The following is a 45,303-nucleotide window of genomic DNA, read 5'->3' as shown; positions in this document are numbered from 1 at the left end:
GTTCACCATAGCTCGCTATGCTTTCACAAATATTCCTTGAAACTAAACATTTATAAGCGATTTGAGCCAGTAATTTTATGTCGAACTCAGGTTATAAATAAGAATGGGAATAATTATCCTATTTAATGCGCACCATATCAAAGGTGCCTCTATCCCATCCTTGATCTGGAGAATCACCTGGGTAAACAAAATATTCAAGTCCTTCAATACTTCCCAGGCAAGCATTGTACTGCCCTTTACTCAGGCTGCGAATCCAAACGTTTTCATACCCAATTTGTGGTTCATCAAAGAAGAACTGAGAAGGTATTGAGCAGGTTGTTTCGGTGCGATCAAATGTTAGTTGAACTGCCGACCCTGACACTTCCCAGAAACCATCAACAATTACCGAATAAGGATCATCGCCTGCTGTAATCTCCACCTCATATTCAAATTCACCAAAAAATGAATGCTCATACACCTGGTAAGTTCCTATAAAAGCATCGCGGTGGAAATCACAAAATTTATATAGCAGAAGATCAAAGCTTGAGTAGAAACTTGCCACATCCGAAGCTGTATTGCCTTTGAGTTGTAATCTTAACAAATCACCTTCTGGTTGGGCTCCGTCAAAAAGGCCTTTAACCTCAATTTCGCCAAGTACCGAACCGGCAGGAATCGTTATGGATTTGGATAACAGTTCAAATCCTAAGCCCTCTTCGGCTGTTGAGATTTCAGCATCAATAATCACCTCAAAGGTGCGGTCGGTTTCAACAGACTTACTGACTCCAACCTGTATTGTATAAACCGGATCTGTGTCATTAATAATCATACTACCACCCTGCTCGATAAAGTGAATCTGAGAGGGTCCGTTGTACAGATCTATTTTATTATCATCGCATGACAGCCCAATAATGGCCATGGCTAAAGCGAATAATATATTTAACTTTTTCATTTATCTAATAGTTAAGGTTAGTATCCGTCATTTTGCTTAATAATGGTATTACCATTTATTTCAGATGTAGGTATTGGCCACTGCCAGCGGTAATCATCAGCACTAATCGATAAATCGTTAGCCGTTGATGTATTCTCTTGCGGCACACGTGTAAAACCTTTCCCCATGCGTTTCAGGTCGAACCAATAGAACCCTTCGAACATCAATTCACGCTTGCGCTCATCTGCAATTAAATCCTTCAACGCATCGCCACTAATATTAACTCCCTGATGATTTTCGATACGGTTTTCCAATAAGGCATCCAGGTCAGCAACCGCTTGCTCATCATTATTAGTGTAGGCATAAGCTTCGGCACGCATCAGGTACATTTCAGCCAGGCGCATAGGTTTAGGCATATTCATTCCTAATACCTGCGATGCAAAATCGGGGTTGGTTGGATATTTGATGACTAACTTACTGGTCCACCCGTAACCTGTTGCTGCTGTAGCCACATAGGTTGACAATCGGATATCAGACGAGTTAAACAGGTTGACCCAACTATCGGAAGGAATATAATCGGGAAGCAGTGGAGAGCTAACGTTATTCATATTAAAGAAATTATAACCTGGCGCTACCAAATTAGCATCCGTTATTCGATAACCCACGCGCCAGATAATCTCTAAGCCACTATCTTTTAACCACATATCGGTAAAGGCTTGTCCACTGCTCAGGCTAAAGGCCGGGTTATTAATGATGCGAGAGGTATGATCAATCACACCATCGTAATCTTTCATATCCAACAGAACACGCGCCATTAAACCATTGGCAAAATCAAGCGTAAACGTTTCCTCATCATAGCGCTCATTAACCGGTAACAATTGCAAGGCTTCTTCCAAATCATCAACGATATTACTATAAACTTCCTCTACAGAAGAACGGGAAGGAGTAACATCTTCATAGTCGAGACGATAAGGAATACCTAAATCGGTAGCAGCAGTGGCCTGATCATAGGCCTTAGCAAACAGACGTACCAGGTTATAGTGCAACAAAGCCCTCCCTACATAGGCTTCTCCTTTAATTCGGTTCAGATTATCCTGATCGCCTTCAATGGTATGCAGATTATTTATCAGGAATGTGGCATTATAAATAGCTCCATAGTGATTGCCCCATAAGGAACCAACCTCAGAGGTACCCGGATTTATCTTCCATGCATACATCTGCCCCAATTGGTTACTGAACCCGGTTGATGCCAGACTGGCATCGGTCATAATATCCAACATGGTACTAAGCGATCGACCATACGATGCCTCCGAACCAAAATAGGCATACATACCATACAGCAGTGCCTCAGCATCTTTTTCATTGGTTAAAATATCCTCAGCCGGTGTGCTGTCAAGAGGTTTTTGGTCGAACAAATCCTCGCACGACACCATCCCAAACATCAGCACAATTAACAGGCTATATATTGAAATATATCTTTTCATATCAGTCTTATTTTCCTTGTATTAAAATCCTAAATCAATACCAACAGTGATGGTTCTCACATGCGGATACATATTAGCCTCTGTTACCCCATAAAATTCAGGATCGATGCCTTTATAGCCTGTCCAGGTTAATAGGTTTTGGCCCTGTGCATACACCCGGCACGAATTGAAGAACATACTTTTCTTCACAAAATCCTTATTCAGGTTATAACTTATTGTGAGATTCTTCAAGCGCAAAAACGAGGCATTTTCAAGCAAGCGGGTATCAAATTCATTATCCTGGTAAGTGGGGTGTGGGTGAACGGCCTTATCGCCAGGTTGCTTCCAGTAATCCAGCATATCAACACTCTGATTGTACGAAGCAAACATACCATGGCTCTCGGTGAAGAAACGTGTATTATTAATCAGCCACTTATCTGCCATCCACGAGAAGAAAGCCGACAGCTGAAGGTTTTTGTAACTAAACGTTCCGGTAAAACCACCAGTCAACGGAGGCAAGTACGATTTTCCTTCGTGTAACACCCGATGTGCATCTGAGTAAGTATCGGTTACATCACCATCAGCGGTATACCATAATCCTTTACCGGTTGACTCGTCCACACCGGCCCAGCGAGCCATATAAAAGGTGCCTAACGGTTGATCCAGCGTAATCTTTGTATTCCCCTGATCTATTTCTTCCAGGTCGTTGTATAATTTAGTCACCCGGTTCAGGTTATACGACAGGTTGGCGTTTAAATGAAAGCCAAAATCGCCCCTTTGGATAATCTGGCCATCCAGCTCAACTTCAAAACCTTTGTTGTTCATCTCACCAATATTCTCCAGGCGCCCACCCAGACCTGTTGTTTGTGAACGTGGCACAAAAAACAGCATGTCCTTGGTCGTTTCACTATAGAAATCAACCTTCGCTCTGTATTTTCGCAGGAAAGCCATATCTAAAGCCACATTGGCTTTAAACTTGCGCTCCCAGGTTAAATCTTCATTAGCTGCCTGTGCATAGAAAGCCGCACTCTCGATAATATAACTTGTATAGCGAAATAGTGACTGGTGCTCATAGTTACCAATATTATAGTTACCTGTTTCACCAATACTGGCGCGTAGTTTTAACTGGTCAATCCAGCCCATATTTTTTACAAACTCCTCTTCCTGAATATTCCAGCCCAAACCAGCACTCCAGAAGGTTCCCCAGCGATTGTTAACACCAAAACGTGATGAACCATCGCGACGAATACTTAAGTCGGCCAGGTACTTATAGTTATAGCTGTAAGCCATATTGCCAAAAAATGAAGCCACTGTGTAGTCAGAGCCATCACCAGCCCAACTATCAATCTCTGATGCGACATTTAGTACACGAAGTTTATCGGTTGGAATATTGCGTGCTCCTACACTAAAGCCCCTATTGGTGTTAGAGATGATTTCCTGTCCAGCCAATACATTAAAATCATGCTTCTCGGCCAGGTTAAACTGATACCTCAATGTATTAGTGGGCGTCAGGCGGAAATTACGACGAAAACCCTCATTTATAAGACCATTGTAGCCACGTCCCCATTCCGAATCAGGATGCAGAAAACTGTATGAGTTATAATCGTAGAAGTCGACACCTAAGTTCGTTTTGAATGTCAGATTCTTTATCAATTCCACATCAAAGAAGACACCACCTACAATCTTAAGCGTGTTGTTCTTATTTTCATTCAGCATAATCTGCTCAATTGGGTTGGCAAACGGAAAGCCTTCATTATTGTAACTTCCATCGGGCTTTGTAGGTGCCAAATAGGGATTCAGCAAACGTGCTGCAAATATGGGGTTATATACGTTGGTAGAAGCCGCCCCACCACTTACAGTGTTGTTGTTTTTCTCATAACCAAATGAAAGGTTAACACCCAGGTTGGCTTTGTCCGAAATACTATTATCAAGGTTCAGGCGATAGGTGAAGCGTTCAAAATCAGAACGGTATTGAATGCCCTCCTGAAAGTAATACCCACCTGACATGTAAAAGCGCGTTTTTTCATTTCCACCCCTGGCTGACAGCTCGTGAGACTGCGTAAAGGCATCGCGCAATACTACATCGAACCAATTGGTATTAGTTTTTAATAATGCCAGTTTTTCTTCGGGGGTATAATTTTTTATGCCCAGCTCTTCTTCGTACTGAATTTTCTGAGCTGTATTCATCATATTAAAGTTATCGCGGGCAATTGTGTTTAAGCCATACTGACCACGATACTGTATAGTGGTGCGCCCTTCTGACTTACCGCGTTTAGTGGTAATCACGATTACACCGTTACTGGCCCGGCTACCATAGAGCGAGGTAGCTGTGGCATCCTTCAGTATGGATACATTCTCAATATCATTCTGGTTTAAAGCACTAAACTGTCCAGCTGTAATGGGTATTCCGTCCATTATGTATAAAGGATCGTTACCGGCATTGATGGAGCTGACACCCCTGATACGCACTGTAGCCGCGGCACCCGGTCGCCCCGATGAGCCTACAGAAACCACACCCGGCGCGCGTCCCTGCAGTGCCTGATCGAAACTGGCCACAGGTACCTGCTCAATTTTTTCGGCCGAAACCACTTCAACCGATCCGGTATAGGTCCCTTTTTTCTGTATACCATAGCCCGTTACTACAACCTCATCGATGTTTTCCGAATCGGACTCCATCATCACATTAATCGTCTTTTGTCCGCTAAGTGCTATTTCCTGTTGTTTAAAGCCAATAAAGGAGTATTGCAGTACCTGGGCATCCTGGGGCACCTGCAGATTATAATTACCCTCAAAATCGGTAACCGTACCAATTGTGGTCCCTTTCACAACAATGGTAACTCCAATCATTGGCTCACCATTACTCTTATCTTTTACCGAGCCGGAAATGACTGTTGATTGGGCAAGCAGTGTTCCGTTAAAGGCAATACAAAGCAAGAGCAGATAAGTTAATACATGCTTCATGTCGATTTTTTTATTTGATTTTGTTTAGTATTCTCTGATTACTATATGCTGATGGCTATTGCACCATTATTATTTTATTTGAATTGGAATTTCAGTAGTGCTATAGTTTAAAGCCTGGTCAATGGTGAGTATGGTTAATACATAATCGCCAGACATAATATCGGTTGGTATCATCAGCTCAAACAGATGCTGTTCAAGCAGTTTGTCTTCTTTTCCTGTTAACGGAAAGGTTTGGGCTTCCGGCTTCCATGGCTCATCCCATCCGCGAGTGGCTTTAAGGCCCTGACTTAAGTAAAAGGTACATTCTTTCAGCTCCACATCATCGCTAAAGTAGCCGGTAAACATCAAGGTATTGCCACGATAGTATAGGGTATCGTCGATAGGCAAAGTAATATCGGCTACCGGGGGCGTGGTATCCTCGTTTTTATCTTTCTCACATGCCAACATTAAAGGCAGAAGTAACATTAATACTATCAAATACTTATTTTTCATCTGTTTAATTTTTAGTTCAATTGCCATTACTTGTACCGCCAAACGGCATGGAGCTTAATCGATTTAATGCTTTTAAAAAGTAGTTCTTTGGTTTTGGCGATTCCCATTATTCATTTTTGTTGATGGCGTGTATGCCAGTGGCAATTATCAGCCATTAGCTGACCAATAACAGTAGCTCAGCATGAGTAAAAACAACTACCCTTTCCGTTGAAAGGGTAGTTGGGTCCGGCACAAATTAACGTTTATTGATTTTTGTAATTTGTCGTTGTCCGTTGCTATCTGTAGTAGCAACCAGGTATAAACCTTTAGGTAATTCAGATATATTTATTCGCGTAATTTTATCGTTATTCAGTGCTTTTACTTTAGCACCGTTTACTGAGTAGATTTCTACTGACTGAATAGCATTAGCCGATTCAAATACAATGAAATCAACTGCTGGATTAGGGTAAACCCGCACATTAGTTAACTCAGTATCTTCAATACCTGTTGGGATTGGATCCAAATAAATCTTATCATTTGGTGGGGTATTAGATTCTGCATCTACAACATAAGTTGTTGACTTATCCTGAAAACCAGGAGCTGTTGCAACTACATTGTATGTCCCATAAGGAACGTCACTGAATTGAGCAAGAATCATATCTGGGACCATTCCTCCACCAACATTTATTGTTGTCACTTCATATTTAATTGTTGGATACATACTATGAGTTAAGGTAACTGTACCGCTGGCTGCTACCGGTAATTCTGCCTGTTCAGGTAAACCTGAGGCATCACATAATTGCAAGTTAAATGAAATTGTAGGTAGTGTTATTACAAAATTAAGCGTGCTGGTTCCAGCCTCTACCATTACATCAGATTCAACGTAGGTAACATACCCATCGCGTTCTATAGTTACAGTGTAAGTATCTTGTGCAAGAGAAAAAATATTATTTGTAACCCCTCCCCACATTAAATCAGGTACAATTGTCTGACTCCATTTTACACCATCAGTTCCTTCGAAAGTAACTGTCACATCAGCTAATTGCTCATTGGTATGGAAATCACGTACCGATACCGTAACTTCTTGTCCAGCCTTTAATTCATAGGTTGCACTGGTATTAGATACATCCACTGTAATTTCATCTCCAAAACTTGCATAACCACTCGCCGTGATTTCTAACTGATGTATTCCATCTGGTACGTTTTCAAGCATTACTTCTCCATCGGCATTTGAACTCCAAGAAATTCTTTCTAATCCGGTTTCAATAGCTACGGAAGCATATTGGATAGGAGCTTTTGTAACAGCATCAATTACAGTTATTGTGACTGTTTGACTTGCAAAAGGCATTACAGAATATTCATAAATATCAGTATCAGCACCATTTTCGGCAAACATGTACAGTTTATCTCCTGTGCTATACATGTGATTAATGGCTAAAGTCGGATCATTTTCAACCGTTAACATTTTGGTTGTACCACTATGACCATCCGAAACATAAACCACATCGCTGGTACCATTATTACCAACAAACGCTACACCTCCATCAATAGCCGTTAGAGATGTATATGTATTACTTGCTGTAATAGCATCAGGCATAGAGTTAACATATGTACCGCTCGTCGGATTGATTGTAAATAATTCAGTTTCGTTACCTGTTGTAGCAGCCAACACATAAATATTACCACCAGACATTACCATATCGCTAATATTATCTGATTCGCCCTGAGCATTTAAATGAAAAGGTGTGTATGTCCAACCGCCTCCAGGGCCAAATTGAAACGCAATCTTGGTCAACTTTCCATTAACAATACCATATAAGTCCCAACCATTAGCAATCATAGGTAATTCATCATTAACCATGACATCCATTCCATTATCTGTCATTCGGGTAACATTTCCATCTGCATCCATGCTAAAAAGAACCGCATCAGAAAATTCACCAGGATTACCTTGCAGGAAGAATAAACTATTACCTACAGCTTTAAAATTATAAAATACCTGTTCAGTACCACTGTAAACCTCTTTAATAATACTGCCATCAAACTCATATATTATAGGTGTTGGGAAAAATCCTCCTGTGGCACCTGCTATATAAAGTTTATTATTATACATAGTGCCAATAGGCTTTGAGTTTGGCGTATACGGACTGTAGGAATTCGCTAGCGCTGTATTCAGGCTAGAACCATCTGTATAACTCGGCAAATAAGTAGTTCCGCTAATTGGATCAAAACCATCAGCATAATTATAAAAATATAATGGATTATCAGCTCCTGTATATCGAAGTACACCTGATGATGGTTTTTTTGTAGCGTCGACCGGATTTGGTCCATCAACTAGGGAAGCTGTTCCTCCATCCAGTTTTCTGAGTCCGGCACCAGAACCATCTGTATCGCCCAAGTAGAAAGCAATTGTTCCATCACTCCAGCTATTAAGGCCCGCTACAGATCCTGTCACCAAGGTTTCTGTGTCGTTGAAAGTAATCCCATCAGTTGTGTATGAAATCACATCATTTGAGCCATCATTTGAAATATAAACCATACCTGTACTGTAGGGCAATACCTCAGACACTGAACCTGTTTGCGTATGGCTTTTAATAAGGTCCTGAGCCATCATGCTTGTAATTAAAAGGCAAAAAACTGCCAATAACATAGTAAATCTTTTCATGATTTTCATTGATTAAATTGATTAATAATAGGTTGCCGTTGCAACCGGGTGATATTTTTAGAATATTCTCCATGCTCCATGGTTTTAATGAAGCATGGAGAATATTAGTTAACGCTTGATGAGTTTATGAACTATCACAGAAGTGTCGGTATACACCTTCAGCATGTACACACCTGGTTTAAGCTTACTTACATTGAGTGAGAAAGTTTTTTCACTACCAGTTAAACTGATGAGCTGCACCACTTCGCCCGATGTACTCACTATCTCACATTTGTGAGTAGCTTCCAACTGATCATTGAACTGCACATTTACAACATCATCAGCCGGATTAGGATATAGCTGTAATCCCTGGTAGTTGTCATCATCAATACCCGTGCGGTGCTCAATAAATACCGGAAAGCCGGTTTCCAGCACTGCACCCTGATTGTCTGTGGCTTTTACATTCATGTATACATAGCCTGGTGACACAGGCATAAAGGCCAGTGAAGCGTTTGTACTCATTATCTGCACGGCACTGGAAATCTCGTAGCTGGTTTCGAAAAACACTTCATCCCCATCTGGATCTTTTATGTAATCAGATAAGTTTAGTACATAAGCATCCTCTGTTTCAATGGCATAGGTTTGTTCACCAATCTCTATCACCTCCACCGGTGCACGGTTCACATTAGCCACACTCACTATCAGTGTAAACTGTGTGGCATTGCCATAGCTATCTTCAGCCTCTACCACAAATTCATGCAAGCCTTCACCATCATAATCAGGCGTAAATTCTATCTCTACTTCATTGCCAGATATGGTGTAGGCAAAGTATGTTTTGTCTTCAGGCACATTAATGGTAAAGCTGTCACCCTCCTCGTCATAAACTTTCAACACATAGTTCAAGGTATCGGCCTCATTAATGCTATAGCGTAACTCATTGCCGTCGGCATACTGAGGTCCCTTATTTCGGGTTATAGATACAGGCACCTCTACCTTCGGATTGTAAGGGTCGTTACTCTTAATTATAATATTAGCCAAGTTTATACCTTGTTCAGCATAGGTTGAATTAAAAGTCAGGTTGATACTGCCTTCCTCTCCCGGAGCCAGGGTTCCCAATTTATCCGATTCAATGGTACACCAGGTTAAACCTCCTGCTTCCATTTCGGCAGCACGCATGAGCCAACCCAAAGTTTTGTGACCCGCCTCCACGGTTTCAAACATGGTTTCACCATCACCAAAGTAATATCGGTTCGACACTTCTTCGGCGGCCGTAATGGTTCCCTGCGGATACTCTACTGTATTTTCATACATGAACATCACAAAGAATTTCTCATTGGGGAAGAAGAACACATGCTCTTCTAGTTCAAGTGTAATTAAAGTTCCTTCTGATGATGCTTCATCGGCACTATAATCAAACTTCTGCTCATATAATAACTGACATTCCGACAACCGCTCTGCTCCGCCATAAATAAAGACCTTTATCTGGCTTTCGAGTTGTTCACCCCAGGCATACCAGGTTTGCACATGCGACAGGTTAAAACCGTCCTCAGGCGCATAGAAGCCCGTAGCGCAAGTAAAATTCAGGGTGCTACTACCAAAGCCAACTTTACTCTCATTAGTAGTTGCTTGCTCATATTGCAGTACGCGGTTAAAGTCTTCCATTGTGCTCTTCAGCTGTGGAACAAATGCTTCTTTGCTGCGTTCTTCAACTTTCAGTCGGCTGATATTTTCCGACGGCATGGACATGGTAGACATTGAAACTCCTGCCGTTTGTGGAGTTGTACCGCGTTTAAAAGCAATACCAATCTCGTAATCCAGATTTGTAGAACCGGCTGCATTATCGAAAATAATGCTTCGATTAGCTACATAATTAATGGTATCGGTATACAGGTGAATGCCTTCTGTTTGAACATTAATCACCGGAGGCATTGTAAACACCCCTGACACCGGCACTTTAATGGCTTCCTCTTCAATATCGCAATACACCATTACGGTATCAATCACATTTGCTTCTGCCAATGGATATACACGTAGTCGGAAGGTTTCTTCCTCATTTGGTTTAAGCTTGTAGTTTATCAACTTACGTGAGATATCTACCCAACCATCGGCGGCGCTACCTGTTCCAAACTTATTGTCATCGCCCATGGTGATGGCGTAGTTAAAACCATCCTTAAGCTTCACATTACGTATCTGAACAGCACGTGTCCCTTCATTCTTTACTGTAAAATCAAAATCGTAACGCTTATATGGCGATGTATAATCAGTGTTATCGTGCTCTATCATCATTAGTTCACCCATATCGAGGGTATCGTTCACCAGCACATTATTCTCACCAATTACTTCCATTACAACGGGGATGCTGAATTCAGGATTATCAGGCGTATCGTTTGCAAACCTGAGGTTATCGGTATAAGTACCATCATACAGCGACTCAGCATTTAAGTAAACATTAAACGGTTGTGTACTGTTGGCTGGAACTGTGTATGATTTGGTTGGTAAGAAAGTAACTACGGTTCCATCCTTGATAATTCCCATTGTACGCGCCGACACCTGAATACCTTTGGTGCCATCCTGGTTTTCAATCCCAATTAACGATGCGAGTACTCTGGCTAACTCAGGCTCCATCACTTCGTACATATACTTGATTATACCGCTCTTATACAGCCATACTTCAACTGTAGCTGGTGCTCCTCCTCCGTTGGATCCCATATCCTGAAAACGGATAACGAACTTATCGTCATAGGTTTTTGTGTATATCCCTGTCTCAGGATATATTTCTGGATTAGATAAACCATTAAACCCGAATAGTGGTGCCAGATAACCATTAATTGGTGCCTCATTAGGAATAAAATGATCAGGTCCCCATTCCCGTGAAGGCTGATTAGGCAAGTAAGTTATCACCCCGGTATGTCCCACATAAATAGTATCATACTTTTCACCGTAATAAGCCACCTCAAAGGGTAATGGAATAGTCATCCAAAATTTATCAGGATTGAAGATTTCATTGGTTACATCCAGCTTAGTCCCATCCTTGATGGCAGTACTCCAATTCAGATATGGTGAATCAGCAATGTCTTCTATCGTATAGGTATAGTCAAAGCCCCTACTTACTTCAGAACCATCATCAGGCCATGCAAACAGCCACTCATTGGCGGATGGCATCACTTCCATCGGGTTGTTGCCTGAATTGATAATATCTACACTTACAACGGTTGATTCACCATGCTTAAGCGTTTGATTAATTTCACTCACTCCTGATGAAATAACAGGCGCATCAACCACATTACATGCTACCGGTATACGATAGGTTTGACCTTCATCATCTGTGATTACCAACACATCGTTAATAGCCCCCAGTTCGGCTGCGTTCACCGTAACTGTATAATCCGAAACCGTTTTTGGACGTAACATAGCTGGCAAATAGCCATCTACAGTAAACAACCCATTTCCGAGCACTACATCGGTAATGGTGCCAATGGCGCGTCCTTCATTGGTGATTCGCAGTTTAATATCCTGAATAGCCCCCTGGAAAACATCACCAAAATCCAATGTTTGCGGTTCAAAGACAAAGTCTACCACGCCACCACTTGTAATATTCAGTTTAATGGTATGGCTAACCGGGTTATTAACCGGGTCGGTGCTGACAATATTAATGCGCTCATTAAAATCGGCCTGATACAGTTTCTCTGTTGAACCTTTATAACGAATCTCTACTGATGAACCAACCGGAACCGTTCCATACGGATTACTAATTTCTTCAACCACACCAAATCCCGGATTCTTAAAATAAATCTGATGACCTGTAGTTGGGAAAGTGTTCAAAACAAATGGTTCAGAGGCCTTTGTGCCATAACCATTTAGTACAATTCTATCATCCAATGACTGGTCTTCAATCATAATTAGCGTTGAAGCTCTGTTAAACCCAAGATCTCTTGTCCCCAGCACCTCGCCCAGGTCTTTATAATTGAAATCAATATCTCCTGTCTGATGCAGTACAATCTGAAAAGTTACTGGCTCCTCCAACCAGCCAATACCATTACTTGTAGAGCTATCGTAATTATAACTCTCATGTACTACCCCTTGATACTGAATGATGAATTTGCCAGGAAGTGACTGGTAGTATATCTTACCACCTTTATCTAAACTAAATGGCATTCCCCAGGCAGATATCAGCTTAGTTGGCTGAGCAGGGTTCTTATAGCCTGCAGGCTTGGAATTGAACCAACCATTATTGACCATTGATACTGCTCCCCAATTAGAGATATAACAAGTGTCGTATTCATTACCAAAATAGGGGAAACGGAAACCCATCTCAGCCTCTGTTAACATAACAGAACCATCGAGACGGAAGAGATCCGTAACATCTGTGCCAGTAAACTGAATATCGTCCCACACGAAAGCTTCTTCTCCCGGAGTCGGTATATTCTCCCCTGCCACATAACCAAAGTTGTGGATGGAATTCTTATCAAAATCAGGCATATTGGAGCCATCGGCAAACTTAGGCACATAGTAGCGTAACGGGAAGTCACCCTCATTACGAAGGTGGAAACTACCTTCAAAAGCATCACCAAGTACCATGTTGGCAAATTCACTTACAGGCGGACTAACTACCGCTTTGGCAGGCCAGGTACCTGCTCCATATAAACTGAAGGTGTGTACTTTGCCGATTTTATCACTCACCTTCACCGTAGCATTGATAGCTCCTTCGGTTGTTGGAGTAAAATAGAACGTCAACTCTTCCGAGCGTTCTGCCGGAATAACCTTTGGAGCATTACCGATTAATTTAAAGTCAGGATGACTGATTTCCACATTCAACGAGTTGAATGCATTATCAAATGCAGCCAGTCCGGTATTATATATCGTAATACTCTGCTCTTTTCCTGTACCAATAAATACGTTGCCAAAATCAACTACATCATCACTTTGAATGCGACTGTCCTGACCATTAACCTCAAAGTTTAGCGTTAAATCTTCCCAATTATCAGGATAGCCCTGACCAAAAACCTGCAGATTGGTTTCGTAGTTACCATTGATCAGTTTGGCTGCATTTACAGTTAAATCAATGGTTTGTGATTCATTAGCATTGAGATAACCCGCTGTTTCAGAAATCTCCAGATAAGGTTCAAGTGCCTCCAGTTCATTTGTCGCAATAACCACCCAAACCTTGGTATAGTCGTAATAAACATCTTTTATTTTTTTCCAGGTTACTCCCTGATCGATGCTGTAATATGAATAATCGGTAACAGCCATGTTGTATGCCTGAGCTGCAAGGAATGGATATCGGTGCCCAGGTGGAATATGAAATACAATGTAAAATTCATCTCCCTCGTTAAAATACATTTGTTTATTAAAGACGATGTGATCGATGTAATAATTTACTTCCCCCACATCAAATGTCTGAGAGTGAATAAGCTTGGCAGTATTAATATCTCCCCCTTTGTACACCTCAACATAAAGTGGCTCTTCAGACATTTTTTCAAAGTTTAAACCCACCTGAACACTGGTTAGATTAAACCCATCCGGATTAATTACTTTGAAGTAAGTTGCCGAAGAATTGCTTAACTCTTCGTTGGATTCACCAAATGTAATAAGTGTTTCAAGCAGATAATTAGGATCATAGTAATACATATATCCCAGAGTAGGTTTCTGAGCATACGGCACAATGTCCTCTGAAGCTGACAAACTGTGTGCTTCAACACCCGTTTTACCTCCTGTATAATTAACTTTATATGGTATACGGTCGTTTATCTGGCTGTATATATCTATGTTTTCAACATGGTTTTGTCTGATATTCCAGTTAAGTAAGCCCTCTCCCGTGTTAGTGATTGTAAACTGCTGATGCGAAAGCGTATCTACATTCACATCAATGCTGAAGTCGATATTTTTCTTGTCCAGTGAAATAATTGGTCCACTGTTAGTGGTAATGGTAATCACATTTGACAACTCTGCTTCATTACCCCAACGGTCAACACCTGTTACTCCTATGTGGTAAGTGGTGTGCGCTTTAAGCTTATCCAACTGGTATGAATAGGCATCGCCAGCATCAGCCAAGGAATTGATGCGCACATAATCAACCGCATCCAGGTTGTTATTATCTAAAGGTGTTTCGGAATAATACACATGGAAGTAACGAGGTTGGTCATCATCTTCATCGGCAGGCACTGTCCATTCTAATAAAGTAAATGTGCCAGATACCCCGTTATGCTTCAAATCAGTAATGGCATCGGGTGCTATGCCATTGTCCTCAAGCAGCGCCAGGTAGGCATCAGCGGCACCAAGCCCAACCTTACCAGTCCAAGGCTTATTAATCTCCATGGTGTCAATTACATTCACTCCACCAAGTAATCTGGCAGTCAGTTGGCTGGCATCAAACTCAGGTCCTTTATATTCAGAGGCAATCAGCGCGGCAATACCCGACACGTGTGGGCAAGCCATTGATGTACCATCGTAGAAACCATAACTATTATCAGGCATAGTGCTTAATACACCATGATCCTGCCCATCAAGCACATCACCTCCAGGTGCCGAAATATCTAACCAGTCGCCATAGTTTGAATAACTTGTAATCCTATTGTTAGGTCCTGTGGCCGCTACAGCTATTACCGGCTCATAGCAGCCTGGCCAATATTCACCTTCGTCACCATTATTACCGGCAGCAAAAATGACCACACCACCCTTCATGGGGCTGTTTTCAAATTGCCCGGCTTCTTCCATAAAATAATCGATGGCATCCAATATAGATTGTTCCACAACTCCCGGCACGTTCCAGCCCCAGCTGTTTTGAGCAATCACAGCACCATTATCAGCAGCGTATACAAAGGCAGCTTCAGCGCTACCTGTCGAACTTTCCGACATAATCATGCATGACATGATGCGCACACCATCATTGTTACCTGATCCTCCGGCTACACCAGCAACTCCAATACCATTATTATTTACAGCTGCCACTGTACCGGCCACGTGTGTTCCGTGCGGCAATGGTTTTACATCGCCATCCATATTAACAAAGTCAAAGCCATAGATATCGTCCACATAGCCATTGCCGTCACTATCTTCACCGGGCGTACCATTTAACTCGGCTTCATTCACCCACATATTGGCAGCCAAATCTTCGTGTTTATAATCCACACCTTGATCAATAACTGCGACAACTATATCAGGATCTCCTGTTTGGCGATTCCACGCACGTAACAGGTTAATATCCGCTCCCGGTGTTCCAGGATTATCTGTTGTATTATGGTAGTGCCACTGCTCATTAAATTGCGGATCATCAAAAGGTGATTCGCTGGTTGTAGCCATCGTATTCAGCATTGCTTTAGGCGCCATCCGCAGATTATGTGGCACCAGGCTTTTTTCGTAAAATGGCTCAGCCCGTTCAATCTCAATTAAATTGCCATAGGCCTTAATAACGCTTTCGAGCTGCGCCTCTGTTTCAACCTCCACCTTATACCATAAATGTAAACCATGCTTTTGGTGCTTAATATCATGCTTGGCAGAATAAGGTATGAGTCGCTCTATTTTTACAGCCTCATACTGAATATTCAGCTGGTCAACAGCTTTAATACCGACTTCAGAATAGCCACTAACTGTTTTGGACTTAAGCCCGCTCGGCTCAACCACCAGGCTTGGCTTCAGCTTTATTTTAAAAGCCCCCTGGAGCTTTCCATTTTTGTAAGTCTGCAAATGCTGCGCATGAGCAAGTGAGAATATAAAGACACTCATCAGCAACAGCATGAACTTTCTAACATGGGTAGATGTATTCATTTTGTAGATTTTTGTTGATTTAATTATCGAAGTTTCTTCTTGTTTGCTTTTTTATTCGTCGACTCCAGTTGTTTAAGCAGTTTCTTGAAGACTTTATTCTCTTCTTCCCGCTTCTTAATAAGTCGGTTTATTTCTTTATCAGTTATCTCTCGGCACATCCTTGGATTTAATAATTTGTTAGACATTTTTTGGTTTTGATACAAAACAGGGAGTTTAGCCTTAAGACATCAAAAAAAGCTCCCTCTCAGAACTTCTCATTCACGTCACAAAACCTCAGCATAGGTTGGTCAAAGAGTATTAATTGGATAATTTCACCTCTCACCCAGAATCATACACATCTGTTTTATTGCTCTTTAACACCTCTCACACTTATTTTTTGACTATATTTCACATTATTGCGGCATTCTATTTGTTTGGGAATTATTAAGTACTTTAGTCGCCATCGGGAGGGATAAGAATGAAGAAACTATTACCATATTCAATAAATGTATGGCTGTATCTGTGTATCTATGCGCTTAGCCAGCATAATGTATTAGCTAATGATATTGTCAGGGAAGACAGCCTTACGTTTAAGCTTGAGCAGTCACAAAACACTAATGAAAGGTTAGCTATACTTTTGGAACTGGTTAAGCTCACCAGAAAATACGACTTGAAGAAGTCGCTGCTGTTTGGAACTCAAGGGGAACAAATAGCCCTAAGCAAGGAAAGAGAAGAGTGGCTGCCAGAGTTCCAGCTCGAAAACGGATCCAGCAACTATTTTCTTGGCAACTACGATGAAGCTCTTGAGAATTACCTGAATGCCATTGAGAATTATACAAAAATCGAAAACAATGTTGGATTAATCAGAAGTTTCAACAATACAGGGATGATTTATGATCGTATTGAAAACTATCCGAAGTCAATCAATTATTACCGACAGGCCCTGCATTACTTTGGCCTTTGCACCGAAAAAGAAAAAGAACAATACAAAAGGTATCAGTCGCAGATTTACAACAATATTGCCAGTGCTAACCTGAGTTTGGGCAATAGAAAGGAAGCCAAGGTATATTATGAAAAAGCACTTGACGTAGCCAAAGAAATAGGCTTCAGGCACATTATCGGTTCCATCTATAATAACCTGGGTAAGATTGAGATTATAGAACAGGATTATCCAACAGCCTATCGCTATCTTAATAAGGCCATTAAAATCAGACAAGAAGACAATGAACTGGAAGGTCTTGCCAAGTCCTATTATTTCCTGTCCAACTACTATTCAAACATTAACGAATTGGATAGTGCCGAATGGGCGGCCAGGAAAGCCTTAAACATTGCCAAAGAGATTAATGTCCTGGAACCTCAGAAAGTGGCTCATATGTTTTTGTATGAAATATATGAAAGCAAAGGACTACTTAAAGAGGCCCTTGAAGAGCATAAAAATTATAAACTGATTAGTGACAGCCTGATTAATGAACAAAAGGTTAATCAGCTTTCTCAGCTGCAAATATCATACGAGGTAGATAAAATAGAAGAAGCCAATAAACTGGAAAAGTCACGCATCAGATCATTCTACACCTTGTTAATAACGATTTTGTCGGCAACCCTATTGATTGCCATATTGCTGATGATAATTTTTAAAATGCAAAAGCGGAAGGTGGACCTGGAAAACACCAAATTGGAGATGGAGGTGGAAACCAAAAACAGAGAATTGACTACAAATGTAATGTACCTGGTTCAGAAAAATGAGCTGCTTAACAATGTGGCCAAAAAGCTAATTAACCTCAAGGATAATCTGAAAGACGCCAATAAAAAACCTTTGCAGCAGATTATTTATAATTTACAGTCACAATCCGACAATGAAGTGTGGCAGGAGTTCCAACTGCGATTCAACCAGGTGCACAATGACTTTTATGAGCGAATCAGAGCTAAGCATCCCGAAATAACCCCTTCAGAAGAGCGCCTATGTGCCTTACTCAGGCTGAATATGACATCAAAGGAAATTGCAGCTATAACGCATCAAACGCTGCGGGGTGTTGAAGTGGCCAGAGGCAGGTTACGTAAGCGGCTTGATTTAACCGGCACCGATATAAACCTGATAACATACCTGGAAGGATTTTAATATAAAAAAAGAGGGACTGCTGATACATTCCCTCTTTTTTACTATTGCTGCATACTTACTATCATTCTGCCATATAGGCTCCGGTAGAATCACGCCAGTACTTCAGCTTAAAGTATAGCTTTTGCTTAACACCCGGAAGTTCCGTCGACAGATCATTTTTCTCCTCCAAATCAGTTGATAAATCATATAATTCTACCCGTTTCTCATCATAAAAATCAATGAGCTTATAATTGCCTAGCCTGATGGCTGAGCAGTTAATATCACCTGTTGCATGGGGCCTGCTTACGGGTGAATGCCAGAAAATGGCTCTATCACTTCCTTCCTGCGCATCACCATATAACTGCTCATTAAAACTAGCTCCGTCACGGTGGGCTTGCGGCAATAGCTCCCGACCTGCAATATTCAGAATGGTTGGAAAGAAATCGGTTCCTGTGACAATATGATCAGACTGTGAACCTGCAAGTATTTTCCCTGGCCATTTCACTATCATTGCCTCACGAATACCACCCTCGTACAGGTGTCCTTTGCCGGCACGCAGTGGATGATTGGATGTGGCCACTCGTCGTGGATTAAAGCCACGGTTAGATAGGCCTCCGTTATCCGAAAAGAAGATGAGCACCGTATTTTCGGTTTCTCCCATTTCTTCAACTGTTTTAAGGATACGCCCCAGGCTCTCATCCATGCTGTATATCAGCGCTGCATACTCCGGATCATCCTGGTGCATTTTTGTGGTTCCGGTACCTTCGCCGATAAAAGCATCACCCTCGTAGGTCATCGTTGCTAACTTATTTCTGAATTTTTCAACATGTTCTGGTTTGCCATGTAACGGCTCGTGCACGGCATAGTGCGACACAAACGCAAAGAATGGCTGCTCAGGTTGTTCATCATTATGCTGCTTGAGCCATCCGATGGTTTTATCAGTTAAATGATCTGTGAGATACTGCCCTTCTGCGCCGTCCTCTAAACCTTCAATAGGTGCCTTTTTACCTTTCTGCGGGCCTTCATTGTAGGGATAGAAATAGGATATTGGTGAGCCGGCATGGCCACCTGCAATGTTCACGTCAAAACCAACATCCTGTGGTAATGTGCCAGAAGTGGCTAAATGCCATTTACCGGCAAAGAACGTTGCGTAACCAGCCTCTTTTAAAGCCGATGCAATGGTTTGCTCATCGGCTTTTAATTTGCCTTCATCACCGGGGCGAACATTCAGTTTACCTTCACCTGGACCAGGCATCTGCGCCCTGGCAGGATACTTACCGGTGATGATGGAGTATCGCGACGGGACGCAACGCGGATGAGTGGCATAAGCATTGGTAAATACCATCCCTTCTTTGGCCAATTGATCGATATTAGGTGTTTCATAGAACTGTGAGCCATTATACCCCACATCGGCCCAACCTAAATCATCGGCCAGAAAAAAGATGATATTGGGAGGCTTATTTTGTTGTGATTTCTGACAAGCACAAAATAGTCCGCCTATTAAAAGTCCTGCAATTAATATTTTTAGTTTCATAGCTGAATAAAAAAAAAGCGAACCTCTGGAGGCTCGCTTATCAATTAATACTGATTTGGATGACGATAATCTCCATAAGGATGTTTAACCGTGCGCTTCAGCGGAATATTCATTCCGTGCGTTTGCTCCAGCCAGTCGTATAGGTCGGAAGCCAGCTGCTTTGCCACATCGCCATAGGCGGGGTCACCCATCAGGTTGTACTGTTCATCCGGATCGTTGATGATGTCATACAGTTCATTCTGGTCCCAGATACCTTGATAACGCATGTATTTGTACTGGTCGGTGCGCACACCAAACACTGTTGGCGTCATCGGAAAGTCGTACTCCCAGAAGTATTCGTAATACACACGTGTACGCCAGCCTTCCTCGTTGCCTTGTAACAACTGAACCATTGAATGACCTGGCATATATTCAGGCTTTTTAACGCCTGCACACTCCAATATGGTAGGCGCCACATCAACATTTTGTACCATGCGTTCAATGTTCTTACCACCTTCAAATATTTCAGGACAACGGATGAGCATTGGCACCTTCACCGACTCTTCGTAGAAATGGCGTTTATCAATCAAGCCGTGTTCGCCCCAGCTAAAACCATTGTCGCCCATGTAAATCACCATGGTAGACTCATCCAGACCGTTTTTGCGTAACCATTCCATAACGGTACCGATGCTCTCATCTACACCTAAAAGGGTTTCGCAATACTTCTGCAAGTTCTCATCAAATGTACCATTCTTACCATGATACATGTAATCAACACCGTGCCAGCTGTGACGTTGTTGCTTCACCCACTCAGGCCATTTCAGCTCCTGGTAGTCATCTCCAATTGTTTGTGTAAAGGTGGCCGGTTTTTCAATGGTTTTGCCATCGTAAACACCATCATGACGCCTGGCCGGCTTAAACAAGGCATGCACGGCTTTGTGTGACAAGTACATGAAGAATGGTTTTTCAGTATCTCGTTTATCCAGCCATTCAATAGCATGCTCGGTTAATAAATCGGTGATGTAGGTGTCCTCATCGTACTGCATACGCTGCCCATTGATGTTTAAGTTTGGTGCATAATAATCCCCTTGCCCTTTAAAACTTTCCCAATGGTCGAATCCTGGTCGCGGATCATCATGTTCATCGCCCATATGCCACTTACCAAAGAAACTGGTTTGATACCCGGCTTTTTGCAGGTACTGTGGAAAATACACCAGGTTCCCAGGATCTGGCGCCACATTATCAACAATGGTGTGAACGTGCGAATATTGGCCCGTTAAAATACTCGCACGGCTTGGCGAGCACAATGAGGTGGTGACGAAGGCGTTTTTCATGTAGGCGCCTTCGCCGGCCAGCTTATCCATCTCAGGTGTTTCGAGCCAGGGCACCTTGCCTGTAAAACCCATGTAATCATAACGGTGATCATCGGTCAGAATGAATATAACATTACGTTGTTTGGCTCCTTCTACCCTTTCTACCTTAATTTCGTCTGTATCTTCTGTTGGAGCAGTTGAACAAGCGCTCAATACCCCAAGTAATAATAAACTATAGAATAAAAAATACTTCATTTGTCTGTGTTTATTGAATGCTACATGTAATCTCCCCTAATTCATAGCGACCAGTACCCATTAACTGCATCTTCAAGGGCCACGCACCACTGGCTGTTGCCTCCAGTTCAATGGTTTGCACCTTTATTTTTTGCGATGGTTTAACCACTTTAGTCACTCGTTTGTTGTTCACAGGCCCCATACCAATCTTCATTTCAGGCCCTTGGTATTTAAAGGTTAAAACGATACGCTGTCCTTCCTTCAACTCAATAGTTGAGTTGTAAATCAAAGCCAAATCCCAAGGCTTCTCACCCAACTTTTTCACATCAACCACTAACTTATCTCCATTTAAGTGAAAATGGGCATCAGCCCCTTTGCGCGCCACTGTTTTCCAGTTATTGGTTAGCTCCGCTCCGAATGACAAATCATTGGCTTCGGCATCTGGTTTACTCTCTGACCTCAGGCTGTTAATCTCTTTGTTTTGCTTGCTTACAAATGCTTCAAACTGCTGCATCAGATCGGCTCTGATTTTCTTATAATCGGAATGCTTATAATAATTCTCGGTCTCCAGGGGATCTTTTTCGTAGTCATACAGCTCTCCTGCTTCAATCAACTTCTTATTAAAAGGCTGGTCGGTGTGCCAGTTGTTTTTCATCCACAAGGTTAAACGATAACGCTCTGTGCGTATCGAGTAACCCTGCGTTTGTCCGCGCCCAAACTGCGAAATAGCATAGTCATTCACCTGTTTATCTGCTTTTGTAAAAACCGGTAGCAGACTATTACCCTGCAATTGAGACGGCACATTCAACCCTGTGGCCTCGCAAAGCGTTGGAAACACGTCCAAAGACTCTACCGGATAATGATTTGCTCCGGAAGCACCCCTTGGCTTTTTAATGATTAATGGTACACGTGTAGCCTGTTCAAAATTGGTATGCTTGCACCACAACGAATGGTCTCCCAAATGCCAGCCATGATCGCCCCACAATACAATGATCGTATTCTTATCCAAGCCTTTGGACTTTAGGTTGGCCATTAATTTACCTACTTGTGCATCAATAAAAGACACACTGGCATAGTAGGCATGTATCAACTCCTTTTGTTTCTCATCTGGCAGATTATCCGTAAAAATATCTGAGAAAGAGGTCAATGGCGGTATATCTGTGTATGAATACAACTCACCTGATTTATGATAGGCTATATCCACACCATTCTTCACCGCATAGCGATAGGCAGCTACCTTGATATCTTCTCGTTTATACAAATCCCAGTATTTTTTAGGCGCGGCAAATGGCAAGTGAGGGCGCTTAAAACCAACCGCCAAAAAAAATGGCTCACCTTCATTAGCCAGTTGATTCATGTATCTGATGGCATTGTTGGCAATCTGCCCATCCATGTAGGCTTCATCAGGCACATCGGCACATTCAGTTGATGGTTTAAAGCGTTCAGATACATATTTATGAACATTCTTAATGCCTTTCTCGGCTGCTTCCTTCTGGAATTCCTCTACTTTGGCCTGGTTTTCTTTCAGGGCATAATATGACAGGCCCGGCTCGCCATAAGCCTCAGGATAAGTATATTTTGAGCTTTCGCGGTAAGGTATGCTCCACGATGGTCCGTCATACTCCTTATCAACGCAACGCGGATCATAAATCTTACCCACTGCCACTGTGGCATAGCCATTCTCTTTGAAATACTGAGGCATAGCCAGTATATCGGGATTCACATCACGCATGCGTGTTTTTAGATCTCTTACACCGGTATAATCGGGGCGCATACCTGTAAAAATACTGGCTCGTGAAGGTCCGCAAACGGCCTGCTGGCAATGGGCATTGGTAAACACTACTCCTTCTTTGGCCAATGCATCGATATTAGGCGTTTGAACCTCATCATGTCCGTAAGTACCTATTAGTGGTTTCAAATCATCCACTGCAATAAACAACACATTGGTTTTCTTTTGTGCATTAAGCGTGCCAAAAGCTATCAAAGCCAGCGCAATCACTGCATATCTTAATCGAGTTCTCATCATTTCTTGCTTTTAAATTCACCAAAACTTCCCGGGATTGATTCGATGTGCTTCTTCAATTCCTTTCTCATCGTTTTTACGACCTCCTGATAATCGGGATGGTTGTATAGATTCACCTGTTCATTAGGATCATTCTTCAGGTCATATAACTGATCTGCATCAGCATAGTGCGGATAACGTTGCGTTGCCGGAAACTCAGCATCGCCGCCTCCCGGCACAATCTGTACATGACCGAATGGTTTGGCAGGATCAGTATTATTCGGTCCCTTGCCCCTGACTTTAAGCTTCCGATTGTATTCGTTCAGGATAGTTTCCCTTTCTTCAGCAGTCAGTTGATTCACCCATGCAGGATAGCGCAGTGCCAGATATTTGAAGTTGCCTTTACGAACACCTCTTGAATAGCCAATTTCGAAATACATGGATCCTCTGTCCTCCAATTCTTCGCCGTTAAGCACCGGCGCAAAACTACGACCATCAAAATCTGCTTGGTTGTAATCTATTCCCGCCAGTTCTAATATCGTGGGCGTAAAATCCACATTTGATACCAGCGAGTTGTTAACGGCACCGGCTTTGAAACCTTTACTGCACCATATAATACTTGGATCGGCCGTGGCACCCTGGTAAACAGTTCCTTTAGCATACTGTCCGTGATCATTAAAGAAAAAGATGATGGTATTGTCATACACGCCCTTCTCTTTCAGACTCTGAATCAAAGCACCCAAAGCATCATCCATCCACAGTAGGTTGGCTTTACGATCATTCACCGGCTTACCGGCTTGTTGCAAACGCTCAGGTATGGTTGACTGATGTGGCATTACCTGAGGCGCCTTATCCAACTTACCAATTGGCGTAATCGTCCGGTCGGCGTTCCATGCACGTTCTGCTTCCAGAGGACCATGTGGCAGAGTAGTTGCAAAATACAGGAAGAAAGGCTTCTCGCTGGCCTGATCAATAAATCTTAATGCCGCTTCGGTGGACCAATCCAGGTTATGTACAGCCAGTGCGCGTGGTCCGTTAAAATCAGGGTTCTCGTAGAACAAACCATCGGCAAAATCATACCCGCAGGCATAATAAGCCTTCTGCGTAGCTTTGTAGTTAGCCAATTGCTGCTTCATCACTTTGGCATCACTTGCATCAGCGGTTAGTGGCACATCTTTCCAGTCGTGCACTTCATACACATGGTTCTTACCAACGGCTCCGGTGGTGTACCCACCCAACTGTAATAAGCTGGCCAGATTGGCTTCACCCGGCATGATGTGCGTATTCCACTCCACCACACGCTGACCGCCATTTTTCTTAACCTGATTCAGTACCTTGGGGTTATTGGCACGGCTGGCATACTTGCCACTTAACACATTGAAGCGGCTGGGTGTACACACTGTTGCACTTACATGCTGTCCCATCATTAGAGTTCCTTCACTGGCCAGTTTATCCAGATTAGGTGTCAGATTCTTTCCCCTGCCCTCGGGAAAACAGTTAAACATATCACGTGTCATATCATCGGCAATAAAGAAGATGATATTGGGCTGTTGCTGCTGAGCTTTAACACCTTTCAAACATCCACCCAACAGGATGATAGAGAGTAGTATAATATATGTGAATTGTCGCATCATATTAGTCTTCTGATTGATAAATAGCATCGAGCCCCAACACTAAGAAGCTGGCTGCTGCATTCCAGTTAATCGCCACCTCATTGGTTGAAAAACTGCATTCCTCGTCCAGGTAGCTCAAAGCTGGCAAAGCAGAAGGATAAGCGTCCTTACCACAATCGTGCTGTGCTTGTTTAGACGGTCCGCCTGCCAATAAACCCGGAATGGGTGCATCGATGCCATCAGCTGAACAGCGTCGGTCATGCACTCTCATAGGCGATTGCTTGCCATAACCTGTTATAAAAGAACGGTTCAGCGGGTTGGCTCCCAAAAGATAGCCAACAGCAGCATCTGCTACCTGACGGTATTCTGTTTTATTGCTTATCAAATAAGCATGCATCAGTAACATCCCTTCATTGGCCAGCTCACTGTTACTCCCCCAGGGAAATTTAACAATGGATACACGATAAGCCGAAGCTTTGTAGTTTGCTAAATACTTATTTGCCAGCTTAACTATGGCTTTACCTCCTTCTTTAGCTAATTCTTTACCTTCACTACAGCTAAGTAAGCTATACAAACCTAAAGTATTAACACGTCCCCATTGAGGCACGGTAAATTTCTGTTGCCCGATATCAATGTGCTTCTTATAGGTAGTCATACCTGTTGTTAGATACAATTCTGTTGCCGCCCAAAACCACTCATCATCAATGGATTTATCCCTATACTCACCTGTTGAAATATCTTTTGGCTGCACATAGTATACTTGCGGATTCGTCCGGCACCATTCCCAGGCCTTCTGTGCCGCATGGCGACAGGTTTCGGCTAATCCGGGATACGATTGCTCATTGTTCATAAGCACACGACTGGCTTTGGCCATGGTGGCAGCAAAGTCCAGTGTGGCCGCTGTGGTTTTCATCACTACGTAGCGTTGCAACGGATCTTTATGCGGCATCACCATCCCGCAAAAGCGTTTGGTGGTTAGCTTGTGATAAACACCTCCGTCATGCGGATCCTGCATGGTCAACATCCACTTAAGGTTAATAACAGCTTCGTTCAGTACATCAGATGCGCCATTACCACTCTCAGGAATATTCAGTTGGATGGTTTGCGTGTATTCAGGAAATAATTCACATAAATGCAACAGCGAGAAAGTACTGATACCCGAATTCACAATGTATTTACCGTAGTCACCGGCATCGTACCAGCCACCCGGCGATACAATCGTACTTCCCTCGGGGCGATGCGCATCTGCAGCCGACTTGTGAATAATCACTTTATCATCGGGGTGCCCGGCAGGACGCGCGTAAACTCCGGCATACTGTTCTTCTATTGCAACTGAAGCACGCGCCATGTAAAAGGACTTAACCAGGGCACTACCCAGTTTGGTATACTTGTCGTTCTGAATCAGTATAGGTGTAGATTGCTTCAGCCCATCTACCAACAACTCGTAGTGTCCTTCCTCAGTCCATTCTGACAGATCGGCGCAACAAACGCTGGTTCCGGAGTAGGGCCATACCCTGGTTGTAGTTAACCTACCGCTAATAACTTCCTGGCCATCTTCATCTTGCAGCACAAATGACTTGCCAGCATAATCTTTCCCCAAAAAGACATACTTTTCTGAGGATGGCACAAATCCATATTGATTATAGTTTTGCCCTGTCATGAAGTGGACACCAACTATTAAAAGAAGCCCTGTTATAATATTTCGAAAGCTCTTCATACTCATCTATTTTACGAAAAAGGGTATTGTTAGCAAGTTATTATCAGCGGATGAACCACCAACCATTACTGTAAACTCACCCTTATCGATGACGGGTTTAAAATCTTTGTCCAGATACTGTAACATATCCGGTGTAATTGTAAATGTTACCTGTGCTGTTTCTCCAGCTTCCAGGCGGATTCGGCGAAATGCCTTTAATTCTTTTACTGGTCGTGTAACCGGACAATATTTATCATTAAGGTACACCTGCACCACTTCTTCACCAGCCACATCAGAGGTGTTAGTCACTTCCACCTTCAGCATTAATGATTCACCGGCTGAGATCGTCTCCTTAGATAATCGCAGGTTTTGATACACAAAGTCGGAATAGCTTAAACCATGGCCAAAGGGAAATAAAGGACCTGATTGAGCATCCACATATTTGTGAAAATAATGGGAAGGTTTATGATTGTAGATGGCCAGCTGATGCCCAACACTACGCGGAATACTAATGGGCAGCTTGGCCGATGGATTCACTTCGCCATACAGTATCTGAGCCAGTGCTTCCCCCCCGAAACTACCGGGCTCCCATGCTTCAACCAATGCGGGCACATGTTCAGCGATCCATTCGGTAGCGAGTGGACGCCCATTTACCAAAACAACAATTGTAGGTGTGCCTGATGCATATACTGCTTCGACCAGCTGCTGCTGCAGTCCACCCAATTGAATATCTGAACGGGCTGAATTCTCCCCACAGGTTTTATTGTTCCAATCCCAGCGGAATGAGTTTTCACCAACCACCACAATGGCTAAATCAGCTTTCTGCGCTCTCAATCGGGCTTCCTTCACGTGCTTTTCAGTCACGTCATTGGGGTTATTTCCCACGATTAGATAATCAAAGCTGGCGCTTTCATCAGTTTGTTGCAGGCCTTCCAGGATGGTTGTCGTATTTTCTTCAGGCTGTTGATAAGCCCAGTCGCCCAAAACGGTTTCGTTATGTGCATTAGGCCCTGTAACAAATACCTTCTTATATTGTCCTTTCTGCAGTGGTAATAAATGGCCTTCATTTTTCAGGAGAACGATTGATTTTTGCGCGGCTTCCAGGGCTGTTTGCTGATGTGCTTCGTTAAATAAAACTGCATCAGTTTGTGTTTCACTGGCATATGGGTTTTCAAATAAACCTAAACGGAATTTTGCTTCCAGCAGTCGTCGAAGGCTTTCATTGATACGCTCTTCTGTCAGGCGATTTTGCTGTACTAACTCCACGATAGGTTCCAGAAAATCGGGGCCATGCATGTGCATATCCATACCGGCTTTCACCGTTTGATAGCAAGCCTCTGTTTGGTTCTCAGCAACGAAATGTCGGGTTGCCAGACGCTCAATATCCATCCAGTCACTCACAATAAAACCTTCAAAGCCCAACTCATTGCGCAATACATCGGTCATCATCCACTCATCGGCGTGGCAGGCAATACCGTTTAACTCGTTATGCGCCGTCATGACTGAAAAAACGCCGACATCAACCGCTGCTTTATAAGGCGGTAAAAACACCTCTCGGATAGTTCGTTCTGATAAATCGGTAGGTGCACCATTAAGGCCATTCACCGATTCGCTTCCGGCAATCAGGTGTTTGGCACAGGCTATCACATTGAAGCTATCCGGATGTGTTGTATTTTGCAAACCTTCAATCATGGCAACACCCATTTCGGCTACCAGGAAAGGATCTTCCCCAAATGTTTCGCCAACGCGTCCCCAGCGGGCTTCACGCGCCACATCCACATTGGGTGTAAATGTCCAGGTGGCACCTGTGGCACGCATCTCTTTTGCTGTTTCAACCGACATTTTCTTAACCAATGCCTTGTCCCAGGTACTGGCCAGTCCAATAGGTGTTGGGTATACAGTTGCACCATTTACCAAAGCTGTTCCGTGGATGGCATCAATCCCAATCAACAAAGGAATTTTTAGCCTACTCTTTTGAGCCAGCGATTGTAGATAATTGGCCTCTTTAACATCAACCACATGTAAAAATGAACCTATCATGCCTTGCTCCACCAAACGCTCCACATCACTTGAATGTAAATTTGGATAAAAGCCCTGTGCGTCGCTTTTCTCCATATCTTCCTTGCTCAGGTCTTTTTCGGCCTGTCGCATATGATCCAGACCAACATACTGGCACATTTGCGCTACCTTTTCTTCCAGCGTCATGCGCTTAAGCAAATCTTCAACACGCTCAGGTACGGGTGCGGTAGCATCTAAATAAAGTGGCTCCGTTTTCGTTTGGTTGTGACACCCCGCTATGGATATCATTAATATTAAGACTAATATATGGTACGATTTAAACATGATCTTTCCTTTTGACAGTTGTGACTGGGCCAGGTTGTGAGATCTCAACCGAAGTGACTAGTTAAGAAACAGTCACTTCGATTCATCTCGATATTTTTAATTATAAGGCTTTAACGCTTATGTTAGTAGCCCTGATTTTGGTCTGCCGCACTGATATTTGGGTTGGCAGTGATTTCCGATTGTGGTATAGGCATCAGCATATTCCGTGCATCATCTGGCAGTTCAACATCACGTTGCTTCGTAAAATCGTAGCCCGGATGATTATTGTGAACATCAATCACATTGGTTTTGAAATACTCGTAACCACGACGACGATCATTGAACCACTCATGTCCTTCACCCAGCAACTCATAACGGTACTCCATCATGATAGCTGCCCTGAATTCCTCCTGTGTCATACCAGTCCAGTCTGCAGGCTCCACTGCAGCTACATCAGCCGAGGCACGGGCTCGTGCCAATACCTCATTAACATATGCGTACGCATTATCCGGACCATTCAATTCGTTTTCAATCTCTGCCAACATTAACAATAAATCGGCATACCTGAACGGTACAAAGTTCATGTTAGTGTTGTAATTCATCTTAGTATGATCATTGATGAAGTACTTATTCAACCATGGGTAGCTCTTATCCTTATTATTACGCTTGGTAAAAAACGGATATGATTTAATGTTTTGTGTATTACCGTTGGCCAAATACTTTACCCATTCAGATTTAAACGTAGCTGCAATGCGAGGATCATCAGCGTACTTATCTGCATGCAAATCGTAACATTCAATATTTGGTTTGATACGTCCCCAAACTGAGCGACCGGCATTACCATTTGATGCTGTAAATAACTGGTGCAAGCGTAAGGTATTTTCTTCATTACCCATAATCTCAAATACTGACTCCGAGGTAATATTGCTGGTGGTTTCATTCCAAAGCGTGCGATAATCTGCCACTAATGAATACTTACCATATACCTTAATGGCCTCATCATAGGCTTTTTGCCAGTAATCCGTTTCGCCAGCTGTTTTATTGCCAGCCAAAGTCATGTACACTTTTGCCAACAGCATATTGGCAGCAGGAGCCGCAGGACGCCCATCGTATTGAGAATCTGTATCCTTAAGCAGAGAAGCTGCCATTCCAAAGTCTGTGATCACCTGCCCATAAACAGCATCACTACTGGCCCTTGGCTGGTTTATGGTTTCAAAAGTTACCGTCTTCGTAATCAATGGCACACCACCATAAATACGCACCAGGTTAAAGTATGTCAAACCTCTCAGGAAATAAGCCTGACCTAAAATATTATTCTGCTCATCCACATCGGCCAGCTCAACAAGCGACAGATTATCAATGATGTCGTTGGCTCGGGCAATTACTCTATAGGATGACTTCCAAACATTCTCAACAAAATTGAGTGATGGTGTCTGTTGAAAAATCAGAATATCATTTAAGCTGGCATCACGGTTGGATGTAAATAAGCCCGATGAAAAATAAGTCAGATGCATAAAATCAGCACCGTAGTAATTGAAGTCTGCAATTGCAGAGTAGCAACCATTAAGCACGGTATTAGCTCCTTCCACACTACTAAACAGATTGTCAGCCGCTGGAAATTTAGGTTCTTCTTCCATGGTGCAGGCGCTCCATGTCATTAAGAAGGATAATAGTGTATATATGATATAATTACGTTTCATTTTTCTAAGTTTTCCTGGTTAGAAAGTAATGTTCATTCCAATTAGATATGTCTGTACATCAGGTGTTCCAATCCAGTCAACACCCATGATACTTCCATCGTTCAGGAAGCTGGTAATTTGTGGATTATATCCACTGTAATTGGTAATAGTAAACAGGTTACGGCAAGAGCCATAAATATGCAGATTGCTTACAACGCTTGTCCAATCAACCGGAATATCGTACCCCAAAGTCAGGTTATTCAGACGGAAGTAACTGCCATCCTCCACAATTCTGTCTGACAAGTACTCATTGTAGGCATACCCCAGTCGTGGATAAGTATTGGATGGCGCATCAACACGCCAAGCCTGTTCATAGGTTTCCTTAAGTACATTCTTGCTATTCCCTTCGGCATAAGCCAATTCCATATTATAACCGTTAATAATGTCATTGCCATACACGCCATCAAATAAGGCACTCAATGTTAATCGCTTATACCTCACATTCAAGCTAAAGCCATATGTAAAATCTGGATTTGGATTACCAATCAGTGTCTTATCCATATCATCGATGTTACCATCTCCGTTCTGGTCTACAAAAATCACGTCACCAGCCTGATTAGGATTACCGTTAAAGGTTGCGCCCTCAGCTGCAGCTGTCTCATCCTGGTAGATACCATTGGTTTGCCATCCCCAGAACATACCGATAGGCTGCCCTTCCATAAAAATGTTGGCTGGCTGTTTAAAGTAAGTACCTGTTGACACACTGCTGCCAAAGTAAAATACCTCTGATGATTCCTGACCGTTGATCCAAACATTGGTTGGTGCCAATCCCAGATTCTTTACCTTATTGCGGTTCAATGAAAAGTTGGCTCCCAAATCAATGCTCAGGTCTTTCTTATTCAATACTAATCCATCAACGGTGAATTCAATACCCTTATTTTCAATCTCTCCTCGGTTGATAAACATATTTGCAAAACCATTGGATGGACCCAATTCTATTTCCTGCAATAAATCTTCAGTGTTTTTATAGTACACATCAACAGTTGCATTTAAGCGTCCTTTAAAAAAGCCTAAATCAATACCGGCATTGTACTGCTCCGTTGTTTCCCAAGTCAGATTTGGATTTGGAATACGCGCCGGCACATTACCCACAACAGTTGAGTTCGTCGCATTCACATAATAGGCCGTATTGTAAGTACCAAGCGTTTGGTATGGTGAGATAGCCTGATTACCTGTTAATCCCCATCCCACTCTAAGTTTCAGGTTGTGAAAAATGTCCAAATCTTTGATAAATGGTTCTTCCATCACGCGCCATGCAAAAGCAGCTGCAGGATAGTAACCCCACTGGTTACCCGGACGGAATTTTGAAGATTGGTCAGCTCTGAAACTGGCTGTTAACACATAACGGTCTTTGTAAGAATAGTTCACACGACCAAGAGCTGAGAAGATAGCTTCTTCAGCCATAAGAATACTAAATGGACGATAAATTGTTTGTCCGGCTTGTGGATAATCAGCTCTCAGGCTCTTATCCGGGAAGTTGGCCACTTCATAAACTTTATTTTGAGTATCTACACCATCGTAGGTTACACCAGCAACCGCATTAATATTATGCACTTTGTTAAAACGGCGGTTATACATCAGCAGGTTATCAATAACATAGGCGTAACGATCCAGATATGAGTAGTTGGCCAAACCATTCTCTTTCTGCCCAACAAAAACGCCTGTATCATAAAACTTACTACGATCTTTCTTACGGTAATCCAGACCTGTATTGATCTTATACTTCAAGCCCTTCATAATTTCGTAGGTGAATGCTACCGTAGAGTTGATACGCAATTCTTTTGTTTTATCATCAAAATCGGTCAGCCATGAGTATGGATTAGAAATATCTAAATCCAAATCATCTTCATTAACTTCACCAATTAGTGGACGATAACCCAAAACCTGCTTTGTAAAGCTTCGGTTACCTCCCGATTTACTACCTGCCTGCGCGAATGTACCATCCTGATACATCATACTCACACGGGTATCCATCTTTAAACGATCGCTAATGTCGCGCGTGAGGTTTAAACGCAAATCACTGCGTTTGATGCGAGTTGTTTCAACAATACCTTTCTGATCAGAAAAGCCTGCCGAGAAATAGTAGTTACCTTTCTCTGAGCCACCCCTGATAGCCATGCCTTCGTTGTGGCTTAAACTCATCTCATACACTTCATCCTGCCAGTTAACCTGGTCATACATACCTCCTATTACAGGCTGTTCATTTTCATCGTATGTGAGTGCATATACCTGATTGCCTTCAACATGGTAGCGAGGCTTATTACCTGATAGTTCTTCAAATTCATTCTGATAGTTGGCAAAACCAACGCCGTCCAATACATCAATGTCCTTATAGATAACATTCCATTCTGCCGTTCCGTAGGCCGATACTGTTGCTTTACCTTTCTTACCAGCTCCACTTTTGGTCGTAATCATTACCACACCATTGGCACCACGCGAACCATAAATAGCCGTTGCAGAAGCATCTTTAAGCACCTCTACTTTCTCAATATCACGCGGATTAAGCCCTGTTAAACCATTTTGCTGCGCCTGTATCTCGTTGGCATCAGTTGATGGATCGCTTACCTCTGTTCCGGCAGTACTAATAATAACACCATCCACTACATACAGAGGTTCATTATTTCCTCTTAAACTGTTTGTTCCCCTGATGCGTACACTTACAGCTCCACCTGGACTTCCGGCGTTACCTACGACCTGAAGACCCGAGGCACGTCCCTGTAACAACATGTCTACTGAAGGATACTGCCTTGCCACTTCATCACGCGCCTGAACTGATGCTATTGAACCAGTTACATCACTCTTTCGCATCTCACCATAACCAACCACTACAACTTCATCCAGGTCAGTTACGTCTTCCTGCATCACTACATTAATAATAGTCTTACCGCTTGCTTCAATTTCTTGCGTTTTAAACCCGATAAAGGAATAAACAAGAATACTTCCATCATTTTGAATAGCTAACGAATAATTACCGTTGATATCGGTAATTGAACCGGTGGTTGTCCCCTTAATAGAGATAGAAACACCGGGTAAAGCTTCACCATTGGTATCGGTGACTTTACCTGTTATCTGTTGCCCATTTTGACCAAAACTGATAACAGATATGAATAAGACCATTAAGCCTAACATCAATTTTTTCATCTGCTTAGATTTTTTTCAAAGGTCAGCTGAAACCATCCGATAATCAACAATAGGTAATAATGGCTATGCACTATTAAAGATTACCGGCTTGTTTCAAAACCTGGATTTTTGATACAATAATTACTTTACAATATTACTGACCGATGATGCGATACAAGATATAGAAATCGTTCCCAAAGGGTAGGAATATGGTTCGGTTTTTTTCACCCTTGCAACTCCCCCTGAAAATAAGTCGTTCGTATTCAGCAGATATCAGCATCCTTTATCAACTCTACGTACCTATTGAAGTATCTAAAGCAATCATCATCTTCATCGTCTCAGGCCTCTAAGCGCATACACCTGGCAGTTAATACAGCCCCTTACGAACGATTCTCACTACCTATATGAATCATTTGTACTCCCTGCTAGTTCTTTCTTTATTCGCAACAGTTTTCAAAGTATATTGGCAACTTTTATTGCTTATATTTGGTATATAAATAAGGAAAACAAGCTTGTCAACATATATATCTATGCTATTATCAAAGCGCATATTACTCATCAGCACACTTCTGCTTTATGCTTTAACGGTTCAGGTATGGGCACAATTTAATTACAGTTTTCAGCAGTTATCCGTTGATGAGGGACTGAAGAACAGCCGGGTTGTTTCGGTGGTTCAGGATAAAGAAGGTTTTATGTGGCTGGCTACTCATAACGGCCTTGATAAATTTAATGGTGCCGATATCAAACATTACTCGCTTTCCTCGCCGGATGGACTATTCACCAACGATGACATCATCAACTGCCTGGTGCTATCAGACAAGTATGATATTTTGTGCGGCACCAAAAACGGCAACCTGTATGCCTACGATCGTAAAAAAGACAGCTATTATAAAGTATTGCCATTTGAGCATAGCGATGCCTTATTCAATATTTATGCTATCCTATCGGAGGATGAGGAAAGTATATGGATTGGCACCACTGGTGGTTTGTATCACTTTAACACCAGCACCACAAAAATATCGGCCGTCGAACAAATTACACAAGGCGTAAACGAAATAACCCCTTGCAATAAGGAACATTTATGGATTGCCACAACCAAGGGTTTATACCTGCTGGATAAGACATCCAAAACGGTTGTGGATATTAAAACGGATTCTGCGTTGGCAGATAAACTCAGTGACATTGATATTATGTCCCTGCACCAAGAAAAGGATACGCTATTAATTGGTACACGGAACTCGCAGATATTTAAATGTCAGGTGAAAGGTCATGAACTAAGTTTAATGGCCAGTCAGGCATTTGGCAACACTGAAAAAAATTACCCGGTAACAGACATTATTCCTACTCCCGATCAACAACACTATGCTGTAGCACTGGATGGAGTTGGTCTGTATATTATGAATAAGTCATTAGCCATTGAAGAAACATACATATCTGACGACAATAACCTCAACTCCCTTTCATCCAACGGGGTTTATGAGCTCTATTACAGTCACGATAATATTCTTTGGGTAGCTACCTACGGTGGCGGTATTAATATTGCCGATCCCAATAAAAAACAGTTTCATGTAGCTCAACATATCCCCCACATCTACAGCAGCTTACGCAACAATGTAGTTAATGCTATTGTAGAACACCAGGACCAGCTATGGTTTGGCACCAAGACAGGCATTAGTATCTATCGCCCACAGCAATCGAAATGGAAACACATACCTGCACTAAAAAAGACGGTTGAAAAACCTTTTCATGTGATGTCGATGTGTAAAGGTATGGACGAGTCCATCTGGGTGGCATCCTATGGGCGCGGACTCATAAAGATTAATCCGGAAACAGGTAAGAAACAGACCATCCATAAAACATCGCCCGGCTCCTATCAAACGCAAACGAACCACCTGTACCAGGTGATGTGCGATAGCGAGGGGCGTATATGGACAGGCGGTATCTGGGGTGGAGTTAGCATCATTGATGAGCAACAACAGAGCTCTTACATGGTTAACATCAGTAATGTGCGATCCTTGTGCGAATACAACAATAAAGTACTAATAGGCACCCTGTTTGGCTTGTTCATTGTCGATAAGGAAACGCTGGAAGTAAGCCGGCCTACCAACAGCCTGCTGCTCAAAAGCCGTATTATTTGCATGAATGTACACCCGACCACCGGTAACCTGTTTTTAGGCACCGATGTATATGGCTTGCTGGAATGGGATATGGCTGCCAACACCCTAGAACAGTATGAAAACACGAACTTGCCATCAAGCTACATACGCAGTGTGTTGTGGGATAAGCAAGCGCGCATGTGGGTCAGTTCAACAGGTGGACTCTCTGTTTTCAATGATTCAACGCGGGTATTTGACAATTATAACATCAGTGATGGGCTTGCCAATACTGAGTTCTCGGAGAATGCGGCCTGCCTCCACTCATCAGGTCAAATGATATTTGGTGGCCCTAAAGGCATATCGTGGTTTTACCCGGAACAGATTACCAAATCGGCACAGGTAACCACACCCCTCATTACTAATGTCAGCCTGTTTGGCCGACAGCTGCAAATACAAGCTGATGGTCCGTTAACCCAGAATATAAATTCTCAAAAGACATTGGAATTAGAACACGACCAAAACTCATTGAGCTTTGAATTTGGTGCCATCTGCTACACCAACCCGCAGAAGGTTAGCTATAAATGGACGCTTGAAGGCTTTGAAGAGCAATGGAACGGTCCAACATCCGTTCGGGAGGCCATCTACTCGAAGCTGCCACATGGCAATTACACACTTAAATTGATGGTCACCAACGACGATGGAGTTTGGCAACCAGAGGTGAAGACCATGCAGATTAGTATAGCACCTCCCTTCTGGAAAACACCTCTGGCCTATGTGCTTTATGGGCTGATACTGATTGGGCTGATACTGCTAAATATGCACTATTACCACATCATTATACAGGAGCGCCATGCTTCTGAGAAACAGCAGTTTTTTATTTCCATTGCCCACGACTTGCGCACCCCACTTTCGCTTATAAAGCTGCCGGTAGAAAAGATGGTGGACGAAGGTGGCAAAAGCGAATCAGAGCAGCGCAACCTCAACCTGGTGAAGCGTAACGTAGATCGACTGACCAACCTGGTTAACCAGCTGCTGGACTTTCAGAAAGCGGACCTGCAGAAGATGCAGCTACAGGTGGAGGAAACAGACCTCAATGAGTTTATTACAGAACGCCTGGAATCCTTTGCTCCCCTGGCCACTGAGAAACAGATTGAAGTAAGTGCCTCACTGGATGAACCTACTACTTCGCTATGGCTCGACCGCAGTAAGATGGAGAAAGTGATGTTCAACCTCCTGTCGAATGCCTTCAAGTATACCCCAGCAGGTGGTCGTATTGAGGTCGTCACCGAATTGAGTGGCAAATACGCCATTATCCATGTAAAAGACACGGGTGAAGGTATCCCCTCTAATCAGCAAAAGAATATCTTCCAGCGCTACTATCGCGCTACCAATGCCATCAACTCCAAAGAGGTGGGCAGTGGTGTGGGATTAATGCTTACCAAGCAACTGGTTGAACTGCATAAAGGGAAAATCGGCTTTAAGAGTGAATTTGGTAAAGGTTCCACTTTTACGGTGAAACTGCCGCTGGGTGACAAACATTATAACCCTGAAGAGATACGCCATTTTGAAAGCGAAGAGAGCACATTAACCCCTATCTATACTGACGCGCTTGAAGTGACAGAAAGCAATAGCACGGGGCCCAAACTGCTGTTGGTAGAAGACAATCCTGAGTTGCTCGACAACCTGGCCATTGAACTAAGCAGTCATTACCAGGTGCTGAAAGCGGCCGATGGTGAAGAAGGCTATACGCTGGCAACGGAAGAAATGCCGGACATCATTGTATCGGATGTGATGATGCCTAAAATGAATGGCCACCAGCTTTGCGTGAAACTCAAAGGAGAGCTGTCCACCTGCCATATACCTATTGTGCTGCTGACTGCCCTTGACTCGCCTGATTATAAGCGCGAAGGACTGGAACATGGCGCCGATGCTTACCTGGAGAAACCCTTTGACATTAAGCTGCTGAAAGTACAGATAGCTAACCTGCTTAAGAACCGTCAGCTATTAAAACAAAAGTTCCTGGAGCCTTCCACAAAAGTTGAGGAAGTATCCACCAATAGCACCGACCAGGTGTTCCTGGAGCAGATTAAAACCTTTGTGATTAATAACATCGACAGCGAAAAGCTGACGGTGGAGAATACGGCGCGAGAACTGGGCATGAGCCGCCCTGTGCTCTATCGCAAAATAAAGTCGATGACCGACGTGTCGCCACAGCAGTTTTTGATGACCATTAAGCTGCAGGAAGCGGCCCGCATCATGAAGGATGAAGGGAAAAACATCAGTGAAACGGCTTATATGATTGGCTTTACCGACCCTAAGTATTTTAGCCAGACCTTTAAAAAGTACTTTGGTGTAACGCCCAGCCAGTATTTGAAAGGGTAGTACAAGGGTTTAGGGTTTAGGGTTTTTGGGTTAAAGACAATAGTTAGCTGCAGTGGTTAAACGAAGTTTTTTTTGACGTCGGTACGAAAGCTGCTTAACTTTACAGCCGATATCTGCAACAATGATATCCTTCTTGAATATATGGCGGACATTGCAACAGGAGAATAGTGAGTATAAGCAATAAGTTGCACAATAATTATTCATTAAACCTGTGAAATGATGAAAACAATGACCGCTAAGAACAAGCTGCAGCTGCTCAGTACTGAAGAGCAGGAAGCCATTACCGCTGAAATTAAGACCTTAATACAGGACATGCGCCAAGGCATGGAACAGCTGGATGCAGAAGCTTCATTTAAGAACTTCATTACCTCCCCTGAGTTTAACTATATCAGCATCCATGGTAAGGTATTGGACCATGCAGGCCTTTTAAAAGAAGCCAACGAAGTATTTGTACCAGCGCAAAAAGCACAATACAATTTCAGGATTGAGCATATTAAAGTACTCTCACGAGAAGCCGTATTAGCGACCTACATTTCCAGTGGTACCTTCTTCTTTCCTGATTCAAGCCTGCATTTCCCCGATTGTGCTACCTCACTGGTTTGGGTGAAAAGAGAGGACGCCTGGAAAGTGTTGCAGATGCAGGAATCCGTTCAGGAATCGGAATTTGTACAGACGATGCTGGAGAGTTAGAAATAAACAAGGAGGATGTCCGGAAATCAAAAAATCATAATAATAAACTTATAATTCATAAGAAAACACCTCTCCTCAATCCTCTCCTTCAAGGAGAGGAAGCCACTACTAAATAAAGATATCTTCATACATTAGAGATAGTTGCCTTTTTTAATAATGTCACCTTCTCCTTGAGGAGAAGGCTGGGATGAGGTGATGAAGTTATAGATTATTAGTATAAAAAATGTCTCTCTTCATTTTCGGACACCCCCTTCCTCAAAACAGCTTCCACCTCCGCTTGCGGTCTTGTTTCAGGTTACCATCAAAGTCTATTACATACTCATTTGAATCAAAATCTATTAACTTTATCTGGTTGTTTTCAATTGTTACTTCAGTTTGTACTCCGGGATTTAACCAACTCTCTCTTCCTCCAAACCGCCATTTAAGCCTACCTTCTGTATCAATCCTGATTATATCAAGCTCACCATGAATTAATAAATCTTTTTCAAGATTATATATTGCCAAACAACAAACCGTATCATATTCATAAACCCATTTGATTGAAAGCTCCGGAATCTTTAATGCATAAACCATAGTACCGGCAATAATATACAGTACCGAATCTTTAATTACATATGAAGAATACGATTCGATTGTTGCTCCTCGCTCACAAATTATTGCACTTCTAATCTGGCATGAGTCGTCAAATACTCTGACTGCAGTTCTTGTATAACTCATGTTTCCATGCAACCATCCTCCTCCATATGAATACTGTAAGTCGTATGAATTGATATTATCAGTAGAGTTTGGTGTATAAGTAGAATCATCGCTTATTTCGATACTATAGATGCCAGATACCGTTTTCATATTCTGCTATTTATAACGACAAGAATCCTCATTAATCATTTGTAATGGCCAACACTGCAAGCAACAAACACCATCAAAGCCAAGGCTACAGATATTCATATTTACCCCTCACCCATTACCAGCTTACAAATCTTTATAGGAACACATCTTATCGTGCCCTGATTCGCCTGAGAATAGTTCAATTTTATTATCGGCGGGCATAAATACCACATCAGGAAGGTTGACTGTTCCAAAGTCTAAATATTTTAGTGTTTCACTATCGGATGTATTCTTCAATTGATGCACCCCTTTTTCACCAGCCGGAAACCTGAGCACATCGCCCGGCTTCACTTGTAACACCTCGCTGCCTGTCAGCACCGCTCCTTGCCCCGCAATAATATAAAAGACCTCCTCGTTGCAGGTATGGTAATGAAGTGGCCAATTGGCTTTACCCGGCGGAATCTCATAAATATCGCAATACAGTTTATTAAGGTGTTTATCATCAATCAGTCTTTTCCTATTATGCGCTATCTCATCCCCTTTCGACCAGGTATTCGCTTCTGCCTCCTGCTCGTTGCTTTTTACTATGTCATATTTCATTGATGTCTGGTTTTTAAGTTGTCAATTCGGCTATTGTGGGCTGTTACTTTGCATTATAAGAAGGGCTATACTATAAAGCAATTATTGCAGCACCTGTTTTATTCAATTTTTCTTTCTATTTGAGCTTTATGCAGCTTCCTCAATCTTACTCCCAATTCCCTATTGTCCGCATATGCCGATATTGTGGTCCTCAAATCAATTTCATCTTTAGATTTCGTTTCAGCATCGAATGCAAGAATAAGGTTTGCTTCATTTAGTCCGCTAATTGAAATTCTTGAAAATTTGGACTCAAATTCTTGCACCGTTCTCAAATTACTCGCTTTATATGCTGGCCAATCTTTCTTTTTTCTTTTAGTTAACTCTGCATTTTTTTCTTGAAACTTGTTTAGGTTACGTTTTATAGATTCTCCAAGCACTTCATCATTGGTGTCAAACCTTAATACTTCAATGTCTTCTTGCTCATAGTGCACCCATGATTCATCTACAAAGAAAGGCGCGATAAGTATCTTTTCATATTCACTACTCAAGTAAACAGTTATCATTTGTGGAAACTGCTTCGTTTCTTTTGTTGACGTAAACCATTTCATTCTTTAATAATTAGAGTCTGACTACTTGGTCCTTTAGCAAAATAATCTGTTGAAATTGTCTCCTGTGTGGACGCGACAATGATATGTTAGCTTGTGTTATGTCTGTGGCAAACTAAGCATTATGAGCCATTAGAGGACATTTTCTTCCATTCCTTATCACATTCAAAGCAATAATAGTTTTTTCTAAAAATGGGCAAAGGGATAAAAAATAAAAGCATGGATATTAGCATTATATATCCTCCTTTTCTCTTAATCACAACATTGTCAGATTGACAATATGGACAAGTTAGTTCTATGTTATCTTTCAAAACAGTCTAATTGTATTACTATGACCATTAATTTCAGTTGATTCTGATTTCAATAAAATTGAGTTTGAATTGACAGTTATTTCATAATTGCCATCGTATATGTAATTTAATGTGTCAGAATCAAAGATTATTACTTTTCCATTTTCAAGCTTCCACTTTCCATTGACCCAATTGGTATTAAAACCAGGCATCCTAACGGTCCCGTTTGTTTCAAAATCAATGTATTCTGAATATCCATTGTTCAATACCAATTTAAAAGCCATCGTATTTGGCTGATAATACTTACCATTATATTTCACCATATTTAAATACCATGTTTCTCCTGTAAGCAACTCATATTTGGATGGCATCTGGCTAATAACTATAGAAATAGCTCCTATCGTTATTACAATACCAATAAGAATCAAGATTCTTAATTCAAATGCCAGCTTACCAATGATTGGGATTTTGGATGTTATTGAGAACCAAAATGAATTTTTAAAATTTTGTTGTTTACTCTTAGTTTTTATGTAGCCTAATTCCTTAAGAATGCTTTTTGCGGTAATAATATCTCTTTCTAATACTTGAAGCTTAATTCCTCCAATTGCATTTGAAATATAGTTGTCAACTTGAACCGTTAGTTCATCATTAAGAGTAACTTGTATTCCCTCTGACTCCAATTTTGTTTTAACCAGGTGTGCATCATGAGGAAGTTCAAAAGTTATTATTGTTCTAAGGTCATTCATATTATGTAATTTAATGGCCAGCTATACGAAGTCCTCAACTTCGTTTAATTTAACTGGTAGTTTAAAACTACCTTTTTGCTTCGACGTAATTACAAATTACGCCGAGCGAGGGCATTCTGAAAACCTAATTCTGTTAATTCACTTTCTTTTTAAGATTAAAAAATAGAATAATCGTAGCCCACGTTAAAAGCAATAGTTGAGAAACAGAAGCAATCTTTGTTGTTAAATCTGTTATGTGTCCAGTCAATATTGCTGTAACTTCAATTAGGTATAGAACAAGTAGCAACAAAGTAAAATACTTAGTCCATTGATAACCTTGTCTTACAAGAAACCCAACACCTCCAACTAGTAAAATATTAATAACAACTAAATAAATTGGATTTACTTCATTTTTAGAAATTAAGGGTACAACTAACTGTAAAAAAAAGATGAGTCCTGCTGAAATGAAAATTAGATTTGAGGATTTTCTAAAGTTTAAACTAACGGTATTGCTCATGATATAATATTTAGGTTATTATTGTTTGTATTTATTTTTTCTTTGTCAAATCAAAATTAACGGGAATCATCCATCCCCGATTTACCTTCTCGCCATGTCTATAAATTACTTCCCATTCAGGAATAGACTTAATTACTCGAACAGCTTCTTTGTCATATATTTCATTCACTCCTCTTAAGATATTCACACTGTCAATTTTCCCATTATCGTCTGACGAAACTATTTTAATAATGACGCGTCTTTTAATAGTGTCGGATTCAGGAAGATTTTCACTTCTAATATTATTATATATGTACTCTTTCAAAAGTTTTGGTTCTTCAGTGTATTTTGACTTTTTGGTTTTTGAATTATCCAATATCCGACTTCCAATTATAGCTCCTTCAACAATGGTTACTTCTAATTCCGATTCGTAAATACTTTGGAATCCGTCGTGTACATAATACAGTAAATTACCATGTGGTGCATACAACTTTCCATTTACCCAATCGGCTTTAACTTTTCCATTTTTAAATCTCTGAGGAAAAAGCTTTTTTAAATCTGCATATTTGCTACCAATACTATCTTTTTCAATTTTTCCTTTATATGATGCTGATACATCTCGCAGATTTGTTGGATAACATGCATTTTTTATTTCAGTCAGATATAATTCGTTATTTATTATTTCCCAAGTTGCGACATAATTCCTCCAGCAAGCAGTATAAAAACAACCTTTACTTCCAAATAAACCTTGGGGATTTATTAAGTCTTGATTTGGGAATGAATCCAATGGACAACTATACAAAGACAAAGTATCACCATTATAAATTATCAAATCAGGTATCTGAGCAGTACCAAATGAATTCGCTGAAATTAGCACAAATATTAATAGTTTAATGAGTCTCTTCATATGATATGTTTTGGCATGCGTTCTATAGAATCGATATACATCTCACAGTATCCAACACCGTATATCAAAAGCACCTATTTGTTTTTTATAAAACTAGTAAAAAAGCATAATAGCACTACATAATTGTGGTATTTAATAATTAAAAATCATTTTAATTAACAGTACATATTGTTTATTGTAAATTTTATTTTATCTTCATCGTCAGTTTTGGTGCTCCTACAACATCAGTAACTGCCATCGGACTTTAACTAATCGGTATTTTAAAGAATTAAATAGCTAAGCCACTAGCCGGCTTTGCGCCGTTCTTTGACATACTGACCCCTTCCACATTACACATCAAGGCAATACACCCTAATCAAGTGTATATATCCATTAATTTTGAGGGCTATTTTTGCTCCATGTATTATTACCAGCCAACTCAAGCTTATTGACCATCGTTCCAGGTTCGATAACACCAATCAACAGATTGCTGCCTCTGCACCAGCTTACGTTAAAGACCAACACCACCTAATTGACACTCAAGCAACTCTGATTAACATTCAACCAGTAGTGATTAAGGCTCCACCAGGTCATTTTAACACTCCACCATCCATTGTTGGCATTCAACCAATCATTGTTAAGGCTCCACCACTTTAAGTTAGCATTCAACCAACACTGAATAACATTCAGGCAGTTCTTGTTAGCTATCCACCATATTGCGGAACGTTAACTAAGGCTTGTTGAGACTTAACAATCACCGTTGAGTTATTAACTAAATGGCGTGGAAAACCAACTTAGCATAAACAGATGTATTATTTGACTATAACTACCAATTTAATCATTTAACTAAATTTAAAACTATGACGAAACTTATTAGAGTATTCAATTTACAGGATGCGGTGCTGCAGCAGCATGGCAAAAATGTTTCGGAAGTCATAACCGAAGACATTGAGCAATTCAAAGCATTTGACTCCACCTTCAGCGAGAGTTATCCCGAACTGCTTCAGACAGCGCTGGATTCGGTACTGGGCTCAAGCAGCGATATGGTGGTGATTGATGAGATGGCTGAAAAAACACAGGCCGTACACGACGCCATGGCTGCTTGTAACACGGCCTTCCGCACCATCCGATTCTTTGTTAAAAAGGCTTTCCCCGGTAATAAGGCTGTGCACAACCAGTTTGGTTTTAATGATATTAGTAAAGCACGTCAAAGCCAGGGTGCCATGCTCAGACTGATGAATGACTTTACCAGGGTGACGGCCAGCTATAAAACAGAGCTGATAACAGCCGGCTGCAGCGAGCCACTGATTGACAGCCTGCCGCAGTTATATGCCAACCTGCAAGAGGCTGAAACAGCCCAGGAACTGTTTAAAAAGGAACGCGGCCTGCTAACACAAGATCGTGTTGAAAAGCTGAACGAGCTTTACCGCTTGCTGACGCCTGTAAGCCAAATGGCACAAATTATTTTTGCCGATGACGAGGCCCGCCGTGCCCGTTATTCCCTGCCTAGCCCCAAGTCGTCGACCAACAGTGCCGATGACCTGATAGTATCGTAGCTTCATACGTTGTTTTGCTAATTATGAACCCGTCAGGTACCTTTAGCCTGGCGGGTTTTTTAGTGTTTACATACTGACTGAATGTGCTTCCCCTCTCCCTGCGGGTGTCTCCCCAAGGGGAGAATGTGTACCAGACTAATCCTTTCTTTCACTCAATGAGTGGGGCCCATGCAACGTTGCTGAGGTCGGGTGTCAGCAATCACCTCTTTCAATAAGGTTTTGGCATTCTTTTTCGAAAAAGTATGTGCCAGCCCGGCATTAGGGCCATTAAGTTAAGGGTTTTTCGTGCAGCTATACAACCTACAGATACTACCCCAAACCTCCCGAAAGGTCGGGA

General features: G+C 41.9%; 24 protein-coding genes. 4 read left to right on the top strand and 20 right to left on the bottom strand.

Annotated elements, in window-relative coordinates; translation table 11 throughout:
• Positions 1-118 precede the first annotated feature (118 nt).
• The 6 genes from KEM09_RS20850 to KEM09_RS20825 all read right to left on the bottom strand — a co-directional run bounded on the left by KEM09_RS20850 (position 119) and on the right by KEM09_RS20825 (position 16,210).
• Complete coding sequence (locus KEM09_RS20850; RefSeq protein WP_212231640.1) at positions 119-928, bottom strand: DUF4843 domain-containing protein; 810 nt, start codon at positions 926-928, stop codon at positions 119-121.
• Positions 929-945: 17 nt separating this feature from the next.
• Positions 946-2,391: a RagB/SusD family nutrient uptake outer membrane protein gene (locus KEM09_RS20845; RefSeq protein ID WP_212231638.1), complete on the bottom strand. Its 1,446-nt coding sequence runs from the start codon at positions 2,389-2,391 to the stop codon at positions 946-948.
• 21 nt (positions 2,392-2,412) lie between these two features.
• On the bottom strand, positions 2,413-5,331 hold the full coding sequence (locus KEM09_RS20840; protein WP_212231636.1) for a SusC/RagA family TonB-linked outer membrane protein: 2,919 nt from the start codon (positions 5,329-5,331) through the stop codon (positions 2,413-2,415).
• Between the two features lie 69 nt (positions 5,332-5,400).
• The gene (locus tag KEM09_RS20835) at positions 5,401-5,823 is read right to left on the bottom strand and encodes a DUF4625 domain-containing protein (protein ID WP_212231634.1); all 423 of its coding nucleotides are present in this window, start codon (positions 5,821-5,823) and stop codon (positions 5,401-5,403) included.
• Positions 5,824-6,058: 235 nt separating this feature from the next.
• Positions 6,059-8,467 (bottom strand): carboxypeptidase regulatory-like domain-containing protein, encoded by a 2,409-nt coding sequence (locus KEM09_RS20830; protein WP_212231632.1) that lies wholly within the window; start codon positions 8,465-8,467, stop codon positions 6,059-6,061.
• A 108-nt stretch (positions 8,468-8,575) separates the two neighbouring features.
• Positions 8,576-16,210 (bottom strand): S8 family serine peptidase, encoded by a 7,635-nt coding sequence (locus KEM09_RS20825; RefSeq protein ID WP_212231630.1) that lies wholly within the window; start codon positions 16,208-16,210, stop codon positions 8,576-8,578.
• A gap of 457 nt (positions 16,211-16,667) precedes the next feature.
• Here KEM09_RS20825 and KEM09_RS20820 point away from each other — a divergent pair, with 457 nt between their 5' ends.
• Positions 16,668-18,305 (top strand): tetratricopeptide repeat protein, encoded by a 1,638-nt coding sequence (locus KEM09_RS20820; RefSeq protein ID WP_212231628.1) that lies wholly within the window; start codon positions 16,668-16,670, stop codon positions 18,303-18,305.
• A gap of 61 nt (positions 18,306-18,366) precedes the next feature.
• On the opposite strand, the gene KEM09_RS20815 is transcribed toward KEM09_RS20820, so the two are convergent.
• From KEM09_RS20815 to KEM09_RS20780, 8 genes are all read right to left on the bottom strand, one after another.
• Positions 18,367-19,818 (bottom strand): sulfatase, encoded by a 1,452-nt coding sequence (locus KEM09_RS20815; RefSeq protein WP_212231626.1) that lies wholly within the window; start codon positions 19,816-19,818, stop codon positions 18,367-18,369.
• A gap of 44 nt (positions 19,819-19,862) precedes the next feature.
• Positions 19,863-21,365, bottom strand: coding sequence for a sulfatase family protein (locus tag KEM09_RS20810; protein ID WP_212231624.1), 1,503 nt, complete (start codon positions 21,363-21,365; stop codon positions 19,863-19,865).
• A gap of 10 nt (positions 21,366-21,375) precedes the next feature.
• Entirely contained in the window at positions 21,376-23,370 is a 1,995-nt protein-coding gene (locus KEM09_RS20805) for a sulfatase (RefSeq protein ID WP_212231622.1), read from the bottom strand.
• Positions 23,367-24,980: a sulfatase family protein gene (locus tag KEM09_RS20800; protein ID WP_212231620.1), complete on the bottom strand. Its 1,614-nt coding sequence runs from the start codon at positions 24,978-24,980 to the stop codon at positions 23,367-23,369. The genes KEM09_RS20805 and KEM09_RS20800 overlap by 4 nt, the downstream gene beginning before the upstream one ends.
• Position 24,981: 1 nt before the next feature.
• A complete protein-coding gene (locus KEM09_RS20795; RefSeq protein ID WP_212231618.1) occupies positions 24,982-26,676 on the bottom strand; it encodes a glycoside hydrolase family 9 protein in 1,695 nt (564 codons plus the stop codon).
• Between the two features lie 6 nt (positions 26,677-26,682).
• A complete protein-coding gene (locus KEM09_RS20790) occupies positions 26,683-28,998 on the bottom strand; it encodes a glycoside hydrolase family 3 N-terminal domain-containing protein (protein ID WP_212231616.1) in 2,316 nt (771 codons plus the stop codon).
• 122 nt (positions 28,999-29,120) lie between these two features.
• Positions 29,121-30,677 (bottom strand): RagB/SusD family nutrient uptake outer membrane protein, encoded by a 1,557-nt coding sequence (locus KEM09_RS20785; protein ID WP_212231614.1) that lies wholly within the window; start codon positions 30,675-30,677, stop codon positions 29,121-29,123.
• Between the two features lie 18 nt (positions 30,678-30,695).
• Positions 30,696-33,857 carry a SusC/RagA family TonB-linked outer membrane protein gene (locus tag KEM09_RS20780; RefSeq protein WP_212231612.1) on the bottom strand — a complete coding sequence of 1,054 codons (3,162 nt, stop codon included), beginning with the start codon at positions 33,855-33,857 and terminating at the stop codon, positions 30,696-30,698.
• 509 nt (positions 33,858-34,366) lie between these two features.
• Between KEM09_RS20780 and KEM09_RS20775 the strand changes: the two genes are divergently transcribed.
• A complete protein-coding gene (locus KEM09_RS20775) occupies positions 34,367-38,314 on the top strand; it encodes an ATP-binding protein (RefSeq protein ID WP_212231610.1) in 3,948 nt (1,315 codons plus the stop codon).
• 216 nt (positions 38,315-38,530) lie between these two features.
• Positions 38,531-39,004: a nuclear transport factor 2 family protein gene (locus KEM09_RS20770; protein WP_212231603.1), complete on the top strand. Its 474-nt coding sequence runs from the start codon at positions 38,531-38,533 to the stop codon at positions 39,002-39,004.
• 255 nt (positions 39,005-39,259) lie between these two features.
• Here the strand turns inward: KEM09_RS20770 and KEM09_RS20765 are convergent, their stop codons facing one another.
• From KEM09_RS20765 to KEM09_RS20740, 6 genes are all read right to left on the bottom strand, one after another.
• On the bottom strand, positions 39,260-39,850 hold the full coding sequence (locus tag KEM09_RS20765; RefSeq protein ID WP_212231601.1) for a hypothetical protein: 591 nt from the start codon (positions 39,848-39,850) through the stop codon (positions 39,260-39,262).
• A 123-nt stretch (positions 39,851-39,973) separates the two neighbouring features.
• Entirely contained in the window at positions 39,974-40,429 is a 456-nt protein-coding gene (locus KEM09_RS20760) for a cupin domain-containing protein (protein ID WP_212231599.1), read from the bottom strand.
• A 98-nt stretch (positions 40,430-40,527) separates the two neighbouring features.
• Entirely contained in the window at positions 40,528-41,016 is a 489-nt protein-coding gene (locus tag KEM09_RS20755; RefSeq protein WP_212231597.1) for a hypothetical protein, read from the bottom strand.
• A gap of 304 nt (positions 41,017-41,320) precedes the next feature.
• The gene (locus KEM09_RS20750) at positions 41,321-42,049 is read right to left on the bottom strand and encodes a putative signal transducing protein (protein ID WP_212231594.1); all 729 of its coding nucleotides are present in this window, start codon (positions 42,047-42,049) and stop codon (positions 41,321-41,323) included.
• A gap of 133 nt (positions 42,050-42,182) precedes the next feature.
• Entirely contained in the window at positions 42,183-42,545 is a 363-nt protein-coding gene (locus tag KEM09_RS20745) for a hypothetical protein (RefSeq protein ID WP_212231592.1), read from the bottom strand.
• Between the two features lie 31 nt (positions 42,546-42,576).
• Positions 42,577-43,431, bottom strand: coding sequence for an energy transducer TonB (locus KEM09_RS20740; RefSeq protein WP_212231590.1), 855 nt, complete (start codon positions 43,429-43,431; stop codon positions 42,577-42,579).
• 839 nt (positions 43,432-44,270) lie between these two features.
• Between KEM09_RS20740 and KEM09_RS20735 the strand changes: the two genes are divergently transcribed.
• Positions 44,271-44,966, top strand: a complete 696-nt coding sequence (locus KEM09_RS20735) for a hypothetical protein (protein ID WP_212231588.1) — start codon at positions 44,271-44,273, stop codon at positions 44,964-44,966.
• Positions 44,967-45,303: the final 337 nt, after the last annotated feature.

The organism is Carboxylicivirga mesophila (genome assembly GCF_018271975.1).
Taxonomy (GTDB): domain Bacteria; phylum Bacteroidota; class Bacteroidia; order Bacteroidales; family Marinilabiliaceae; genus Carboxylicivirga; species Carboxylicivirga mesophila.
The sequence above is the reverse complement of the archived record's forward strand: the minus strand, read 5'-3'. Positions and strand labels throughout refer to the sequence as shown.

Excerpts from the sequence above, each read along its gene's own strand:
- KEM09_RS20785 (WP_212231614.1), bottom strand. The coding sequence starts at position 30,677 with ATGAAACGTAATTATATCATATATACACTATTATCCTTCTTAATGACA.
- KEM09_RS20770 (WP_212231603.1), top strand. The coding sequence starts at position 38,531 with ATGATGAAAACAATGACCGCTAAGAACAAGCTGCAGCTGCTCAGTACT.
- KEM09_RS20795 (WP_212231618.1), bottom strand. The coding sequence starts at position 26,676 with ATGAAGAGCTTTCGAAATATTATAACAGGGCTTCTTTTAATAGTTGGT.
- KEM09_RS20780 (WP_212231612.1), bottom strand. The coding sequence starts at position 33,857 with ATGAAAAAATTGATGTTAGGCTTAATGGTCTTATTCATATCTGTTATC.
- KEM09_RS20820 (WP_212231628.1), top strand. The coding sequence starts at position 16,668 with ATGAAGAAACTATTACCATATTCAATAAATGTATGGCTGTATCTGTGT.
- KEM09_RS20835 (WP_212231634.1), bottom strand. The coding sequence starts at position 5,823 with ATGAAAAATAAGTATTTGATAGTATTAATGTTACTTCTGCCTTTAATG.
- KEM09_RS20830 (WP_212231632.1), bottom strand. The coding sequence starts at position 8,467 with ATGAAAAGATTTACTATGTTATTGGCAGTTTTTTGCCTTTTAATTACA.
- KEM09_RS20805 (WP_212231622.1), bottom strand. The coding sequence starts at position 23,370 with ATGATGAGAACTCGATTAAGATATGCAGTGATTGCGCTGGCTTTGATA.
- KEM09_RS20825 (WP_212231630.1), bottom strand. The coding sequence starts at position 16,210 with ATGAATACATCTACCCATGTTAGAAAGTTCATGCTGTTGCTGATGAGT.
- KEM09_RS20800 (WP_212231620.1), bottom strand. The coding sequence starts at position 24,980 with ATGATGCGACAATTCACATATATTATACTACTCTCTATCATCCTGTTG.
- KEM09_RS20760 (WP_212231599.1), bottom strand. The coding sequence starts at position 40,429 with ATGAAATATGACATAGTAAAAAGCAACGAGCAGGAGGCAGAAGCGAAT.
- KEM09_RS20840 (WP_212231636.1), bottom strand. The coding sequence starts at position 5,331 with ATGAAGCATGTATTAACTTATCTGCTCTTGCTTTGTATTGCCTTTAAC.
- KEM09_RS20815 (WP_212231626.1), bottom strand. The coding sequence starts at position 19,818 with ATGAAACTAAAAATATTAATTGCAGGACTTTTAATAGGCGGACTATTT.
- KEM09_RS20735 (WP_212231588.1), top strand. The coding sequence starts at position 44,271 with ATGACGAAACTTATTAGAGTATTCAATTTACAGGATGCGGTGCTGCAG.
- KEM09_RS20845 (WP_212231638.1), bottom strand. The coding sequence starts at position 2,391 with ATGAAAAGATATATTTCAATATATAGCCTGTTAATTGTGCTGATGTTT.
- KEM09_RS20750 (WP_212231594.1), bottom strand. The coding sequence starts at position 42,049 with ATGAATGACCTTAGAACAATAATAACTTTTGAACTTCCTCATGATGCA.
- KEM09_RS20745 (WP_212231592.1), bottom strand. The coding sequence starts at position 42,545 with ATGAGCAATACCGTTAGTTTAAACTTTAGAAAATCCTCAAATCTAATT.
- KEM09_RS20755 (WP_212231597.1), bottom strand. The coding sequence starts at position 41,016 with ATGAAATGGTTTACGTCAACAAAAGAAACGAAGCAGTTTCCACAAATG.
- KEM09_RS20775 (WP_212231610.1), top strand. The coding sequence starts at position 34,367 with ATGCTATTATCAAAGCGCATATTACTCATCAGCACACTTCTGCTTTAT.
- KEM09_RS20765 (WP_212231601.1), bottom strand. The coding sequence starts at position 39,850 with ATGAAAACGGTATCTGGCATCTATAGTATCGAAATAAGCGATGATTCT.
- KEM09_RS20790 (WP_212231616.1), bottom strand. The coding sequence starts at position 28,998 with ATGTTTAAATCGTACCATATATTAGTCTTAATATTAATGATATCCATA.
- KEM09_RS20740 (WP_212231590.1), bottom strand. The coding sequence starts at position 43,431 with ATGAAGAGACTCATTAAACTATTAATATTTGTGCTAATTTCAGCGAAT.
- KEM09_RS20810 (WP_212231624.1), bottom strand. The coding sequence starts at position 21,365 with ATGAAGTATTTTTTATTCTATAGTTTATTATTACTTGGGGTATTGAGC.
- KEM09_RS20850 (WP_212231640.1), bottom strand. The coding sequence starts at position 928 with ATGAAAAAGTTAAATATATTATTCGCTTTAGCCATGGCCATTATTGGG.